Here is a 52,581-nt window from a genome sequence, read left to right as displayed (position 1 = left end):
TGCAGCGACAGCTCGGCATACATCTTCTTGAAACGGCGAAGTTCGTCCTCGGTAGACTTCATCTGCGAGATCATCGGCGCATCCAAGCCCCTATACTTGGAACGCCACTTATAAAAACTCGCCGCGCTCATGCCATGCTCGCGGCAAAGCTGCGCAACCGGAATGCCGCTTTCCCCCTGCTTCAAAATTGCGATGATTTGCCCATCGCTGAAACGAGATTTCTTCATAAATTCAGTCCTCAATATGAGGCAACAATATCTCTACTTGCAAACTCGATCAAATACAGGGAGACTACCGTATTAAGCGCAACAATTACACCGCTTTGCTCCGGCACGTTGCCCCCGCCTCCATAAACTCACCAGACGCACTCACTGTAAAATGCACTTCACAGCCAATGAACTTTTTTTGAACTTCAGGCATCGCTTTCGTTTGCTCCAAAAGAATATGGAAACGCTCTTCAGGATCGCCCATAGTCTGGTCAGTGAAGCGTTCACGTTCAAACTCAAAAGCTAAGTCGTGCTCATAGTAGATCTCGACTTCCATATTTCCCTTGCCATCAGCATTAGGATAAACCTTGTAGTTCAGCTCCTTTAAATCTGTAGCACAAGCAATTGGCCCTGTTACGACTGGGAAAATACTCTGATTACAAAGAGCAAAAACAACTGTCCTTTGTTCATCAGAGATAGCAGCTTCAAAGTAGGAACCTATGTCTGTCACGGGGCTATCGTCAAGTTGATATGTGAGTTCGGCGCGACGTTCGAAATCCTTTTGAAATTGCTCCGTTGCAAGGTTTCGGCCACGAACAGCAAGCTCTTTCACGGCGGCTCTAATCATCGAGTCCAATGTACTCTCTTCGTGGTCACTCGTGTTTTCTATCGCCCCATTACCCAAGTTTGAGCAACTTAATGAAACATAGTTTACATCCTGCCGCATTTCATAAAGCTTGGTTTGACCATCGTATATCGCCAACGATCTGTGCAATTGATCTTCGCGCTCTACAAAATTCCTCTGAAACCCAGGTGAAACCAGTTCTTGCAATTTGACAAACGCCGCTTCTTTGCGTGTCTCTGTTGTTTTGTGCGTGCACATATCAAAGATTAGCTTTTTAGCCTCAACTTTGTGCGTTCCACAAAACCAATCAGTAATTCGATCCCACAGGCGCGTGGCTGCGTTACCAATATGCTCACGATCAGTTGACTGACGAATATCGCGAATTTCATTGGAGCCAATATGAGAATGGAACCTTTGGCCAGAGATATGAATTGCAGCAGTCATGTCAGCCTCCTGATTTTGCAGAGTGTTTTTTGTTCAACTCCAATTTAACCGCGCTACACATCAACCGGTGTCTTGAACGACACCAGATCTTTAATAAGTCACGCGCTGACGAGTAGAGTATTGGGGGCTATCATCCTCACGGCTTTTCCACCGCATTAGTGCAATAACCAGCAAACCAGCTCCACAGCAACATATAGATGCAGCCAACGCGCCTACTCCAGTTTTCCCAAAACTAGCAAGTGAAAACGCAAACACTGGCGCTCCAATCGTTGCGCCGAGATTGCCAAGCTGTGCCATAGCGCCGTTCGTCCTAGCCTGATCCTCCGGTTTTCTGGTTAAAAACGGGACCATTATAAAACATGTCCCTTGGATCATTCCCGATGCAAACATAATCACGTAGATTAGCGAAGCCAGCAAAGCGTGTGGCGCAAAAATTATTGAGATTGCACCAACACACATGGTTAAAAATGCAAGGAGCGTCAAGCTGATTGGTGACAACCATTGGCATAATACACCAGCAGATATTGTCGCGAGTATGGTGACAACTGGCAAGGCAGCGGCCATCAGAAGAGCGGTGTCCTTTGAAACAAAGCTTGGCAAGAATGTTAACAACGCTACATATAGCGATGTATGACAAAAGAAACTAAACGCTGGCAGCAAGTTGCGATAGTCTGCGTATATCTCTCGATGAAAGTTCGCCCATGAAACACGTTTTTCCTCATGCTCGGCGCCTTTGGAAAGCGGCAGTAAAGCCTGACACAGAACCGCGATAATGACTAGCCACAGCGCGTGTAGTGTTAGCAGCATTGGTACGCCGCCCATGTCGATAACAGGCGAACTTACTGCACCGGCTATTGCAAATCCTATTCCAAAGAATGTTCCCCATAAGGCCATTGCAATTGAGCGATGTCTTTCTTCACACAAGCTGGCAATAATTGTTGGTGCCGATACAATAATTAATAGGTGTGACATTCCTTCGGCAATTCTAAGTGCGAGCATCGGCAAAAAAGACGGCAGAAAGGACTGTGCTACTGACAATACCGCTCCAAAGAATAACGCAGATATGAGCGCTCTCTTTAGGCCGTGCTTTGTGGCGAAATGGCTTGCCGCCGCTCCGAAAACCACGCCACCAAGCCCAACAATCGAAATTAGGAAGCTAACCGTTGTACCGTAGCTGCTATATGTTTCTGCAAGATGTGGGAATGAAACGGAGATTTTTGCGTATTGCATGGCCGCGCCCACTCCAGCGACCCACACAAGCAGCACCTTGAACCAATTTGTTCGAAGTTGTATTTGCATATTTCCCACCCAATAAATGCTAATTGGATTGTGCAATATCACAGCGCCTACCACTTTAGCAGTCACCGAATGAATTTTTTTGCACTTCTCAAAACATTTTTCATTCTATAGTGGGTCTCTATTCAAGATAATGCGACGTCAGGTCGCGGATTACTTTTGTCGGGAAAAGGGGTTTTAGCGTCGGGTTACACCGCGTTGCCCTATTTAACCGTGCCAGTTTTTCGGGTTGCAACTACAAAAGACACTGAATTTTGTTCGCTATGAATGCGCTTTGGTTCATCAATGGATTTCGTTTGCAAGCGCGTTTCTAAAGCGTCAGTTGGTTGACAGCTGTCAACCAACTGACATAAGTTCGTTAACTTGGAGTCGCATCAATTAAGTAATGCCACCCTAGCTGCTCTTCAAGCGCCTTAAATACAATACTAGGCATCGCTTCAAACCAGTCTTCGCGGACATAGTTGTAATTTACATACTCATCCACTTTAAATGGAAATATATGATCCTGCCGAGCGTTAGAAATATGGAAATCTGGTTCGAGTAAAGATGAAAGTTCTTCGCGGTTGTAGGTGAAAGCAATAGGGCAGCCGAATTGAGCCTCAGGCTGATCTAAACCAGCCGCAATCATAGATGCCTTCCAGCTGTTTTTGGCATACAGCATCAACTTGAAGCTGCCCCGTCTATTAATAACTTTTCTAATAGATTGAATTGCTCTTGGGGGTGAAGGAGTATGATGAAGAACGCCAAAGGAATAGACTAGGTCAAACTCATCTTCTTCAAAATGGGTCTCCAAACATTCTGCGTTCGCTTCGACAAACCTTCCGTCAAGATTGAATACATCGAACCGCTTTCTGGCAAGCTTGAGTGACTCGCTAGATATATCGACCCCGGTGTAAATCGCGCCCGCGCGTGAAAAATTGACCGCATCCGTGCCGATCCCGCACCCCACCTCCAAAACCCGTTTACCCTTCCAACATTCAAACTCGGCAAATCTGGGAATGTGTGGTTCTACAAAGTACTTCCTAGCCTCCACTTGATCAAAGTACTCTCTGGTACCAATCGGAGCGGTTGAATGGCGTATATTGCACGGGCGAGCGTTCCAATAGTCCACGACACGTTCCAAGACTTCGTCATCTTCATGTATTGAATTATTCATGTTAACTCCGGGCAAATGAATTGTAACTAAGCGGTTTCAATAGGTTTCGCAGCCTCGTAGTCGCTCGAGTTGATTATCTGCTGAGCTACTCCAGTACACCTCCAAGGATCAATAACGAAGCGAGGCCGGTCGCTTGGGGCCAACTCGGTAATCAACAAGGGAAGCGAAGCGTAGTCTTTCCATGCGGTGCAAATCACAACAACAGCGCTTCCACAAATCGTCTCTTTTATAGTCGCGTGCGCTTGCACTCCATTAGGTAGAATTGTGTCCGCGTTTTGTAATGCAACCGGATCACTCACAGACACATTAACGTTGAGTTTGCTCAAGCGCCTGACCAGTTCAAGGCCCTGACTACATTCCGTCACCGGAGTATTTGGTTTGTATGATAGGCCCAATATGCTCACCCGATCGGAACGACTATCAAGCGCAAGAAGTATCTGCGCTAGGAGACGCTCGGTTTGGTAAGAGTTTATTTTATCAGTAGCTTCCGCCAATGCCGTATTAGCCCCAAGCTTCTCTCCGAGCGCGGTGAACGCTCTATTGTCTCTTGGGAAGCAAGGTCCGCCATAGGCGACGGCACCCTTCAAATACTTTTTTCCGATTCTCGTGTCTGCGCCCAACGCATGCGTAACTGTATCTACGTCCGCACCATCAAGCCTCTCGCAGAATTCTGCGATCATATTTGCATATGATATTTTTGTGGTCACAAATGTATTCACGGAAATCTTGCAGAGCTCGGCGTTCACGAAGTTCATGCGATGAAACTCAGGATTGCTTTCTGTGGTGCTGCGATATAGCTCCGCTAACATAGCCCCAGCTTTGTGGTCGGACTCCCCAATGAGAATCATGTCCGGACGCAACATGTCCCGTACAACAGAACCAAGTGCTATAAATTCTGGATTGTAGCAAAGGCCAATGCCATCACCGACGAGACGACCAGAAGCTGCTTCTAATTTTTCTCTAATTTCGCCGCCGGTTGAACCTGGCATTACTGTGGAGGTGACTACAACCAAGTGATAGCTGTCTTTGGCTCGTAGCGCACTTCCAATTTCTTCAATCGCTGCCAGTACAAAGTCGTTACAAAACAGACCATCTACACCACTAGGCGTAGGGACAATTATAAAGCTAATATCACTATCCAAAACCGCAGCGCGCGTGTCGATTGTCGCTTCAATACGCTCACTGTTTACTGATATTAGTTCTTGAAGTTGAGGTTCCTCTACTGGTGAAATCCCCTGATTAATCAAATCGACAAAGCGCTCATTCTTATCAACACCGATAACCTCGAAGCCCTTGCTTGCAAAAACCGCCAGCATCGGTGCCCCTAGTTTACCGAGACCAAATACTGAAACTCTAGGCATCATTTAATATAGTTCCTTTCAAGCTAGCACATGGGAAGCCCTAGTTTGCAGCGTAAGAAGCAGCGCGCCGGACAGAAGCTACGCGCAGGTTATATTCTTAACGAAATTGTGAAATACTATGATGATAAGGTACAGCAATTCAGTACTAGAAAATTCTTAGCTAGAATTTTTAAGGATTTGACATAGGGGGCACGGGCAAATTCATGAAAAGCGAATTGAATCGCGACTCCTAGATATCTACACATTATCGATTGGTAGAACTTGCTAGTGCCATCTACATTCTTCATAAGTAATTGATGAAGATGACCAGTGTAACCGATTTAGAAGAGGAGCGAGACGTGTTTACCGCGATCGAAGCAACCTCTCGTTCGCTTCCAATTGCACTCCTTAGAGCCCGTGAAAAGCTGATGGTCGAAATACGTCCAGTTCTTCAGCGCGCAGGCGTTACAGAACAACAGTGGCGTGTTCTGCGAGTTCTCAAGGAAGGTGGTGTGTTAGAACCAAGTGAGATAGCGGAGCAATCCTGCCTATTACTCCCAAGTCTGACAAGAATTCTCAAGCACCTTGAAACTCTGTGCTATATTGATCGTCACCCACATGCGACAGATAAAAGACGATTTCTATTCTCCATTACCCCTCTGGGTTCTTCCCTCATCGAAAAGTATGCAGCAGAAAATCATCGGGTCATCGCAAGACTTCGCGATAAACTGGGGCAGGAGAAGTCCCAGCTTCTTATCTCACTTTTGCAGGAAGTATCTACTCTAGAGTTGAATGACTAGCAAAAAGCGCAATAGAGCAAGCGCTCATAATTGAGCATTAAGCATCAGCGATCACGACCATTTAATATTGGAGATTTATGAATGAAGTGGCCGATTGACTATCTTGAACTGCCGGCAAAGGACTTGGAACTCGTCAGAGAGTTTTACTCTTGTGTATTTCAATGGAAGTTCACTTCCTACGGGGAAGATTATATCGCCTTCAAAGCAGGAGAGCGAGAAGGCGGGTTCTATCGCTCTACCAAGACCAGCGATAGCGCTAACGGTGCCGCGCTTATTGTCTTCTACAGCAAGGATCTGCAAGAAACACTGGAGTGCATATTGGTGCATGGTGGCAGTATAGCAAAGGAGACATTCAGCTTTCCAGGAGGGCGCCGCTTTCACTTTTACGATCCAACCGGAAATGAACTGGCAGTCTGGTCTGATAGATAATCAAAAGCCATTCTTATCGACTTCAATTCACGTGCAGGCCGATCGCGCTCAGTAACCAATGCTGCTGATCATGCGATATTTTGAGGCCCTTGTATCCTGCAAGTTGAAGTAAATTTAGACCAGCAAGCTGGCTGCCAGTCAGATCTGCATTTGACAAATCGGAGCGCATAAAATCCACGTTTGTTACATCGCAATCACGAAGAGCAGCACCATTCAAATTGGAAGAGCTAATCGATGCTTCGATTAGTTTGCAGCTAGCAAACGAACAGCCTGAAAGGTCCAAGCCAGAAAGATCAGCGTAAGCGAGATCGCAATCTTCTATGCATAAAGCGTTTGTTAGTCCGCTGCCCCGACGTGTTGCAAAAGAACTAGAGAGAAGTCGAAGTCCTTGCGCACGACATTGAGACATGCGCACATTGAACAATTCACAACGCTCAAAGCATACTAATTGCATCTGACATGATTTAAACTCCGCATTTTGCAGCATTGATCCTTTGAATATTGCCCCCGCACGCTTCTCCCCTGAATAGAATGAGCAGTTCTCAAAACGTGATCCTCTAAAATCACAGCCAACAAAACTCGAGTTGGTCAGGTCGCAATCTAACCAAACAGAATCCCGTAAATCGGCGTCTTCAATCTGTTCAGTTGACAGCTGACAACTTTCAAAACGTTGTCCTACGAAATTGCCGTAGCTTAGTTCAGTGCCAGCGTATTGCTGATTTGAAAAACCTAAAGTCAATGCACACCACCCTTAAATCATCTTTTAGAAAAATCTAGATCTCCTTGTTATATTTATCAATTAATATTTATACATATGTGTTTCTCTATAGTCTTTAATTACAATCTAGAAAATTAAATTGTGGTACATCAAGTATATTTCTCTTTAAATGCTGATTTTCCATCTGTTTTATGATTTTATTTTATATATTTATTTGATGTGGAGACAAACTTGCTTCTAACAGATCTATTAGTGATTATTTTCCTAGTGTCACAAAGCGCATTTCTATTTGCTGCATATGTCTTCTTCGCCTCGGGTGTTGATGATCTATTTATTGATGGTCTCTTTTATCTAAAAGTAAATAAGGATACCGGAGTCGCTGCGAAACGAACCGAAGATCAATTGTTAAAGGCAACTGGCAGTCCCCCAATATCGCCAATGGCAATAATGTTGCCTGCGTGGGATGAAGCCAATATCCTTGTGCCAGCAGTAACTAACATGATGGAAACGCTTGATTATCCAAGCTATCATGTTTTTTTGGGCGTCTATCCAAATGACCCGGAAACAATTGCAGCTGCCAATAGACTAAAAGAAAAAGACCATCGCATCCACGTTGTTACGACATCGCATCCCGGGCCAACCTGCAAAGCCGATTGTGTAAACCAGATTCTGTCAGCAATCATCGCATTCGAAACAGAGCATGCTATTGTTTTCAAAGGCGTCGTTATGCAGGACGCAGAAGATGTCCTTAATCCACGCCTGCTCCATATTTGCAACGCGGCGCTAGAGAACTACGATGTTATTCAAGTGCCGGTTCTTTCCTTACCAAGACGCCGTCGCGATATCGTAGGCTGCCATTACATGGACGAATTTGCTGAGTTCCACAGCAAGGAAGCTGTCGTCCGCGAATATTTAAGTCATACAGTATCAGGGGCAGGGGTTGGAACCTGCTTTAGCAGGCGTGCAATTATCATAGCGCGCGAGCAATTCGGCACCGTGTTTAACACCTCCTCGTTAACCGAAGACTATGACTTTTCAATGCGCATGCACTCCCATGGCATCCGGCACCATATGCTATGGCTCACGTCCAAAGTACCGGGAAGAACCACTAAATACGCGGCAACACAAGAGCTATTTCCGAACAGATTCTGGGCCAGCGTTCGCCAAAAAACGCGCTGGACAATTGGGATCGCTTTTCAAGGTTGGTCACAACTTGGCTGGAAGGGCACGTGGGCGCAACGCTATTTCTTTTGGCGTGATAGAAAGATGATCTTCTTTTCTCATGCGATACTAATCGGATATTTTGCTATCCTTCTCTATCTAGGTCTTTGGATATACTCCGCCCTTGATCCGTTTGCCTATCAGGTTCCTCCGTTATTGCGGGAAGATCATCCTCTATGGATTGTGATCTGGTTTAACCTCTTTCTTCTTTTGCATCGCCTAGTGCAACGCTCCATTTTTACATGGTTCCACTATGGCAAACGCTACCTCCCATTGATTGTTGTGCGCTACTTCCTCGCGATACTGATTAATTACGTCGCCATGATCAGAGCGACCCGCATTTGGCTTCGTCACAAGCGAACAGGCGAGACGATAGGCTGGGACAAAACAACCCACGACTTTGAAGGAGAGTTGAACGACAAGGAGGCGCAAACGTAAGCTCATGCAAAAACTTCTACGACCTCTCTACCTCGGTGGAGTGATCGTGTTGAGTTTAATTAGTACTGCGTTTAGCCAACAGTCCTCACTCCCAATTCCAGAAACACAGGCCCATAAGCCTGTTAGCGCGCCTCCACATGCGGACCCTCGCCCGAATGATCCTGAGCAAGCACAAGCACAGCGCTCGGCGTACTATCAGAAGTTATTAGCGGATTGGCTCCGCCAGCATTCATACCTCAGCGAAACTTGGCGTGAATTTCGCAGCTTCCCAATTCTAGATCTGGCTTATCGATATTTAAATGCAGGTCAATCAGACAAAGCCATTGAAGAGCTGAACCGACTGCTCGCTGTCGATCCAGAAAACTTGTTTGCGTTATGGCAGAAGGCGCTGGTCTTGATCAGCGAGGGACGGGGCACTGTGGCAGAAGAATCCCTTGATGATCTTCTTTCCTATTATCTCGAGTTTAGCCCTGCCTATCTTATCAAGGGAAACCTTGCATCATCTCGTGGAGATTGGGCGCTAGCGTTGCGGCATTATAATTCCGCTCTACTTTATGGCAACCTAACTGAAGCGGACAAAGCAGCCGCACTTGCCTCTGGTGCACAAGCAGCCCTGCAAATTGATGACAAGGAAGAGGCCCTGAACGCACTAAACCAACTACGCGAGCTTGGCGTCGCCACACCGGAAGAACGGCTGATTCGAGCCGACCTGCTTGCCAATTTTAACAGAACCCAAGCGGCGATCAGCGAATGGAACTCCCTATCGTCACTTATCGAAGCTCCAGACAAAAAACGTGCGCTGGTTATTAACCGTGCAATCGCCCAGATTGAAAGCAACAACAATGATGAAGCCTATGAAAACCTATTCTCCGCATGGAAAGCTCAGCTCTTTGCGGGGCATGCCGTAGATGCTGTTCAGCGCAGGACGTTTACTCGTTTATTGGTTGGGAGCGCCACTGCTGCCGGGCAAAGCAGGCAACTGATAGAAGCACTGCAACGCGCACCACTTGCACGGATGAGTCTAGATGAGCGCGTACAACTGGCTTACGCTTTAAGAAACGCAGAACAGGAACAGGCTGCTCAAACTGCCTTACTTTCGGAAGAGGGGACCCTGTTAGATTTCGAAGGAGCCCCCACACAACAAGTGACCAACTATCTCACTGCGGTAGTCGATCTGCTATGGAACACCCCCAGAGAAGCGCTTGCCGCACAAGCAGGACGCGCACTTACCAAACGAGGCGACAGCCCGCAAAGCGTCCTGCTACTTGCCAATGTTGCTGCAGAACGAAACTTCGAAGTGCTCGCCTCCCAGCTTCTTGTCGAGTACAGAGCGCGCGCCACGCCTGAGCAACTGAAAAAGGATCCTCAAATCTGGGCCGATTTCCTTTATCGCCTTGGAAAAATCAGTCGCTCGACGGGCGACCTGTCAAATGCGCTTGTTTCCTTCCGGCAATCAGATCTTTTGGTTCGCAAATGGCAGACACTAAAGGAACTCGCGGAAATATACCGCATAGATTCCCGCCCGACGGATGCGCTTAAATACTATCAGAACGCACTCGATATCGCACCGTCACAAACACTGAATGCAGACGAGAAGCGCGCTTTATCTCAGCTCTATTTCGGCTTTGGCACCCTTCTCATCCAGATGGGTGACCTTAACCGAGGCTTCGCCATGTATCTCTACGACTGGAACTTATCGCAGGATCCGGCAGCTATTACACCCGCCTATCTTACTCTTTTGAAAGCCAACCGGGCCCATCAGGAAGGGAGGGAATGGCTACAACTTGTGTCAAGGAAAGGAAAGAACGCCGAAGCGCGCGCTGAGTCGCTGCTGTTTTTGGCAAGGTCGCTCAAAGGACAGAACCACGAGCAAGAGGCACTTAGCGTTTATAAGGCCAGCCTTCGATTAGAGCAAAGGCCGGAAGCCCGCCTCGAGGCAGCCGCTATGCTATTGGTGATGGATCGCTCTGGCGAAGCAATGCAGCTGCTCCTCGCCCCGTTTCCAGAGGAGTTTAAACCCTTGGCAGGGGTCTATCGCTGCGCGGCTCTGGACGAACTTGGGGGGCAAATTGATGCGATAAAACAGTTTGAGTGCCCAACGCAGCCCGCAACAATTCCGAAGGAGGATCCCATCAACATCCTTCGAGCCACCGTTGATGCACACATCAAAGTGGGAAACTTTCTCGCGGCGGCAAAACAACTTGAGGATTTGTACAAGACAGCGCCATCTGGAGAAGCGGCACTACAAACTGCCTATACCTATGCAAAGGCTGCCCATCCCGTTGCTGTCAAGCGTTGGCTTGCGCTTGCATTTTACGCTCATAAGGTTCCTGCTGCCGGCCTCGAACTTGCGTCTAGGGAAATGCAAGGTGGTAACAAAGCCGCCGCGCTCAAGCTTCTAAAGCGGTTAAATCCAAACACGCTGTCCCTCAATCAGCAGGTCGTCCACTACAGCTTACGAGCGCAAATTCTAGGCGACCAAGCTGAAACTCTTGCAAAGCAAGGCGCAGCAGAGCCGGCACTCAACAGAAAGATCACGAAACTGCGTGAGGAAGCCCTGAGCAACCTCCAACAAGCGCTCAGCATATTAAATGGTTTGCCAGCAAGCGGTGACTTCCCCGCCAGCACAGGGTTAAATCTGCGATATTCTCAGATTTATATTACGATGAGTTTAGGTGAGCTGGACAAGGCCGAGCAGTTATTTCAAAGCCTACCTACCAGAGACCTGCATGATGCAAATTTGCTGTCGCTTGGAGGCTATCTCGCAATTGCCCGCGAAGACGCCCACGCCGCAATTGAGCGTTTTGATGAGTCCTTGGCGCTAAGGCCTAACCAGCCAGCCGTACACGAAGACCTAGCTTACCAACTGCTCAAGACCTACCAAAACAAGCGCGCTTCGCAGCAGTTCAAAATAGTCGTTCAAGGGTTGAACAAGCGCCACCTCGACCTTGTCGAGGAAGACAAAAAGCGGCGCATCCAGCGGCAACTAAAAATCATAGACTACCCATTCTGGGTCTTGGCTTCCAATTCCGTGTCTCCCGTTTCCGATGAAACGCAAAACGTCGGTTCTGTGCTAGGCATCGCTAGCTCCAGCCCATTTGGTTCAATCGAAGCGGGTTGGCGACCACCGATCATTGGGTACCGAAATGGTCAAGTTTTTGAATTTATTACTAGGTTTCAATGGAACAACGAGGCGGCAAGCCTCACACCAGACGATGATAGTACACAAGCTATCTTGGGGGTACGGTTCAAACCGTTTGAGCGACATAATCTAAAACTGGGGCTAGAGAGGTTTTTTGGTGTAGGCGACAATACGCAGGACAATTGGCTTGGCCGCATTATGTGGTCCTACACAAAAGGTAACGATTTCCTGCCTTTGTACACCAAAACCGCAAAGGGCATTCAGTCTACAACAGGGCAGCCTTATTACAGTCTTTACGTTGAAGTTGCACAGTTTTTAGAAAATGAAGCCAACACATTGGCTTATGGTGATGGCCGAATTGGTTACACTTTTAACATAGGAGATAAGACAATCTTGTCCCCTTATGTTTACTCCATAGGAAGCTCAAACTGGGCGGATGGTACACCGCAATACGCAGTTGAGGTAGGAGCTGGCGCGTCATTTAAATGGCAAGGCTGGTCAACGGAATACTATGGGGACCACGTGCAAGTAGAGCTTTACGGCCGAGCTGGACACGAGGTGACGAGTTCAGATGGGTCAACAGAAGAACGCATTCTTTTTGGACTACAAGCAAGCTTTTAAAGTGGCGTTCGCTGCCGCTATGATTTTTGCGGGGGCGATCAGCTTGCCAAAAACGGAAGACGGCAAGACTGGCCTAGCTGTCGCTGCAAACACATGCTCGCCCGTAAAAACCAGCTTCATCCAACCTTGGCTTGATACCTACTCTTCCGATCCAATCTTTTGGAACAACGAGATGCGCGCCCACAACAATATGGGTGTAAAAAGGCTCGTGCTGCAATGGGTGCACTGGGGTCACTCTAAAAACGAACGTTACCACGCACCTAAATGGCTCGTTGCGGCGCTGAAGGCGGCAGAGCGAACCGGTACCAAAATTTGGCTTGGACTTCGCTACGATCCACACTTTATACGAGGAATTAACGGCCCGGATGCCAAGAACTACATCAACCAGCGGCTCGTCGACAACTTCCAGATAACCGCGAGCATCCAGCGCCTGCTTTACGAACAAGAGATTTCGCCTACAACAATAGCTGGATGGTACATACCCGACGAAATAGATGCGGCAATGCTGCTTAGCAAGCAAACAAGACTGCGTTTAGAATCCTATTTTCGCATTACACGGCAAATGCTGAACAGCAATGGTGATTACCCTGTTGCCGCTAGTGGTTACACAAACCTCGGTGAGCGCCCAAAAGAAGTGGTGCATGCAATTAGCCAGTTCGTCGCCAATACCGGAATTCGTACTGTTTTTGGACAGGATGGGGTAGGGGCAGGGCTTTTACAGCCCAAACAGTCTGAAAACCTCTATCGAAAAATTGAGCGGAGAGCGAGAATAGAACGTTGGACGTTTGTGCCTGTCGTAGAAATCTTCAATGTCGACAATGCCTCAACAGAATTCCGCACACTTCCGGCCAGCGCAGAAGAAGTGTACCAGCGCCTTGAAAATCAAAGCGACAATGTCGCTGTCTTTTCCATGGCCCAGCACATTATCCATGCTCAGGGAACCAACAGGGATCAGCTCAAGGCCCTATTTGAGAACTGGTCACTAAATTGTCCGCTTTAGTCCAAGCCATCCCATGCCAAATCGTGCGGATAGTCCGATGGAAAGCGGCCGCCAATCGCTTGTGTTAATTGTTTTGCAGTCCGCGCTGTTTCTATGCGCGTATCCTCAAAACTGGTCACCTGATGGTGCAGACTATCAGAATTCAGAGTGAGGAAGGGAACGGTGATGACCGCTTCAACTATACTTCTCGCATTAAACACAGGATAGGTAATGTTTGTTACCCCAAGAACCTGAGGGCTCTCGCCAATAAAGTAGCCGCTCTCAAGCACTGATTTCACTTGCTGCAAAATTGTATTGCGCTCCAAAGGCGTTACATCAAGTTGATCCAGTAGGAGAATACGCTTCTCTTCCGGTAAGTAGGCAAGCATGGTGACACCAGAGCCTGAACCATGAATATCAATGCGCGCAGACAATCGAAGTGAGAACCCCATTTTATAGGGGCTATCTTGCTTCGCTATCACCAGCATCTCACGACCCTGCAGCACCGACAAATGACAGGACTGGAAACTGGCGGCCGCCAAGGCCATCATTTGCTCATTGGCGGCTTGGAGCAAGCGCTCCACCGGCGGATGTTGGTTGGAGAGCTCAAACGTCTTTAGCGACAAACCAAATCGCCCAGTTTCATCTACTTGAAGGTATCCGCGCGCGGAGAGGATCGTTAGCATCCGAAACAGCTCATTGATAGAGCGGTCTAACTTCTCTGCAATTTCTTTTTTTGAAAGCGGTTCATCCTGGCTAGCAAGCAACTCGATTATATCAAGGCCCCTTTCGAGGGCTGGAGCACGGTATTTAGTTGCTACTTCACTCATATCCTGTGGGATCCTGCTTTACTAACTCTCTTTCACTATCGGGGTTTTAACAGATCCGTCAAACCCGTTGCACCAAATAGCATAGAATTATTGTGAACGCACCATTCATTTTGTATTTAAATTTTCTTGACCATATATAAATTTTAGAGAACATAGGGCTTGAGCTACTTCAGAACCACAGTGCTAAATTAAGAAGGAATAATAGCCATGCAAGTACGCCAATCTATACACAGTGAGCACGCCAAGCGCCTTGATACTGAAGGTCTGCGTGAAGAGTTTCTCGTAGAGAGCATTTTTGCTCGCGGCACCATGACCATGACTTACAGCCATATCGATCGCATAATATTTGGCGGAGCAGTACCCTTAGATACCCCTCTGCAATTTGGCGATGAACTGGGAGAAAAGATCGGCGTCAGCTTTTTCCTAGAACGCCGCGAGCTCGGCCTCATTAATCTCGGTGGGGCAGGGGAGGTTGATGTCGATGGCTCAACTTACAAAATTGAAAATGAACAGGCCCTCTACGTGGGAATGGGCAGCCGTAATGTGCAGCTGCGCAGTCTGAACCCAAGCAATCCCGCAAAATTCTACTATAATAGTGCCCCAGCACATTGCGCGTACCCAACGCGGGTGATCACAAAAGAACAGGCAGAGCTGGTCTCCCTAGGTAGTAAGGAAACCTGCAACGAGCGCACCGTATGCAAGTACATTGTACCTGACGTACTGCCAACATGCCAACTCACTATGGGCATGACGCGCCTTGCACAGGGAAGCGTCTGGAACACCATGCCCGCACATACACACGACCGTCGCATGGAAGTCTATTTCTACTTTGATATGGAGGAAGAGCAAGCGGTCTTCCATATGATGGGAGAACCAACTCAAACCCGCCATATCCTAGTCCATAATGAACAAGCTGTTATCTCACCCAGCTGGTCAATCCATAGCGGCTGCGGAACCAAGGCCTACACTTTTATCTGGGGCATGGTCGGTGAAAACCAAGTCTTCCCAGATATGGACCACCTTAAAATCTCCGAACTACGATAATTGCACCTTTAAAGCCCCCCGGTTAACTGCCAGGGGGCTTTTTGAAGGCGAGGTTGAGCGAATCAAGCGAATACTACAAAGTAACTCAGCGTTGCAATTTATATATAAACACTTATTTTCAAAATTAATGCATACCCACATTGTGACTTATGAAGCGTTGCGACGTTATCTTATGCACAGAGCAAAAAAATAGACCGCAGAAGCCTCCCTCTGCAGTCCTGCAATTTGACGGAATACTGGCCTTTATCAGGTCTCAAAGCTTAGGGGGCGTTGTGTTGAAGCAAAGTAGTAGGCATCAAATTCAGGATCATCAACGTCGGATGCAGAAAACAAAACGTTCTTTACATTCTCAAGATGAAGCCACATCGCTTTGTGTGCTCGCTCTGGCGAACGCATCATAAGTGCTTGAACTATATGATGATGATCTTCATGCCAGTCCTTTCTATGGGCCTCAATGTCCTCAATGCGGTCTATCAGCTTATTCCACATTACACTGTCTTTTGCCTCCCATAGGTTGCGCGAGGTTGTAATCATCATATTGTTATGAGTGCATTCTGCAATAAAAATATGGAAATCTCGATCGGATTCCTCACCCATTGGCGTCCCTGATACTTTTGCACGTAACTCCCTGATCTGACTTGCTGAAATCGCAGTAGCGGCAAGGCTGGCAATCGCGCTTTCAAGATACTGACGCGCCTGTAGCAGCTCGAAGGGGCCGATCGACGGAAGCTCTGGTTTAGCTACAACTTGTTCGTGTGAGCGAAAGTAGACGCCAGAGCCCTTGCGCACGCCTATTAGTCCCCTCAGCTCAAGCATTATAAGCGCTTCTCGAACCGTTGTCCGGCTTACGGAGTAATGGTCCGACATCTCTCGTTCAGAGGGCAATTTATCACCGTATTTCAACTGCTTGCGAGATTTGATGTCCTCTTCAATCTGCAGAGCAAGCTCTTGATAGAGGCGCTTTTCTGACGTTTGCGGTGCGCTCATTGGTTTTCAGCTTTTTCTATTTGGTAGCCAACTACGGAGAGAACTGGTCCAAGCAATTAGCATACCCAGCCCAATTTCTGAACTACAGGCTCCCACTTTCGGCAAACTTGCGCAAGGAGTGACCATAATAGGTGCTAAACCCTATTGCCATTTGCATCTAACATATTACATTGGTCCAGCAACTTGAATGATTGGCCTAACAAACTCCGCGAGGTGGGAATAGGTCAAACTGGAGGACGCACTAACAAGTTAACAGCAGAACCTATGCAGACAGCTGGTTGGACCTTGAGGGACGAAAGCTGCGCGTATGGGAACGCTGCCCCCTAATCCGAATTCGGGCTTAGCCTAAATCAACATGCAAATTGCGATTTGCGTGAACGGGATTTCTCGCTCTAAGCCCAGAACTGAAGAACAAGAATAGTAGAGCGCCCAAAAATAAGCTCTCCATCAGGTAAAAAAATGAAACAACTGGTATGCACTAAGCCTCATCATATGGAGTACCAAGATGTACCCATGCCTGATTACCGAGACGACGAGGTTTTACTCAAAGTTTCTGCTGTAGGTATCTGCGGCACTGATATCCATGCTTTCACTGGCCATCAGCCATTTTTCTCCTACCCTCGCGTTCTCGGTCATGAGATCTGCGGCGTCATTGATCAGCTCGGCAGCGCATGCAGCAAATTCAAAGTTGGACAGCGCGTGGCGGTCATGCCTGTTATCTCCTGTGGCAAGTGTCCGGCATGCGAAGTTGGAAAGACCAACTGCTGTGAAAGTGCGTCTCTTTACGGTGTTCATCAAGACGGCGCGTTCTGCGAATATCTCGCTGTTAAAGAAGAAAACCTTATCGCTGTCCCAGAGAAACTGACAGACTGCGCTGCTGCCTATGTCGAGCCTTTCACCATTAGTGCTCATGCAGTTCGCCGCGCCGAAACCAGCAATAAAGACAACGTGCTTGTCGTTGGCGCAGGCCCAATTGGCCTTGGTGTTGCCGCTGTGGCCAAGGCAACCGGCGCAAAAGTTGTTGTTGCAGATGTGCAGGATAGCCGCTTGCAGCATGTTGCAAGCAAGCTTGGTCTTGCCACCTTGAACCCAACAGCAGAAGACTTTGAAGAGAAGCTAAAAGCTACATTTGATGGCCGTCTACCAAGTACCGTGTTCGACGTAACCGGCAATAAAAACGCCATGACCAATGCGGTTAATCTGATCTGTCAAGGCGGCAAGCTGGTGTTTGTCGGGCTCTACATTGGTGATCTACAGATTGATGATCCAACTTTCCACCGCAAAGAAACAACGCTGTTAGCGAGCCGCAACTCGACTGTTGAGGACTACGAGCACGTTCTAGAACTCATGGAAAGCGGAGATCTCGACGAGTCTCTCCTAAACAATCGCGTCTACGACTTTGAAACAGTCGGAAACACCTACGCTGAAGACGTGGTGAACAACAAAGAGCTCATTAAAGGGCTGATCAAGTTTTAAGGGGTGGATCATGACAGATGTAAACGTAAACAAGGACGAGCTCTACGAACTGGCGCTCAAAAAGCTGCTTGCATCAGGCTTGAACGAAGCTTCTGCCAAAGAAGTTGCAGATGTTCTGATATACGCAGATAGCCACGGCGTACGCTCCCACGGCGTGATGCGTGTCGAGCACTACTGTAAACGCCTCGACAATGGCGGTCTGAATAAAGACGCAAAAGTCTCCTTTGAAGAAGTGTCAGCTTCTGCAGCAGTCCTCGACTCTGACGACGGCATGGGGCACTCCGGCATGATCGTTGCCACCGAAAAAGCCTGTGACATGGCTCAGGCAACCGGAATCGGTATGGTCACCGTCAAAAATACTTCGCACTGCGGTGCCCTAGCTTACTTCAGTGAACTTGCTGCAAAGCAGGGATGCATTAGCATCGTACTTACTCAAACTGATGCAGCAGTTGCACCATTTGGCGGCGCGGAAAAGTTCTTTGGTACCAACCCAATCGCTTTTGGCTTCCCTGTTGAAGGGAAGGACCCAGTTATCGTCGATTTTGCGACCTCGGCTATTGCCTACGGAAAGGTCCTGCACGCGCTGGAAACCAATGGCACCTTGCCAATGGGCACAGCACGAGACAAAGACGGCGCCTTCACGACAGATCCAAAAGAGTACCACTGCCTGACGCACTTCGGTGATCACAAAGGCTATGGCGTTGCATTGGCGATTGATGCGCTTACCGGCGTGCTGATGGGCGCCAATTATGGACCGCACATCACAGCTATGTACGGCGATTACACTAAAATGCGTGGCTTGGTATCGATGATCATCTGCATCGATCCTGCGAAACTGGGTAATGCCGGTTTCGGCGCACTAATGGGTAAAATGGTTAACGAGCTTCATGCCGTGAAACCAGCGCAAGGCTTTGACAAAGTTCAGGTTCCAGGTGATCCGAACCAAGCCTACTACGCCCAGTGCCTCAAAGAGGGTGTTCCAGTCGCTAAGCCTGTCTACGACTACCTAACATCCTAATTGGATTTAGCTTTTGGCAGCTGCCGCTGCCAAAAGCACCGCCCAAAAGGGCATTTGTTCCACCCGGGAGTTGCTAATGAACACCCTTAAAAAAGTCATCGACTGGTTCTGGGAAGGCCTAAACGTGTTGATGACAGTTGCAATGGTCCTAATGATCATTCTCGTCTTTACAAACGTTGTTCTTCGCTATGGCTTTAACAGCGGCTTGCTGTTTTCGGCAGAAACGTCGCGCATTCTGTTTGTCTGGGTAACCTTCTGCGGAGCGATCCTTTGCCTGCGGACCAATGATCACCTTGAACTCAGGGTGATTGATGGCCTGTTGCCTAAGAAGGCTCTCTTTGTACTGCGCCGCTGTGTTTGGGCTATCATCGCACTTTGCGCCCTGATGCTCGTCATGGGCTCAATGAACCAAGTCAATATGAACTGGTACAACGCTCTTCCACTCAGCCGCATCCCTGTTTCCGTTCTTTACTTGGCCGGTGTTGTCGGTGGCGCCTTGATGGGTCTCGTCGCGCTGCATCGTTTCTTCGTTCCAAGTGCTGAAAAGCTTTACGGAAAGGACGACTGATATGACCCTCGCTATCTTCCTCGGCGTGCTGCTAATCGGCATTCTTCTTGGGCTACCAGTTGCGTTTTCTTTGCTGCTCTCTGGTCTTGGCCTCATGATCCATATGGGCATGTTCTCAACCGGATTGGCATTTCCCTCTGACATCTTGGCAAGTGCGCTAGTCAATGGTGTCGACAGCTTTGCACTCCTTGCAATTCCATTCTTTCTTGTCGCAGGCGAAACAATGGCAGCAGGCGGTTTGTCTCGCCGGATCGTGCGCTTGGCAATGGCTTACCTTGGCCACAAAAAAGGCGGGCTTGGCTATGTAGCCATTTTCACCTCTGTTGTGCTTGCAGGTCTTTCCGGTTCTGCGGCCGCTGATGCAGCTGCGCTCGTCGCCATCTTGCTACCGATGATGCGCGGTGCAAACTATCCAGAAAGTCGCTCAGCTGGTCTCCTGGCATCTGGCGGCATTATTGCCCCGGTTATTCCACCAAGTGTTCCCCTGATCCTCGTTGGTGTTGCTGGCAATATCTCTATCTCACGCCTCTTCATGGGCGGTATTGCCCCAGGTCTGATGATGGGTGCCGCATTGATGCTCACTTGGGCATATCTGATGCGCAACGAAGAAACTCAAATGCAGGAGAAAGCCGATAAGGCAGAGCGCCGTGCAGCTTTGAAAGATGGTGTATGGGCGCTGGTTCTACCGTTTATCATCATCATCGGCATTCGCTTTGGTGTGTTTACACCAACCGAAGCTGCTGTTGTTGCAGCTGTTTATGCAATCTTCGTCTCTACCGTGATCTATCGAGAGCTTACGCTTAAACGCTTCTACGAAGTGTTGGTCAGCTCCTGTAAGTCCGCAGGCATGATCATGTTCCTTGTCGGCTGTGCGATGGTTGCATCTTGGCTCATCACTGCAGCTCAGCTACCTCAGCAGCTTTCTGCACTGCTTGGTCCACTTGTCGATAGCCCACGCTTGCTGATGTTTGTCATCATGATGCTGGTACTTGCTATCGGTATGGTGATGGACCTGTCTCCAACCGTTTTGATCCTGGTTCCGCTTCTGATGCCTCTTGTCAAAGAAGCCGGGATTGACCCTGCCTACTTCGGTCTGATGTTTGTCATGAACTGCTGCATCGGCCTGATTACACCGCCTGTTGGCACTGTTCTCAACGTCGTTTGCGGCGTCGGAAAGCTACGCGTTGAACGCGCGATTGTCGGAGTTCTACCTTTTGTCGGCGTCTATGCACTTCTGCTGATGCTGTTCACCGTGTTCCCACAACTGATCATCGCACCGATGAATCTGATTGCGGGTTAAGTTCGCAAGAACTTCTATAAACTGGAGGAAATAAAATGAAAAAGTCACTTGGCGTTATTGCAGCAGCTGTTCTATTGGCTTCCACTTCCATGAGCATGGCAGTTGAGCTGAAGTTCGCCCACGCAGCCCCAGCCACAGACTTGCAGCAAAAGCTGGCTGAGTTTTTTGCGAAGGAGGTCGCAGAAAAAACTGATGGTGAAGTTACCGTACAGATCTTCCCACAGGGTCAGCTCGGTGATGACCAGCAAATGCTCAATGGTAACCGCGCAGGTATCATCGACATTCAGATGACCGGTCTTGCTATCATGAACGGTATGCAGCCAGAAACCGCTGTATTTGACCTGCCTTACATGTTTGCTAGCCGTGAACACGCCTACAAAGTTCTGGATGGTGAAATCGGTCAGAAGATGCTGGACGACATGTCCAAGTTTGGTCTTAAAGGTCTTGCTTTCCCGGAAAACGGCTACCGCAACATCACCAACAACCGCGGCCCTGTGCGCACTCCTGATGATGTAAAAGGCATCAAGATCCGCACCAACACCTCCGTTCCGCTCAACGCAATGTTTGCTGAACTGGGTGCAAACCCGCAGATGCTTCCAATTGCTGAGCTTTACACCGCGCTTGAAACCGGTGTTGTTGATGCACAGGAGCACCCAATCGCGGTGACCCACTCATTCCGCTTTGACGAAGTACAGGACTACTTGTCTCTTTCCGAGCACTCCTATTCTTCCCTGTTCATTTCTATGAACCTGAACAAGTTCAATTCTTTGACACCTGAGCAACAAAAAGTTGTCGAAGAAGCTGCACAGCATGCAACGGACTATCAGCGCGGACTGTCAATCGAGAAAGAAGATGGCTTCATCTCCGATCTTGAAAAACGCGGCATGAAGGTAAACCGTGACGTTAACAAAGCTGCTTTCCAGGCACACCCTGCAATCACCAACACCTGGAAAGTGTTTAATGACCAAAACGGCCCTGAGCTGATCGAAGCCATTCAGGCTGCGAAGTAAGCTAAAAATGCCTTTGTGCCTCGTGACGACGCGAGGCACAAAAAAGCCCGCCACATCAAGTGGCGGGCATTTTCCCCGAACACTGTAGTAAGGCCCCCAAAATGCTGAGCGCAAACCTAAACAACCTCTCCCTCATCCCGTTTGCTTCCCCAAAGCTGCTTGAAATTATCGAGAAAGCAAAAGCATTTTTGGCAGAAAAGCCCGAGCTTGGACGCTACGAGCTGGAAGGTGATCAACTCTTCATTCAGGTGATCGAAGGAACTTCGGGTCCGGTTAGCGAACATAAGTCGGAATTCCATAACAACTACATGGATATTCAGGTTCTTCTATCTGGTTCCGAGAAAATCGGTTGGGGCCACATGCCAGCAGGGGAAGTAACAGAAGACTATCTTGCGGAAAAAGATCTCGCATTTACAGCCGGTATCGTGGATGAAAAATTCATCGAAATGGCTGCGAATGATTTCGTCGTGTTCTATCCTGGTGAGCTGCATCGCCCTCTTTGTGAAAGCAAAGCCGGCCCAAAACTGTGCCGCAAAGCCATCGTCAAAGTCCATCGCGACTATCTCGGCTAGTCTCCCCCTACCGACTGAAGAAGGACCGGTGTCCCTGTTTTTCCGGTCTTTCCCTTACCTGCCCTTGCTTATAGCACCGGGAAAGCGAGAACCCGTTGTTTGCAAGGGCAGGTCTTTCCCAAAGCATCAAGGCAAGAATAATGAGCGCTTCCCCATCCAGAATTGTCTCGGTAAAGCCCAAGCTGTTTAACGTCCCCCTCTCCGAGGTATTAAGCGACGCAAAGCATGGCGATCACACGCATTTTCAGCTTGTAACAGTCGAAGTTACACGAGAAGACGGATTAAAAGGCACCGGCTACACATATACCGGCGGCAAGGGCGGCAGTGCTATTCTTGCAATGATCAATGATGATTTCGTCTCGTTGCTGACCGGCCGCGATGCCAATGATATCGCGCAGCTCTATGATGAAATGCAGGATCATATTCATTATGTCGGACGTGGTGGTATAGCCTCTTTTGCCATCTCTGCTTTGGACATCGCTCTTTGGGACCTGCGTGGTAAAGATCAGGGCCTGCCACTTTGGAAAATGGCGGGTGGAGCTGACAATACGTGTAAAGCGTATTGCGGTGGCATTGACCTGAACTTCCCACTACCAAAATTACTTGGAAGTATTCAAAGCTACTTAGATCGCGGCTTTAACGCTGTAAAAATCAAGATCGGCCAGCCAGAACTGGCAGAGGATATCGAGCGTATCCGCGCAGTTCGTGAGCTGATTGGCCCAGAGCGTACCTTTATGGTTGATGCGAACTACTCCATGAGTGAGGAGCAGGCTAAAAAAGCAGCCAACGCATTTTCCGAGTTTAACCTACTCTGGTTTGAAGAGCCGTGCCTGCCAGATCTCTACAAAGCCTATGGCAGAATAGCTGATGAAACTGGCATGCCGTTGGCGATGGGTGAGAACCTACACACAATCCATGAATTCGAAATGGCATTTGAAGATGCCAAGCTTTCATTCATTCAGCCGGACGCTTCAAACTGCGGCGGCATTACTGGCTGGCTACAAGTTGCCGAGTTATCTCGCAAAAATGGGAGTATCCCGGTCTGCAGTCATGGCATGCAAGAACTGCATGTAAGCCTTGTTAGTGCGCAGCCAAATGCTGGATACATCGAAGTTCACTCGTTCCCGATTGATGAATACACCACCCGCCCGCTTGTAGTCGAAAACCACCGTGCTGTAGCTCCCGATACGCCGGGAACAGGGGTTGAATTTGACTGGGACAAACTTGCCCCCTTCTTACAGAACTAGGCCAAAAGGAATTGAATATGACTGGTGCACCTCAAAAAGTTTCGGTAGTTGGCATTGGCATTATGGGCACGGCAATTTCTACACGCCTTGTAGAAGCTGGCCATGACGTAACAGTGTTTGACTTGGATAAGGAAAAAGTCGCCGCTCTTGTGGCAAAAGGCGCCAAGGCCGCAGCAACAGTTGCGGAAGCAACAGAGGCGAGTGATTTTGTCATTCTCAGTTTGAACCATGCAGACATTGTTCGCAAAGTTGCACTGGGTGAAGGCGGTGTCGCCAGCCAGGGTTCGCCGGAAAAACTGCTTATCGATATGTCATCGATCGATCCATTAGAAACTCAAGATATCGCAGGTAAGCTAGAAAGTACCTGCGGTATGGGCTGGGTAGATTGCCCACTTTCTGGTGGCGCGCCTAAGGCTGCACTCGGTCAACTCACCGTTATGGCGGGGGGGAGTGAAGAGAATTTCGCCCGTTGTAAGGCGGTGATGGATGATCTTTGTGCAAATCTAACCCTTATGGGACCAAACGGAGCGGGGCAAACCACGAAGCTCATTAACCAGCTGTTTTGTGCTGTAATTTTCCAAAGTGTTGCAGAGGCGGTTAAGCTTGCAGAAGCTGGGGGTGTTGACCCGGCTATCATCCCTCAAGCACTTTCCGGTGGCCGTGCGGACAGCAACATCATGCAGGAGTTTATGGGAAAATTCGCAGCACGTGATTTCACTCCCACAGGCCGCATCGATAACATGCTGAAAGATCTGGATGCGTTGCAATCCTTCGCCTTGCGCACCAAAACCCCACTGCCAATGACAGGGCAGGTCGTGGAAATTCATCGTCTCCTATGTGCTGCCGGGCTTGGGCCGAAAGACACGGTAGAGATGATCCGCTTGCTTGAAAACGCCTAGCGCGAACACACAAATCCCCCAATATACGAAGGAAAGAACAATAATGAGCGCCGAATTTTCGCCCCTTGATCTCGCCAATCTGCCAGCTACTGTTGAAAAGCCAAGCTATGACCGCAGCGTGTTGAAGCCGCGCATCGCCCATATCGGTTTTGGTGCATTTGCCCGCGCCCATACCGCAATGCATCTGCACGAAACACTTGCCGCAGTGGGCGGCGATTGGGGCATGCGTGTCATCGAACTGTTTGGCACTGCCGACCTGTTCGACAAGCTTGCGCAAAACGACTACTTTTACACTCTGGTTGAAACCAGCGATGACGATACCAACCTTCGTCTTCTTGGTGCCGTTTGCGACACTCAGCATGTCGCGCGTGATGGCATCGAAGCGCTTGTAAATGGTCTGGCCGAAGAGCAACTGAAAATCATCTCACTGACAGTGACTGAGAAAGGTTACTGCGTAAAAAATGATGCGCTCGACACAGACAACGCAATGATCCAGCATGATCTGGAAAACATCGCAGCGCCAAAAACAGCGATTGGTCTAATCGTTGCAGGTCTTGCCAAGCGTAAAGAACTCGGCAATGGCCCAATTACAGTCATGTCTTGCGATAACCTGCCAAACAACGGTGTACTAACCGGCATTGCAGTACGTGAATTTGCTCAAAAGCTGGATGGTGAACTGGCCGCTTGGATTGAGGAGAACGTAAGCTTCCCATCCACAATGGTTGATCGAATCGTGCCTGCACTGACCGATGAAAGCCGCGCCTTGATTAAAGAAAGCCTCGGCGGGCAAACTGACCTGAATGGAATTGTCTGCGAGCCTTTCCGTCAATGGGTTGTAGAAGATAACTTCAAGGCAGGGCGCCCCGAATGGGAAAAAGCAGGTGCGCAGCTTGTTGCCGATGTTGAGCCATTTGAAGAAATGAAACTTCGCACACTCAACGGCTCGCATTCGTTCCTTGCTTATCTTGGTTTCCTTGCAGGAAAAGAGACGATTGCCGAATGTATGGCCGACCCTGTCTTTGCTGCGGAAACCCGCAAACTGATGGTCGATGAGCAGCGCCCAACTCTGCATATGCCCGGTGATGTTGATCTGGTTGCATATGCCGATATGTTGCTCAAGCGATTTGCCAACTCGCAGCTAAAGCACCGTACATGGCAGATTGCATCTGATGGAACGCAAAAAATGCCACAGCGCTGGCTGAACTCTGTGCGTCATCATTTGAAGGCGGGCACAGATCATCGCCACCTCATCCTCGGTGTTGCGGGTTGGATGCATTACATCCGTCAGGATCGCAATGGCGAGAGCTACGAACTGCAAGACCCGATGGCAGAGCAGCTGCAATCAATCGTCGCTGAAAAAGGTGCAGATGCGAAAGCCTATGTAGATGCGTTGCTCGCACTGGATACCGTCTTCCCTCAAGATCTGGTTGGTGATGAACGCTTTACCAAGGCAGTTCATGATGCATATGCAAAAGTTGCAGCTGTTGGTACAGCAGCAGCAGTTGCTGCATTGGCCGCATAACAAGAGATTGAGCCGGGCGTATCCCCCGATGCGCCTGGCAACCTCAAACTGGAGAGATTGCAATGGCAATTGATATCATTAGTTTTGGTGAGCCACTCTTTGAATTTTCGCAGGTTAAAACTCCGAGTGAACAAGCCGATTATCTGAGCGGCTTTGGCGGCGACACCTCAAACTTTGCCTGCTGCGCCGCACGCCAAGGGGCAAATGTCGCGGTGCTAGCCCATTTGGGCGCAGATGTTTTCGGCGACAAATTTGTTGAGCTGTGGCAGCGTGAGGGTGTGAAGACTGATCTGGTTGAGCGAAATGCCGTTGCGCCTACCGGGATTTACTTTATCTCCCACGACGAACGCGGCCACCACTTCACCTTTGCCCGCAAAGGTTCGGCTGCCTCGCTGATCTCGCCAGCTGATATGCCTGCAGAGGCAATCGCCAGCGCAAAACTCTTCCATGCCTCTGCCATCACTTGCGCGATTAGTGATAGCTCTTGTGATGCTGTGTTTAAAGGTATTGAAATTGCGAAAAACGCTGGAGTGCTAACCTCCTTCGATACCAACCTACGCCTTAAACTTTGGGGTCTTGAGCGTGCCCGCGGTGTTATCCATGAAATCGCCCGCCATGTGGACTTCATCATGCCAAGCGTGGATGAGGCCGAATTACTTACTGGCCTGAGTGATCCGGATGAGATCTGCGACTTCTACCTAAACCAGGGGTCTAAAACCGTTATCCTGAAACTTGGCAAAGAAGGCGCGATGTACGCAACGAAAGATGATCGTGCGCGCGTGGCTGGCAATCCGGTGGAAGCTCTAGATGCAACCGGGGCAGGGGACTGCTTCTCAGGCGCATTCTTCACCGAAATCACTGCCGGTAAAACCCTTGCAGAATCTCTTCGCTATGCAAACGCAGCCGCAGCACTAACAACGCTTGGTTATGGCGCAGTTGGTCCGCTTCCCTATCGCAAAGACGTGGAAGCGTTCTTGGCAGAGCGCAGCAAGTAAGCTTGATTTGCTCTCAAAACTCTTAGAGCCCGGTGCACGCATCGGGCTCTTTGCATTTATAAATACAACAAACCGCTAGAGGTGCAGCCATGTCAGAAATTTTATTAATGAGCCCTTATGCTCCCGCTCACATAAACCCGCAGCTGGCGAAGATCGCGCCTTTCCATAATCTGGAGGAGCTTGGCTCCATCGCCTTACTCAGCGAAGAACTGCGCGACAAAATATCTGTCATCGCAGCGAAGGGAACATCCAAACTGGATCGCCAAACTTTAGCGCTCTTTCCAAATCTGCAGCTCATTGCCGTTTATGGAGTGGGTACAGAGGGCATTGATTTGTCCTATGCCAAAGAGCAGGGCATTTTGGTAACCACCACTCCAGATAGCTTGAGTGATGCTGTCGCGGACTTGGCGCTTACCCATGCATTTGCGTTGAGCCGTCGCGTGGTTGAAGGGGACAGATTCATCCGCTCAGGCCACTGGCAGCAACGCAAACTGGGACTAGGTTTCTCGCTTCGAGGCAAAACCATCGGCCTATTTGGCTACGGCCGCATTGGCCAAAAAATCGCCCAGAGCCTGCGCCCATTTGCTGGGGAGATTGTTTACACTGCGAAAGCACCGGTCCCCAACAGCCCCGATCGTTTTTGCAATAACCTCAAAGATGTGGCCGCAGAAGCACGTGTTTTAATAATAGCTGCAGCAGGCGGCAAAGAAACGCAAGGCGCAGTAAATCGAGATGTGCTCCGAGCCGTGGGGCCAGACGGGCTGCTGATCAATGTGGCGCGCGGCAGCATCGTCAATGAAACGGACTTGATATCCGCCTTAGAAAATAACGAGATCGGCGGTGCCGCTCTTGATGTCTTTTCCCAAGAACCACAAGTCCCAACGCGCTTACTTGAGTTTCCCAACGTCATTGTCTCCCCCCATATTGGTAGTGCGACCGAAGAGGCACGCGAACACATGGGCCAAACCGTACTTGCCAATGTTCGCGCCCATTTTTCAGGTGTGCCCCTTTTGAACCCGCTGCCATGACAGCAACTACCTAGCCTGCCGCGAGGCCAAAGAGCGATTTGTGTAACAGCAAGTTGCCTTCTTTGGCCCGCTCGATACACGCTTGGAAATATCCCGCGGGATTTGAAATCGCCATCGGATCACGCAGCGTTTTCTCAACCGTCACCGCCAGAATTGCGCTGGCCGCTTTTGCCCCAAGACAATGCTGCGCGGCGCCCCAAGCCGCCGGTGACAACCCGATAGCCAGCCGCAAACTTTCAGCCCCATCAGTCAAATCCCGCCAGTTTTGCAATTGCAGTGCAAAGGTTTGCTTGGTCTCGCGCAATGCCGTTTCTATAAGTGAAATCGAAATCGAGCTTAAAGCGGTCTCTGCAGTTCCTGAAGATGCTGCGGGCATAGCCATTTGTGATTTTGGCTTATCCGCTTGCTGAAGTTCTGGCGAAATGGCACCAAATTTGCTGTTTGGCTTTTTGTCTAAAGCCATTTTCGAAGCCGCGTTTGCGGCTGAGCTATTTATATTTAAGTACTCAGCGTTAGCTGAGTTCTGTTGTTTACTATTTTCAGGGTTTTTATGGTTTGTATAATTATATGGGGTGACATCGGTGTCACTCTTGCATGTCGTATTTGTATCTTCATTGTTAAACTCAGTGAGAAGGCGTTGATATAGCTCTTCGATGCTTGCTGCTTTTTCCGATAAAGAAAGACCACTTTCTCGCAGAACATAAAGCTCATCCTCATAGGCGGATAAGTCAAGATCAGCCACAGCTGCCGCTTGAATGCTGTCAATAATTGCTCGCGATAATCTGCTCACTGTGCGCTTCGCTTCCTGCTGCGCATTCAGCTTTTCTTGATAGGCTTTTCCCTGCGCCCTCAGCTTTTCCAGGTTTTGCCGCGCGGGTGAAAAATCGAAGCCATAGGCACGATTTATCGCGCCATTGCCCTCATCCCGATAGATAAAACGACGACCTGTTGGACTATCTTTGTAAGCAAGTATGCCGGCTTCCACCAGCTTTCGCACACTGCGCATCACAGTTCGTGTAGAGCGACACACATATTCTGCAAGCTTGTCATTGGAAATAGCCACTATCGGCCTGTGTCTCTTCCCCCAATCATCGGCACGAGACAACCCAAGCAAGATGTCTAAAACGTGGTAGGTTGTTCCGTCAATACCGAGCGCAGGAGCCGCCTTTTTAATGGTAATTGCAGCTTCTGCCTTCGTGGTTTCGACGATGTCATTCGCCTGAGCCAGGCGTTGGCTTTCCAACATTGCTGGAGTTAACTTACGAAAGGATGCAACAGCGTCTGTACGCATGCGCCACCTGCACGTGATGCACTTGCGCACAGCACGTCCCCAAAAGAGTGGGAAGAGGTGTCCAAAACGCGAAAAAGCATGACAAATCACGCCAAGAAACCGAAAGGTGACTTGATTCGCACTGCCGTTTTGTCGTAGGATTGAATTGCTAAAGACGTTCCTAGACAGGTTCCGGCCTGTTTGGACTGTGAATTTAGGCCTTGTTGATTGCCGTCAACAGGGCCTTTTTTCTTTGGGACTAGCTCATTGGCTATCCTCCCCATTTTCAGCGGCAAACCGCTCCAGAAGCTCTGGAATTTGCGCCTGCAGATAGTCTGCAAGCTGCGGGTTCACACTGTGATCGACAACAAATTGCGTTTGCTTTGCACCTTGCAACACCTTCACCTGCTTCTGGCCAAGCCATAATGCCGACTTGCGCGCGGTAGAAGGAACTGGAGTATTTCCTTTTCGTTCAGGCGCTGTTTCCACCTTTTGCAAAGTGTCGAGCAGGAGGCTGAAGCGATCGTCCGATCCAAGCGCTAAAAAACTCTGCGTTTGCAGGCTCTGGGTAAAGTTCTCAGCATACTCCGGCTTGACCGCGCCTTCTTCGAAGAAGCTTGCAAACTCTTCCCAGCGCGGACGGCCAATTTTGGGCGCAGGTCCGATTTGGCGAAGCAGCTCTTCGGGAATGCTCGCGGCAAGTTTCCGGTATTTAGAGATCAGCGATTTGTCCTTACCAATTGCGCGAACAATAAGACTCTGCGGGTAATCCTGTGCCAACCGGTAAACAAAGAGGCAGGTCTCGATAAACGATAGATCCTTGCGTTCATGGTTTTCCTGGCCTTGAGCGACCAACAATTGCTCGTTATCAAGCGCACGAACCGTCCCTTTAACAGATACGCCCAATTCTCTACAGGCCCGCCAGCGGCGGTGCCCGTAGGCAATCTGGTAGCACTCTTCCTTTTCAGGATGTGGGCGTACCAAAATAGGTACCTGCTGGCCACTTTCCGCGATAGATTCCTTCAGTGCCTCGAACGCCGGATCAAACTCCACTTCCATCCGATCCGCGACAAAAGATGGAAATACCAGCGCTGTATCCAAATCGATAATATCGCCCGTGCTGGGTGCACGATTTGAAAGCTCTGCGAGCTCCGCTTTAAGACGGTCACGTTCGTCTTTAATGAGGTTAATCTCGGCCGCCCCGATAGCACCAGATGAGAGACGAGGGCGACTGGATGCGCCTGCAGCCGCCAAATCGGCCATCGTGCCACCGCCGAACAGACTATCTAATGCGTTCTTGCGATCCTTTGCCTTATTCATTCGCCACGCCCCCATGATGACCAAAGCAGTTGCTCAATTTCGCCATTCACAGAATCCATGCTTTCTAGCGCGCGCTTGAGCGTTTCCCTACCAATCGCACCCGGCTCTAGCTCATAAAGAGACTTCTTCTCCAAGCCAGCATTGGCCACCGCAGTAGATTCCAGCGCAGGGGCCGTCATCACATCTTCGCCAAACAGCGCCCGAAGCAATCCAACCACACGGGTTTGCGGGCTATCATTGGGGTTATGCCGGGTAATGAGGAACCGCATCCAGTCGAGGTTCATTTCGCCGCCATTGTTCTCGATCACTGCCATCAGGTCAGAACTCATCCCCAAGAACTGATTGCAAGACGCAAGGTCAAGCATCTGAGGGTGTAGCGTGATTAATAGCCCTGTTGAGGCGAACAAAGCGCCGAGGGTTAGAAAACCCAGTTGTGGTGGGCAATCGAGCACAACGATATCATAGGCGTCTTCCACTTCGGCTAGTACATTCTTGATACGCCGGAAAAAGATGTTCTCTCCGGTTGATGCCCCTGTTGCAATGGCGGTTGGCACTATGTGCTCGAACTCTGCCAGCTCCAGATTAGCTGGTACCAAATCAAGTCCATCAATATAGGTAGGCCGGATGACCTCCGAGAGATTTCGTCGCTCTTCATCGTAACGCAGCGCGCCAAACAATGTGCAGTTCGGCTCCACATCAAACTCTGGCTGAATGCCGAACATAGCGGAAAGAGAGGCCTGCGGATCTAGATCAATGGCTAAAACGCGATAGCCACGTAAGGCAAGATAATGGGCAAGGTGTGTGCTCGTGGTTGTTTTCGCCGAACCACCCTTAAAATTGGCACAGGCGATAACCTGCAGTTTTTCGCCTTCGCGGCGCTGCGGGAAAACATTGATGACCTCTTCAGGGCGGCGGCGTTCAGCCAGCACGCGTCGGATATCGTTGATCTGCTCTAGCGTGTAGCTGCGACGGCCGTTGGGCAAACGGGTCGGCGTGGGCCCTTCGCCATCCAAATCAAGCTGGCGAATGGTGCTTTCAGATACGCCGATCAAGCGCGCCACATCAACGGATGAGAACGCACGTAGGTTTTTGTGCGCCTCTGGCGGATACAGCTCCTGCCGCAAACGTTGCAGTTGACCGGAGAGCAGCTGCGAATATCGTGAAATCCGCTCCGACGGCGATTCATCAAGAACCATGGAGTTTTTGCTATATTGCACTGCGTATCACCTTTAAACGGAAAGTCGCCAACAAATGCCCGAAATTGCGTCTAGATGGTAATGCACCCGCAAGCAAACGCCAACTTTTTTTTGGTTAACGGCGGTTAACAGAGCAAAAAACAGCATCAAAAAAACTTAAAAAATTGTTCTCTTTCAATAGTTTAACAATCAGAATCATGCGCTCTTGGTCCGGCAATCATTTCTTTGGAAACAATCAGCGAGCCACAAGTGATTCTGCAAAAACCTTCATGACACTCAGAGCAAAACCGCAGCTTTCCTCTTAGGTGTCGTCGTATTGCCTTCTGGGGTAGCCTTAGAAAGGCTTGCTTCACCTATTTCTTTTGCCACTTGTGCCCATGATCTGAGCTTTGCTGAGGCAATCTCCTGCTCCTTTCTTTGCAAGTAGTCACGGTCTGTCACAGCCTTTTCCATGGCGCTTGCCAGGGCATTAACATCACCCGGCTCGACATAGTCGCAGTAAGTCGCGCCAACTTCTTCTAATGTTGTTCCGCTTGCTGCGATACAGTATTTGCCAAACCACAAGCTTTCGCCAACCGGCAAGCCCCAACCCTCATAGGAACTGGGAAACACAGTAAACAAGCAATGGCGATAAAGCGCGCTAAGGGCTTGATCTGTTGGGGCGTGCTGAAAAACAATCCTCTGGCCTTCGCTCGATAAACCCATGCTTTTAAGAATCTCACTTCCTTCCTGAGCCGTTGTAGCTCCGGCAATGCATAGGTGAAGTCCGGCAAAGTCAGGGTGTTTTTCTAGTTTCGCCCATGCAGTAATCACTGCCTGGGCGTTTTTACGTCCGCTTGCTGGGCCAACAAAGAGGAGATAGCGTTTCGAATTTAGTGGCTTGGTGAGCGTTTCATCGGATTTGACTGCGGGATATTGCTGTTGAGAACCCTGAAGAAATTCGTGAGCCAGCGGAACATGCACAATTTCTACTTCTCGTGCGTCCTGCGCCTTTATGTAATTTTGGACGTCCTTATTAGTATGAATTGAACACACTAATATACGATCTGCCAACGTAAGAACTTTGTCAAACCATGACCTATACATTGGAACATTTACAGTTGTCTGCTCTAAGGGCAAAACCAGTGGCATGATATCATGGATAAAAAACACCAGTCGCAAACCGATCGATTTTAGAGCTGTCATATGGGGAAGGAAGTGCTGCGTATCCCATCCTGAACCCATCAACAGTAAACTGGCACCCTTTGGTAACGAGATAGTCCGCAGTTTCTCAGAGGTAAAACTAGCCCAACCCGATCTCATATAAAAAGGCACAAGACGGCGAAACACATGCAAGCGATACCTGACAGGTTTACCTTCGTACTTCGCGCGCTGAGGCATGCGTGGAAACAAGAATTTGCCAAAATGGCTTAGTGCCTGTGTACGCAGCGAAACTATCGCACCATCAGGACCAATTTCAAAGAGTTTAGCCTTTGGAATCTCTACAAATGAGCGGCGACGCCAATCAAAGGCAACTGGCACAACTCTCTCCCGAAAAGAGGGCGACGCTAGCAATTCCTGCAAAACCGTAATAACAACACGTTGAATTCCACTTACTCGCTTGCAACGTGCGAAATAAAGTAAAGTATCCGTCAGATCAAAATAAATCTCAGATGTATCGGATCCATCAATTTCCATGTGCATAGTATTAACTCTATATTGCATGTACATACTAATTTTCAAAAGTAGAATTTTGATACCTATACGATTTTACGTAAATAGATTCAAGATTAATAAAGGCACTGAGTAAAAAACCCAGCGCCTTGACTTACTGGTTTAGCTTGGGACGCTCATATCCACGTAGGTTCCATCTTCATCGACAACAATTTTAATGGTGTCACCTCCAGAAAGGCTGGTCCCAAGGTCGTTGAGCACCGCGACTTGCTCCCAATTGTCGCCGTCGCCGTTCCGATCAACTTTCAAGACAACATCCTCACCGGATTTGTCTAAATGAACAAAACCCGTGACATCGGCATTTGAACCAAATGCAGCATCCAACAGTGCCGAAACATCCAAAATATCATCGGCAATATTGAAGTCTGTTACGACATCGCTGCTACCAACTTTACCTCCAGCTTCTAATCCGCGGAAAATGAAGGTATCAGCACCAATACCGCCAGTTAGGCTGTCAAACCCACGCCCACCGATAAGCACATCCGCTCCTGTGCCTCCATTAAGCGTGTCATTGCCGTCGCCTCCATAAAGAACATCGTTGCCTTGCCCCCCACGCAAGTCATCGTTGCCTGCCTGCCCTTGAATTTCATCATTACCTTGTCTTCCCATAAGCTGATCGTGGCCCTGCTTGCCCAACAAAATGGATGCGCCATTGCCACCTGCGTGCGTGTCGTTGCCCACATGGCCATTAAGATTCGAGCCGGAATTGTTATTACCAGCAGTGTCGTAAAGAGACGTGCTATCAAATGAAATCGAGCCAATTGCAGCACCGCTGCCAAGCCCTTCTTCATCAAAAATCTCGATAGAGGTATTGATGCTCGCAGTGCTTGGCTTTGGGTCATGATGCACAAAATACACATCCTCCAGCGCTTGTTCATAGGCCTCAACACTCGCAACTCCGGTTAAAGTTAGCGTCATGCTGGACCCATTACGCACCACACTTGCTGCAATGTCCGGGTTACTCCCCCGATACTCGAGCTTGTCGCCTCCTGCCAACGCGGCGTGCTCGACAATTACGATTGCCTTGTTAAGTTTGCCGCTATCGTCGCCAAGCGACGCATCCGCAGTGACCGCCACACCACCTGGTGTGTAGACCATGATGTTGCCCTCAACCGAGTTTGACCAACTCACATCAAGATTATCAATCTCCAAGAAACCTTGTGCGCCCTTTTTCGCATGAATCTCGATGTAGTACTCCGAAGTACCTAGATCCCGCAGGATGGCTTCCGCGTGGTCGGTTTGGCCGTCTGCCCTAGGCTTATTCAAATTAATCAACTGACGCACATTCGCATGGTTGCCGTTGGTTTTTCCGGTCAGGTAGACTTCAAAGTCTGCGGGGTCTGCGTTCACACTTAGTTTGTAATCGAACGAGATCTGGCCACCACTATCAGCTTCCGCAGGTATTTTTCGGTACACAAATGTCCCGTTCTGCGAACCACTGACTTTCATAAGTCCATCATCGATAATGTCTTTTTGAGCACCATTAAATTGCCAAGACTCTGTGGAGTTGGTGCCGCCCGAACCAAAGTTCGCTGAGCCATCATCCCGCCGGCTTTGTTCATAATTGCCCGGTGTTGTCGCAAACTCGTTGAAATTGAACTCATCGCGAACGTTAAAGACTTCGCCTTGTCCGGCAAGGCTAATGGTTGGTGCCTTGTTCGGGGTACTGTTTTCGATTTCAAACTGTACCGTAGCGGTATCGACATCACCGTCGCCATCGACGATCTTGTAGGTCACTCTCCCGTCTGTCGCGTCAGCATCTGCTGTAAACTCCAGCTTGCCATTTACAAATTCAGCGGAACCGCCCAAGACCTCTTCAATTTCATATTGATCTAGTCCATCTGCGCCGCCGCTGTCATTCGCAAGTACAGCGATAGTTACCGATTGGCCTTGCTCAACGGTATGTGTGCCATCATCATTCGCATTTGGCCCATCATCCAAGAACCGGATGAAGTCTCCAATCGACACTTCGCTGGTCTCGATATCGCCATCTCCATCTTCGATTGTAACAGCAAGCTTAAGCCCATAGTCCCCCAGTGTTACCGGTTCATTGTGCGCCTCCGGTTTTTCAGGATGCAGCAGGCTTAAGATTTGCACTGCAGAAACCTCGCCTGTTGCCGCATCCACATGAAGCGCAAAGGCGGCACGCCCGTTAGTTGAACCGTCATCGACACGGCCGACGAGAAGGTCTCCTTCTTTCATAAGAGAAATCTTCGCTCCCTCAGTCGTTGTGAGCTGCGAACTTGGACTATCACCATAGCTTAGAGAGAATGAAAGAGACTTCTCGCCATCGGCCCCTGCAAGGGATGTAAACGCGCCATCTGGAAGCTTCGCATGCGCATATTGCGGCTGCATATCTGCATCGGTTTGCGCTCCCGCGACAAGGGTTTTGATCTGCTGCACGCTGTCAGCAGCATCTATCTCATTTCCTTGTATTCCTGCGGTTTCGTCCAGTGTGAGCTCAAAACCTTGTAGGTCCAAGCTCACAGTCGGCACATCGTCAATGACCTGTACTTTGAGACTCGTGGTCGCAGCGCTACCGTCCTTGTCTTTAATCAGGAGATCAAAGTCGAGATCAAGCTTGTTCGTTCCCTGTCCACCTGGATGATCTAGGGATCCTTTTAGTTCAAACTCATACTCCCCGCTGCCATCTGTCTTTAGCAGCACAAAGAAGACGTCAGCGCCATCTGCTTTTGCTGTTAACTGCGTCCGGTCTGAGTTGAAGTGATACTCGACAGCATTGCCACCAGATGTGAGCCCACTTGGCGCAACTGTGTCCGCAAAGCTGAGCGATCCTGCTCCATCTTGCCCCCAGTCGATGCCAAACTCACCTTTGAGATTGACATCTTCCTTGACTGGGTCGCTGCCCTCGGGCAAGTCATCCTCATCCACTTGGATGCAAACAGGATTACCACCATTAGGTCCTCCATCTGAGATCTGGAAGGTGAGGGTGTTTTGCACCGTGTCGCCATCGCTATCCATGGTGACGTAGGTTATCGGTATGCTCTGATAAGCCTGCCCACTTGGCTGCGAAAGGGGTGCAATTTGTTTTATAGTGTAGTTCCCCTGCGCATCCATGCTGGCGGTTAACACATGCGTGTCGCCTTGCTTTATTTGCAGTTCACCACCGACGAGTTTGTAACTAAAGCCGTCCGGAGCCCCTTCACCTGAAAGCAGATAGGCGTCTTCAGCGGCTTCACCATCGGCACCGAAGTCTCCCTGGGCTTTGCCATTGGCAATCTCAGCTCCCACCTCTTCTGTTACACCGACAGGAGTTGAGACAACCGCGTCCGGCGTATCATCATCCAAATGAACCGATATTGTTCCAATAGCTGCATCTTTATCGCCATCCTCAACGATATAGGTCAGCGTGAAATCAATATTATTCTCATTGCCTCCTTCCGGATGCTGTATCGGCGCCAACTGCGTGATCACATAGTTGCCCTCAAGATCAAGAGAGACGCTGGCCACATCGACTTTCTCGGCCCCTTGCATTTGCGAGAAAACAATTTTCGTTTTCAAACCGTTGTTCTGGGTAGACGTTGTAAATGAGAAGCCATCCGGCAATCCGCTTGGATCCTGTAATCGGATCGTTCCCGCAAAATCCGCACCAAAATCGTGTGGAATTTTGCCCGTGATGCCTGATGCGTCATCATCCCCAACACCACCTATATTGCCATCTGCTCCGATGTCGTCATCATCAAGAACGATGTTCAGTAAACCAGCCTTTGGTGCATCATCATTGACAGTCACTTTGAAGCTGCCGGTCGCCGTGTCGCCATCGCCATCTTTCGCTTCAACGGTAAACTGCAGCTGCTTTTGCTCTCCTCCAGTGCCGGTTGCGTCATGATCAAGCTGGCGATGCAGCGTGAAGGTATAGTTACTCGGATTATCCGGAGAGAGCGACGCCTCGAACACCGTCAGGCTACCTGCATAGGCAGTAACAGTTTGCCCATCTTGGGAAAGCACGTAGTCTAAGGGTGCGTCGAAGGACTTCAGCGCCAAGGCTTTGAGATCAACAAGGGTTGTATTGGAGAACTTTAGCGAGCCGTCCGAGTTTTTCCCATCGGCACCATAGTCCAGTTCGAAAGATCCATCCTCTTCTAGCGGCTCGAATTGAGTGCCGTTCCACGTAAAGTCTTTCTCATTAAATATCAGATCTTTTGCGCCGCTGATCAGCGGCGCATCATCATGGAACTTGATATGGGCCCCGATATCATATTCAGCTATCACCCCATCCTTATCACCGTCAATAACAGTGTAGTGCAGCTTTACTTTACCGCTTAGATCCAACAGTTCATTGTCTGCTGTGCTGTCAAGGTGTTTAAGTGAGAGATATTGGGCAACCGAAAGCGCGGGCTTATTGCCCTCTAGCCCCAAGTGAATAGCAAAAGCTGTCTCACCATGCTGTTCACCATCTGGATTGTAGACTTTACCCTCGATTAAGCCTTTTTTACCAACCGAGAGCTGAATTTCATGTCCCTCGGTAGTCTTCAAACCTGACCAGTTGCCACTTCGGTGAATTGAGAGCGCTTCTGCAAGGAGCCCGTCCGCCCCTACGTTGTTCGCGAAGACAATATCCAGCTCTGTCTGGGCATAGGCGACTTCACCATTTAAATGCGGATCACTACCCGGACTTTCAACTGGTTCAAACAACGCAGCCAAGTCTTCCACTTCACCGTTTTGTTGGCCTGAGGTTTCATCAACCCGCGCCGCGCCCTCAAACGACTTGATTTGCGGTTCTGGCTTATCGTCCGTAATGCTGATCGAGAACTTACCTGCAAGCGTTGCTGTGTCGCCATCTGCATCGACAATCTTCAGCACGCGGCCGAAGTCTATAGCCGATATATTGTTTGGCTGCAGCTCTAGATTTTCACCACCAGCCAGTTTGTGATCAAGAGACGCATATTGGCGGAACTCGAAAGCGCCAGTTTCCATATTGATGGAGAGGCCCATGACAGGCCCACTGTCGGTCGAACCGACCAATACACCATCAACCGTATCAAAGGTAATCGCCGCGCCTTTGCTCTTGAGGCCAAGCCCATCCAGATAACTGATGGCACCATCTGTCAGACCAGCTGCCGATACCGGGTGCGGACCATCTAGCCCGAAGTTGACGAGAGTGGCTAAGGAGCCGGTCGCAAATACATACCCATCCGCATGTGTGTCGCTGTCTGGGCTCGTACCTTCATTGCCTGCGGTGTTCAGATCATCTTCATCAATCGTGACCAAAATCGGATCGCCCGAAACAACCGGAACATCGTCCTGCACACATACCGTGAAGCTGAATGGAACCTGATCGCCGTCTCCATCGGTTGCGATGACATCGAAACTTAGGTCCAGCGTACTATCATTATCCGGCTTGGTATGATCGAGTGCCTTGTGAAGCATGAACGTGTAGCCCGTATCTGTAAGGCTAACTTCAAAGACAGTGCTACCATCAGCAATAGCTGTCAGCACGCTGCCGTCACCGCTAACAGTGTAGGTAATAGCATGACCGCCCGAGGTCAGATTGACCAGGCTGTTTTGCTGCTGTGCAAACGACAGGCCAGTCTCACCATGTTTGCCATCTGCGCCAAAATCTACATCAATAGCGCCTTCTATCGAAATCGGCGCACTACTGGTTAAATCTCGCTCAGATATTTCCTCTTTTTTGATTAAAACTTGTGACGGGATATCGTCAACAACCACTATGGAGAAATCATCGTAGGCAATATCTCCATCACCATCATGCGCTTCGAAATTGAAAGACAATTTCAAGTCATCAGCATCGTTATTGCCAGGGTGATCCAACGGCTTGTGAAGGGTAAACTCGTAGGAGCCAACGCCGTCGTCACGCAAGATAATCTCGAACACCGTTGTTCCAGTGGCTGTACTATCCGCTATGCGGGCGGTGTCTGTCTCACCCTCTAAAACATAACCACGAAGCGCGGTGCCATTTTCGATTACCTCAAAATAAACTTGCAGCCCGCCACTTGTAACCAGATTGCCCGAATGGTCTGTGACAGCGTTGCCAATTACCGCGCCATCACTAAGCGAAACCTCACTGCTTTGCTCACTACCGAGGGGATCTGTCGCAAACACAAGTGCCCTATCTCCCAGCCCATCGGGCTTATCCTGATAATTGTCGGCGTCTACCTGATCAGCGTTGTCAACGCCCCAATCAATTTTGAGGTTATTTTTGACCGTGTGTTGAGGATTTCCTGCAGGCGTGTCACCGTCATCTTGATTGCCAAATGGCAAGCTGTCTTCCCAAACTTTTCCGCCAACGTGGTCGCCAATTTTCACCAGATCATCAACGACAGTAATATCCAGACTGGATGTTATTGTGTCGCCATCCTTGTCTGCCGCCGTGTAGCGGAGAGAGAAGGGAAGCTCATCGGCGTTTGTTTCGATATGGTCCAGATTGCCGTGCAGGGTAAATGTATAGGCGCCATTTGTGGCACTGGTATCAAGCAGCAACTCAAATACTAGCTCACCATTCAGCCCAGTAGCTTTCAGCAACGCCGAGCCATTGGCGAGTTGCGATACCTGATAGGCGAGAGGCACACTATCCGCTGTTAAGGTGAGGGGGGTGCCATTGCCATCAACTGGTACGTCGTTCAGTAATTGAAACGATAATGCGCGTACCTGCGCGCCGTCCCGCCCGAAATCAATCCCAAGGCCGCCTCGAATGGTGATCGGTGTTTCCGCGCCATCTAAGTCGTCACGATCCATGTCGGCCTCATCTACACGAACAGCATCAGGCGCCGCGTTGACTTGTGGCTTGGTGTTTTCCAAGCCAAGCGGATACTCTTTTGGAGCGCCGCGGCCATAATCCTCTGGCTTTAGCAAGGCATGCACGTTGAGGCCGGGCCCAAGGTCGCCGATCTTCGGGTCACTGAACTGTTGCCCGGGGCCCCTTGGATCTTGATCTTGCAGTTGCTCAATCAGCCGTTCACCTTCGCCAACAGCAGTTTGAATGTCCTGCGACGTGGAGATGTTGGCAGCGAAGGTAAATTGCGCGAGCGAGAGCGTCTGGCCACCATCAAGAACAACCGCCGGCGCGGACGCATCTCCCGCGAAGAAGCCCTTGATTAGCGTCGTGCCGCCTTCGGTAAAGGCAATCTGCAAATCATCTCCGACGCGAAAGAGCTGCAGCGGTGTATCCATGATTTGGGAGAAATCGACTTTTTGACCGATCACCTTCTCGAGGCTGAGATCTTTCCCCCTTTCCAGAGCCTGCACAATGAGGGACATCTTCTCAGTATTAGACCCGACAGCGGCACCACTTTTTTCCATCGTTGTATCAGTCATCGTACGCCTATCTAAAATTTAATTAAAATTTTATCTTTCTAGGTAATATTTTTGTTTGGACGCACAAAAGTCAAACGATAATCCCTAATACGTAATTTTAAGGTTAATGCGCATTAGATAAAACGCAAGCTTCTTTAACTATTTTGGATCCTATAATTTCTAATATCTTTTCATTGACTTATGAAAAATGAACCAGACGCGCGCATTCGATGAGCTTAGTAATAAATGCCCCGTGTCGTTACATTACCGAGCTTCGATAAACTCATTTCATTTATTCCGGCGCACATGAGTCCACAAACACATTAGGGCTAATACAGCACACCGGCATTTCCTGCTATTTCGGAGCAGCAGCTCTTGATGTTTGCCCCGAAGTCCACCTGAGCCGAGCGCGTAATAATGCTGAAACGACCCGACATGTAACAATCTATGTGTTGTCGCGAAAAATGCCTGCCGGGTTCTACAGCAAGTAACAAAACACGCTTAATAACACCATAGGTGTTGTGCCGACGTTCGCAGCAGAAAACACCACTGAGCCGGCGCTGTCTCTGCGCCGGCTAAAACTAGTTTAGTGTTCAGCCGAGACTGGTGCAAAAGGCTCCAGAACTGCCATCTTTACGGACTCAATTCGTGGAAAGCGCTCTTTTGGATTATCCTGCACCACCCATTCATGATGAGTTTTCGCTGTCATCCACGTGTCGTTTGGCAGGATACCGACCCAGTCAAGGTTCATGGAGACTTGAAAACGATCTTGTCCCAAACTCTTAAAAGAGAAATCACTGACCTCATGCCGACTTGCAGAAACGGCAGAAACGCGGCCTGTCAGCCAGCTAGCCACATCATCCAGAGAGGTTAGTGGTTCTCTTCCAAAATCCAACGAGAATTCCGGGGTCAAAACTTCCTCAAACGACGACACATTTCGATTTGGATTCTCAATTAGCGCAAGCCAATAATGAACAAGACTACGTAGCCTGTTCATCGCGTATCGATCAACAAACGCATCAGCACTTACAGCATCTTCCGCCTTAATGAGGATTTCGGTAAACTTGGGTAATAGAGTGTCCTCGGCACGACGAAGCTGCGCTTGATAGCGAATTGCGCGTGCCATTGTCGTGCCATCTTCAGCCATACCAACATTTTGATAGATAATTCTTGCATCAATCCGCAAAGAGCCATCATTGGTAATTTGCGTGTTTAGCTCAGTCACATTGTGGCTATTTTTCCAATGGGCCGGAATAGCGGCGACACGCTGCTTGTACGCTTCATGTCCTTCTGTATCGCCTAGACCAGAGACAACACGCACACCTGAACTCAAGATATCCAGCTGGTTCTCGATTGGTACCTCAGAGTTCTCATAGAACTGATACCACCGGAACAACTGAGCCGTTGCCGCATGTTCAATGTAGCTTTGGCGGACTTTATTCTCATCTGGTAACGCTCCAGGTTGGGCGTTGCTCTCAAAAGCAAGGAACGCAGTGGCCATTGCTGCAACTATACCTGTGATTTGTTTTTTCACTTTTCTCTTCCAACTAAATGATGGGAACATCTTGGTTTGAAACCGAAAGCCAGGCTCTGGAGAAAGTCAAAGCTACAGTCTCTTTTGGAACATTTTTACTTTTAAGCACTGAAGAACGTGCAAGTTGCATTGCGGGCCCAATGAGCAAGACAGAAATCACTGCGACAGGCAGATCAACAAGTGTCCCACTTGTCTTAGCTCGCTCGAGAAGGGAGAGAATTTCCTGTTCCATCTCCGCAATACGCGCCTGCTGAGGGTCTGTCAGCAACTTTGCCGCGCCAACGTATTCAACAAATAAGAAATCGTCGGGACGTTCTGAAACCAGCATAAATAGATCATGCCACATCTGGCAGATCATTTTACCATCATCAGTTTGAGACGCTGCGCGCATCATCTGATCATGGAAATTGGTTTTAATCTCCATGTATATTTCTTGGAGCATCTCTTCTTTATTTGCGAAATGTACATATATCGTTCCGGCTGATATATTGGCTCGCTTTACAATCCTAGAGATTGAAGTTGCACTGATGCCGTTTTCTGTCGCCTCACTTACAACAGCGTCGCGTATTTTTTCGTAGGTTGTTTCCTTTGATAAGCGCGGCATTCATCAGCTCCTAACGATAATGAATATTCATTACTCAATTGATTGGCATTATGCAAGCATCTCTTCCGTCGAGATTACTGCAATTGCCTTTTTTGAATTATCGAGAGAAGCAAGCTGGCTTTGTAGGGCACTGTCAGGTTGTTTACTGCTCTGAGATAGCGTAATTACTTGCCATGTTTAATCTTGATGCATTTCCCGCTCTTAAAGGTTGCCGTTTTCCTCGCAGCATTATAGGTTACGCCGTTTGGGCCTATCACCGGTTTGCCATGATCCTGCGAGATGTTGAAGATCTGCTGGCCGCACAGGGAATAGTACTTTCCTACGAGACGATCCGGGATTGGGTAAACAAGTTTGGGCGTTATTTTGCTGGTAAAATCAGGCGGGGCCGGCCAACTCCCAATGATAAGTGGCACCTGGATGAATGTGTCGTCAAGATCAATGGCAAAACCTATTGGCTTTGGCGTGCTGTTGACGAGAATGGCGATACCCTTGATACCCTGTTGCAGTCACGGCGCAACACGAAAGCCGCCAAGCGTTTCTTTTATAAGTTTTTTAAGCGTTGGGGCATGCCGCGTGTTCTGGTCACAGATAAGCTTGGCTCCTATGGAGCGGCAAAGCGTGAGATCGCGCCGGATCTCGAGCACCGCCAATATAAAGGATTGAACAATCGGGCCGAAGCCTCTCATCGTCATACACGACGACGAGAGAAGATTATGGGCCGTTTCAAATCGCCACGCCAAGCGCAGAGGTTTTTATCCGCACACGATCAGGTAGCTGCAATTTTTCGTCCAAAACGTCACCGCCTTTCAGCCGCTTCTTTCCGCCATGCACGCGCTGATGCTTTTTGCTTATGGAACGACTACACAGCCGAAATGCGTGCATGAAAAGGGCGATAACGCGGTTTTGCATTTACTTCGAAATAACCTGACGAAGCCGTTGCAGGAGTATGCTCCTACTTGTAGCGAGGTAGCATATATGATACCGTAACAATAATGATTGAGATTTTAGTTTACACTACGCCTGATGGAAAGCGCCCATTCATGAAATGGCTTTCGAAGGTAGACCGTCAAGTTCGAGACCGCGTCAACATTGCGCTTTCTCGTTTGGAAGAAGGTAATACAGGCAACCTGAAATCTGTAGGTGATGGTGTCTATGAGATCAGACTCACCTTTGGAGCTGGTATCCGAGTTTATCTTGGCCGCGAGGGTGACAAGCTGGTGATCCTGCTACATGGCGGCACAAAACACCGTCAGAGCGACGATATTGCCAAAGCGAAACAGCTATGGCTTGATTACATGACCGAAACAGCAGAAAGGAAAGGATAATGCCGACGATACCTTACGAGCATGCCTTAAAAGACATGTTGGACGAAAATCCGCATATGAACACTGAAATGCTCGAAGGAGCATTGAATATGATCTTATCCGGTAAGCTGGATGAGGGGCGGCTTTTGCTGCGCCAGTTCATCAACTCAACCCTTGGCTTCAAGGAGCTGGCAAAGCGCACGGGCAAAATTGATAAGACGCTCATGCGTTCCTTGAGTGCATCTGGCAATCCGACTGCGGCAAATCTCTTTGAGATCATTCAAGTGTGCATGAAGGCCGAAGGAGTAACAGCAGCAGCGCAGTTACAGCACATCGACCATGATGTTCTTGGGCATCACGACAGAGCGTACTCTTGATGAACCGGCTTCGTCAGGTTATTTCGAAGTAAATGCAAAACCGCGTTATCGCCCTTTTTAAGCATGCAATTCGGCTGTGTAGTCGTTCCATAAGCAAAAAGCATCAGCGCGTGCATGGCGGAAAGAAGCGGCTGAAAGGCGGTGACGTTTTGGACGAAAAATTGCAGCTACCTGATCGTGTGCGGATAAAAACCTCTGCGCTTGGCATGGAGACTTGAAACGACCCATAACCTCTTCTCGTCGTCGTGTATGGCGATGAGAGGCTTCGGCCCGATTGTTCAATCCTTTGTGTTGGCGGTGCTCGAGATCCGGCGCGATCTCACGTTTCGCAGCGCCATAGGACCCAAGTTTGTCTGTGACCAGAACACGCGGCATGCCCCAACGCTTAAAAAGCTTACAAAAGAAACGCTTGGCGGCTTTCGTGTTGCGCCGTGACTGCAACAGGGTATCAAGGGTATCGCCATTCTCGTCAACAGCACGCCACAGCCAATACGTTTTGCCATTGATCTTGACGACACATTCATCCAGGTGCCACTTATCATTGGGAGTTGGCCTGTCGCGTCGGATTCTACCGGAAAAGTAATGCCCGAACTTGTTCACCCAATCCCGGATCGTCTCGTAGGAAAGTACTATTCCCCGTGCGGCCAGAAGATCTTCAACATCTCGCAGGCTCATGGCAAACCGGTGATAGGCCCAAACGGCGTAACCTATAATGCTGCGAGGAAAACGGTAACCTTTAAGAGCCGGGAATGCATCAAGATTAAACATGGCAAGTAATTACGCTATCTCAGAGCAGTAAACAACCTGACAGTGCCAACTATGAGAAGTTTTAATAATGTTTGAGAAACTTCGAGAAAGACTAAGAAACTTCGAGAAAGATCGATAAACACCGAGAATCTTTGAGAAACCAATGTGGTCAAGATAAAAAACAGAAAATGCGCCCTGATAGGCACATTTGTAGCGTCAAAGAAGAGGAAATCAGGCACCGCGTGCCCCACATCAGCAGGCACAAAAACCCCTTACAAGGGGCTTAAAAAGCCACAGCTCTTTTATTATTAAGGCAAATTAAATGCAACTCACCGGGCGCAAGCTTCTCACAAGGTTTAATTCATCGAGGATGATAGAATTGTTGCGATTAGATGCAAAATAGTACTAACGCCCTGCACATTGGTACAATTGACCCGCCTAGTCGTTCCAGCTGAGTTGGCTTTACATTGCTGTCTAATTTTTTCTTGGAGTGCCTTACAAATGATCCTGCAAAAAAAAATGCTCCTCTTTTTAAAAGTGGTGCTTTTTTCGGTATTTCTATCTTTCACTTTCCCAACTAAAACGACCGCCCTGGGTGATCCGCTTAGTAATCTAAGGATATTTTTTGTGGACTTATTTCGTGTGCAAATAGATAGTCCGGCAACTATTCTACTAGGGCGCGATAGGCAGCTCGCCAACACGCCTCCGGCAGACGTTGGGGCTGTAAGGGCCTTGCACATTATCCGCCATGTTAATGTCGAAGGATTTAAGCACCACGTCTCTTGTGATGACATAGCCATCTTGGGCTTTAATGAATGGGAAGAGGGTTTCAGACAAGCTCAGGAAACGCTCCTTCAAGCGGAAAGTAATGTAACCACTAAAGAAATGTGGTGGCCGACATTTTGGAAATGGAACTCTCCGGTTGATGTGTCTCTGAAAATAAAGAGAAATTTTTGGGGTAATCTACGAGCAGCATCTGTTTCTGTAGCAGTAATTAAAGGTAACTTTCAAATTTCAAACGTGCTCGATCAATCGCAGAGCAAGATACGCGAAACAGCTCTAAGACGGGTTTTTGAGGTTCGAGGCAAAGGTTACGAGAGTTTGTTTGAATACCAAATTGATGGAAAACGGGTATCTCTTTTAGGTACCGACAAATGTAATGATTTTTCAATATTCCGGCTGGAGGTGAAATAGTGTCCGACTACGAAATACAGTTCAACGTATTTGATGGAAGTTCCGGTTTGATCGGTGACGGGTTCTCCGCTTCTGGCCATGCCAACGTAACTTTTCGGGATAATATCACAAAAGAATATACGACCATTGGAGCCAACCAACGAGCGCTTTCTGGCGGTACGGTATTCCGAGGCCTAGGTGCCACAGACGATGGAATTGAAACCGCTCACATGATCAGAAAAGGGCAACTGGAACAGGAGAGCGTTCCAGCCTACCGCCACGTTCGTGGCGCTCGCAGGATAGTTGCGTCTACGTCCTAGGTGTATTGTGGCCAAACGAGGCATACAAACTAACGGAATAACCTGAGCAGAAATTGATGGGCCAATACTGTTCAAATTGAACACAGAATGGAAGTCTATTTATGAGCGCATGCAATACGTTTAAGGAAATATTTTTCCTAATAAGGCATCAAATATCCAAATTTAAATTAAATAATATATACATCTGCTTTATTATACTTACCTTACTACAAGTAACGGCTTCTTATTCACAGGAGAAACAAATTGGTCGCAAAGCCAAAGTTTTACTTTGCTATGACAATAAGGTTGACCTTTATGTCAGCTTAACCGATCAGCTGCGTGCGCATGGATATACACTTATCCGATCATTGCATGATGAATACTATACTGAACACGACGAACAAAACATTTACTTAGTGGTAGGAACAAAATCACTATCAAAAAAAATGCGAACTTGTTTGGAAAGAATTCCTCAAAGCAAAGAAATAGCCAAAGTACTGCATGATCTCGGTGAAAAGATCGGAAAACCTCTATCAGACATGGATAGAAATCATTTTGGGATAGACAGGCGGATTTTCGAAAGTCTTTCTGTCGTTTATGACTCTTTTACTTATTTCGAAAAAGAGGGGGGCTATTACTTCATTTCAGTGCATCATCTGCCCAATATTGCCACAATTGTGAATATTGTAGACAATTTTGATCATTTCTTCAATACTATAGTCGAGGACAATTAAACATGAGCGATATCAAAACCGGCCCTTTACTTGTAACCTATGAGGATGGAACAAAAGTTTATCAGCATGCTATTGTAAAAGATAAAGTAATAGTTGGAGCAAACGTATTTGCTTATAGTTTTTCTTCTGAGCTTAATTTTAATAGTGGTAATTGGACTAAGCCTGGTCTTTCTTACCTAAGTGAGATGTCAGCTAAAGGAAAACGCGGGTCCATTGAATTCTCTCCACATAAAAATGGTCTTGAAGTATCGGGGTCTGTTAATTTCAGAGGGGTAGAAGTTGGCTTAGTTTACGATAAGAACGGTGATTTTGTCCCTGTCTTGGGTATTGGGGTTGGCGTGCCGTTTTTTGAGGGATTAGGAGCATCAGCGAAGATAACACTTAATGGCGCCGGCGGCAGCAATTTGTCATCGAATGACAGAGTGGCCATCTCGCCTGATGGAACTACAAGAGTAACTAGATATTCAAAAACTGATGACCCAAGTAAAGGTTATGTAAGAGTTGACATCACGGTCATTAAGCCAGGAAATGTTGTAAAGAAGTATGTCTCCTACGTTGTTTCGGCAGAAGAAGCCGCACGTCTGGCATCAGGGTTACGGCAAGAGTGTTTTCTTGGTGGCACACAGATTTCTATGTGGGAAGGTGGCAGCAAGCCGATTGAGGATATCCGCGCTGGTGATGTGGTCACATCCTATGACAAGAATGGTGCTCTGGTACCGGGCTGGGTTACCCGAAGGATGGCCAACTATGTCCGGCATATTTTTAATTTTCATGCCTGATGATTACGCCAGGACATGCGACTTATTGCGCTGAGGGTGAGTATGCGGGCCAGCATGTGCCTATACTCGATATCTTACGTAGCGATAGCGTTATTCAACGAGATGATGGCGGCTTGGTCCGAGCATCTACCGGCAAGGAAGTTGGTAGTGAACATGACCAGTTGGTAGAAGTCGTTGCCGGAAAACGCTGTGAAATTGACGGTTCAATTGAAGTGAGTGAACGCGGTACTTTGCGATTGGACACCCGTTTTTTCACAGCAGATGGGCAAAACATTTGCATCGCAGATGTAATCACCGCGGCTGGCGCTGTCGTCACAGATGGTGGATTGCTAAAGCCAGTGTCTGGCGGCGACAGCGCTCCATTTCACTGGCCATTCGGTGAACGTCTACCAAATCCCGAAGATTATGTGCTTGCAGCTTCGTCTCTATCATTAGAAGAAATCTACGATGAGAGTGAATGGGAGCCTGCTTTCCCACCGCTATCACCTGCACCCTAGTTTTTAAGTAACTCAATTAAGAAACAGGTATTTAGTGCGCCAATAAATACAATCTCAAGTTGTAGAATTTAAGAGGATTTTCTTTATGACTGAAATATTCACCAAATCAGATCGTGAAATCGCGGAATTGCAGCAAAAAGCTATAACTGACTATACTAATCACGTAGCAGTTTCTCCTAATATAACCAATGTTACGCTTGCCGGCATCAGTCTTTTGGATCATGTTGCGAAAGAAGGGATTAGAAACGCTAAAACCGGCTTGTATGCGGCTGAGCTAGGTCGCACTGCGGGACAAGTGGCAGACGATGTAAACAAGCTTCATGAAGAAGCGAACAATATAAAAGCGACAATCGACAATTATCAGGAAATACTAGAGCATCGCGCAAAGAATTCTCCGTATGTTGGTGGAGACCTAAATGAGCCAAGCGTTAACTACAATGGTAATCCAAAAGATGACACTAAAATGTCATATACGTGGGATGGTAAACCGGCTGTAGAAACTTTAGGACAAGCAATAGAAAATCAAAAAACGCAAGAAAATCCCATTAAAACAAAAACTTCAGAGAAAGTAGACGGTGGTCATAAGAAAGATGATTTGGCGGATGAGCCACATCCGCGCAATACCGGCGGTAGCAGCAGCGGAGGCAGTGATGACTCTGGCGGTGGTGATACTGGTTCTCCTCCAAGAGGGGGCGATGGCGGCTCTTCTGGCGGCGGCAGCGGCGGCTCCTCAGGAGGTAGCAAGGGCGGCTCTTCTGGCGGCGGCAGCGGCGGCTCCTCAGGAGGTAGCAAGGGCGGCTCTTCGGGCGGCGGCAGCGGCGGCTCCTCAGGAGGTAGCAAGGGCGGCTCTTCGGGCGGCAGTACCACTGGATCTACCGGCAGTAGTGGTGACTTTAACTGCTTTGCTGCAGGAACACGGATCCTCCTCTTGTCTGGAAAAGAAAAACCCATCGAAGATGTCTACCTTGGCGACTTAGTTATGGCGTTTGACGGTTTTGGCGAGCTTGTCGGAAGGGAGGTAACAGACCTCTTTATTCATGGTAAGCGGAGCGTAATAGACGTTGACGGCATCAAGACCACACCAGAACACCCTTTCCTTACCGAAGCTGGCGAATACGCTCCGATCGGAAGTTTCAAGGTTGGTGACAAGATCGTCCGGGTCGATGGCAGCCTACACACGATTCAGTCGATTACTGAAGTTCCGGGGCTGCATACCGTCTATAACTTTACCGTTGCAGATCTGCATACCTATGTGGCCGATGGTTATCGGGTACACAATAAAGTTCCCGTTGTAATAGATCTTGATGGTGATGGCGTTGAAATTATTGAACAAACAGACTCTCCCGTCCTGTTTGACGGCGATGATGACGGCTTTGTAGAAAGCACAGCATGGGCTGGCAAAGATGATGCTTTCCTCTTCTGGGACAAGAACGGGGATGGTGAAATGCACAGTGCCAGCCAGATTGCCTTTGCTAATCTGACTGAAGAAGACACCACTGATACAGATCTACAAGCACTTGCAACAGTCTTTGACAGCAATAAGGATGGCGTCTTTAACAAAGACGATGCCAAATGGCAGGACTTCAAGCTTTGGCAGGACAAGAACAGCAATGGCCGCATTGATGAGGGTGAACTCGCCACCCTGGACGAACACGGCATTGTCGAAATTGGACTAGACTATCCAGAGGGGAGCGGAAGAACGCTTGCCGATGGTAGCGTGATACATGGCACAGCTCAGGCCAAGCGCGCTGATGGGTCTACCCTATCTGTGGGTGATGTGGCCTTTGCTACCGGCAAATATGGTTATCAGTTCAGCAAGAGTGACCAAGGTTTCCAAATAGAAACAAATAGCGGCGCCAAGATATTTACAGCTAGCGGGAGTGAAGGGCATTCACTCACCTTTGACAAATCCGTTTATGCTTTTGGCACTCAAGGGGCAGACAACTTTGATGCATCTGCGAGCGAAGAAGCTGTATACCTTGCCGGCGCTGCTGGCGATGATCGGCTGTCAGGTGGCAACAAAGCGGACATCCTGACGGGCGGCGAGGGTGACGATCACCTGATCGGCAATGGCGGCTATGACATTTTAATCGGCGGTGCAGGTGCTGACACGATTGAAGGATGGCAAGGATTTGATCTGGCTTTCTACACCAACAGCAGCACAGGTGTTACTGTCAATCTAACGACAGGCGAAGCCAGCGGAGGTGATGCGGAAGGAGATAGCATCACCGGCGTTGAGGGGCTGATTGGCTCTGCTCATGCGGACAGGTTGACCGGTGACGACTTGGACAACTGGTTAAACGGCGGCAAAGGAAACGATGTTCTGTCTGGCGGCAAGGGCAACGACACGCTTGCCGGCGCTGAAGGTGCGGATGCCCTCATTGGTGGAGAGGGAGACGACCGCGCCGATTACTCTACTTCTACTTCTGCTGTAGTGGCAGACCTTGCCTCAGGTCGCGGAAGCTCTGGCGATGCGGCTGGAGATACCTACTCAGGCGTAGAAGGCCTAATCGGATCCGCTTTTGACGATAGCCTAAAAGGCGACGCTGGCAATAACCGCCTACAGGGCAACCACGGTGACGATGTACTTAGCGGACGTGCGGGTAATGATAGGCTGGATGGTGGTGCAGGAACAGACGTTCTTCTTGGTGGCACCGGAGATGATACTTATCTGGTAGGTTATGGACATGAGCTTGTTGGCATTTCGGATTACGGCACCAGGACAACGGTTACAGAAACTAGATTTTTGGCGGGGTATCACTACGAAACGCCGGTTTACGGCACGAGAACAACAACCACTACCGTTGCTATAAACGGCGGCAACGATACGCTCCAGTTCGCCCAGAATGTAGACTTGAATGACGTTTCCTTCCAAAAGGACGGTCTTGATCTTATCATTACATTGAATGGAAAGTCCGACGGCGGCGAGATTGCGCCAAATACACTGGTCAAAATTGACCGCGCTTTTGATAGTCGATATGCCATCGAAACCATCAAGTTTGGATACAGCCTAACCCTTGATACAAGCAAACTTGTAAAGGCCGCAGCTGACGGCACTTTCGAAGGCTCAGTTGCCGCAGATGTGTTCTTTGGCTCTGACAGCGATGATTCCGTCATTGCTGGTGCAGGTAACGATCAAATAGTTACGGGCCTTGGTGATGACACTGTCAGCGCCGGTGAAGGGGAGGATTTAATTTGGTCCGGATTTGGTGATGACACTGTCACTGCAGGTTCCGGCAATGATCTCATTTCTGGTGGCCATGGCGACGATCACCTTGCTGGCGAAGAAGGAGATGACGGGCTATCAGGTGGTTTCGGGGATGATGTCCTGCTGGGAGGTGAAGGTGATGACCTCCTTATGGGCGACACTGGCGACGATACTCTTCAAGGCGGCGCCGGCAAAGATCAATTGTACGGCGGTGAAGGGCATGACTTGGCAAGTTACGCTGATGCTTCAACAGCCGTAACAGTCAATCTTTCCGACTTGTCCAAGAATACAGGCGCGGCTGCGGAAGACATTTATCACAGCATTGAGGGAGTTGTCGGCAGTCATGGTCGCGATCACCTGACAGGCTCGGCGCTGGACAACACCATTCGCGGGCTTGGCGGCAATGACGCCATCTACGGGGAGGGCGGCAACGACACCCTTGAAGGCGGTGCAGGTGATGACAGCATATCCGGCGGCAAGGGGGATGACACCCTGCGCGGCGGCGAGGGCAAAGACAACCTCTACGGCGGCGAAGGTGATGACACCCTTGAGGGCGGTGCAGGTGATGACTATCTGCGCGGCGACAGCGGCAACGACACCTTGCGCGGCGGTGAAGGCAAAGACACCCTTGATGGCAGCT

Annotated in this window: 41 protein-coding genes; 25 read left to right on the top strand and 16 right to left on the bottom strand. The window is 49.0% G+C overall.

Annotated features, from left to right (window positions below; all coding sequences use genetic code 11):
- The 5 genes from tnpA to AYK82_RS17595 form a co-directional block, all read right to left on the bottom strand.
- The coding region (gene tnpA, locus AYK82_RS17615) for an IS66 family insertion sequence element accessory protein TnpA (protein WP_156453425.1) at positions 1-227 on the bottom strand (227 nt) is incomplete at its 3' end.
- A gap of 85 nt (positions 228-312) precedes the next feature.
- Positions 313-1,275, bottom strand: coding sequence for an SGNH/GDSL hydrolase family protein (locus AYK82_RS17610; RefSeq protein ID WP_068319118.1), 963 nt, complete (start codon positions 1,273-1,275; stop codon positions 313-315).
- Positions 1,276-1,365: 90 nt separating this feature from the next.
- On the bottom strand, positions 1,366-2,574 hold the full coding sequence (locus AYK82_RS17605) for an MFS transporter (protein WP_156453424.1): 1,209 nt from the start codon (positions 2,572-2,574) through the stop codon (positions 1,366-1,368).
- Positions 2,575-2,929: 355 nt separating this feature from the next.
- Complete coding sequence (locus tag AYK82_RS17600; protein WP_082734034.1) at positions 2,930-3,727, bottom strand: class I SAM-dependent methyltransferase; 798 nt, start codon at positions 3,725-3,727, stop codon at positions 2,930-2,932.
- A gap of 26 nt (positions 3,728-3,753) precedes the next feature.
- A complete protein-coding gene (locus AYK82_RS17595; RefSeq protein ID WP_068319112.1) occupies positions 3,754-5,091 on the bottom strand; it encodes a UDP-glucose dehydrogenase family protein in 1,338 nt (445 codons plus the stop codon).
- A 293-nt stretch (positions 5,092-5,384) separates the two neighbouring features.
- Here AYK82_RS17595 and hpaR point away from each other — a divergent pair, with 293 nt between their 5' ends.
- Together hpaR and AYK82_RS17585 are read left to right on the top strand one after the other, a co-directional pair.
- Entirely contained in the window at positions 5,385-5,867 is a 483-nt protein-coding gene (hpaR, locus tag AYK82_RS17590) for a homoprotocatechuate degradation operon regulator HpaR (RefSeq protein ID WP_082734033.1), read from the top strand.
- Positions 5,868-5,948: 81 nt separating this feature from the next.
- Positions 5,949-6,296 carry a VOC family protein gene (locus tag AYK82_RS17585; RefSeq protein WP_068319100.1) on the top strand — a complete coding sequence of 116 codons (348 nt, stop codon included), beginning with the start codon at positions 5,949-5,951 and terminating at the stop codon, positions 6,294-6,296.
- Positions 6,297-6,318: 22 nt separating this feature from the next.
- Here the strand turns inward: AYK82_RS17585 and AYK82_RS17870 are convergent, their stop codons facing one another.
- Entirely contained in the window at positions 6,319-7,035 is a 717-nt protein-coding gene (locus AYK82_RS17870; protein ID WP_082734032.1) for a pentapeptide repeat-containing protein, read from the bottom strand.
- A gap of 210 nt (positions 7,036-7,245) precedes the next feature.
- Here AYK82_RS17870 and AYK82_RS17575 point away from each other — a divergent pair, with 210 nt between their 5' ends.
- From AYK82_RS17575 to AYK82_RS17565, 3 genes are read left to right on the top strand one after another with little or no spacing between them, the layout of a single operon-like run.
- Positions 7,246-8,673 (top strand): glycosyltransferase, encoded by a 1,428-nt coding sequence (locus AYK82_RS17575; RefSeq protein WP_172795276.1) that lies wholly within the window; start codon positions 7,246-7,248, stop codon positions 8,671-8,673.
- Positions 8,674-8,722: 49 nt separating this feature from the next.
- A complete protein-coding gene (locus AYK82_RS17570; RefSeq protein ID WP_172795275.1) occupies positions 8,723-12,436 on the top strand; it encodes an NfrA family protein in 3,714 nt (1,237 codons plus the stop codon).
- The gene (locus AYK82_RS17565; protein ID WP_068319085.1) at positions 12,387-13,436 is read left to right on the top strand and encodes a DUF4434 domain-containing protein; all 1,050 of its coding nucleotides are present in this window, start codon (positions 12,387-12,389) and stop codon (positions 13,434-13,436) included. Before AYK82_RS17570 ends, AYK82_RS17565 begins: the two co-directional genes overlap by 50 nt.
- Here the strand turns inward: AYK82_RS17565 and AYK82_RS17560 are convergent.
- On the bottom strand, positions 13,433-14,245 hold the full coding sequence (locus AYK82_RS17560; protein WP_068319084.1) for an IclR family transcriptional regulator: 813 nt from the start codon (positions 14,243-14,245) through the stop codon (positions 13,433-13,435). The two genes, AYK82_RS17565 and AYK82_RS17560, sit on opposite strands and share 4 nt — an antisense overlap.
- 201 nt (positions 14,246-14,446) lie before the next feature.
- Between AYK82_RS17560 and kduI the strand changes: the two genes are divergently transcribed.
- Positions 14,447-15,289 (top strand): 5-dehydro-4-deoxy-D-glucuronate isomerase, encoded by an 843-nt coding sequence (gene kduI, locus AYK82_RS17555; protein WP_425272595.1) that lies wholly within the window; start codon positions 14,447-14,449, stop codon positions 15,287-15,289.
- A 246-nt stretch (positions 15,290-15,535) separates the two neighbouring features.
- Here kduI and AYK82_RS17550 read toward each other — a convergent pair whose 3' ends face one another.
- Positions 15,536-16,276 carry a GntR family transcriptional regulator gene (locus AYK82_RS17550; protein WP_068319081.1) on the bottom strand — a complete coding sequence of 247 codons (741 nt, stop codon included), beginning with the start codon at positions 16,274-16,276 and terminating at the stop codon, positions 15,536-15,538.
- 513 nt (positions 16,277-16,789) lie between these two features.
- Between AYK82_RS17550 and AYK82_RS17545 the strand changes: the two genes are divergently transcribed.
- From AYK82_RS17545 to AYK82_RS17495, 11 genes are all read left to right on the top strand, one after another.
- Positions 16,790-17,752, top strand: a complete 963-nt coding sequence (locus AYK82_RS17545; RefSeq protein ID WP_244265794.1) for a zinc-binding alcohol dehydrogenase family protein — start codon at positions 16,790-16,792, stop codon at positions 17,750-17,752.
- A gap of 10 nt (positions 17,753-17,762) precedes the next feature.
- The gene (locus AYK82_RS17540) at positions 17,763-18,770 is read left to right on the top strand and encodes an Ldh family oxidoreductase (protein WP_068319077.1); all 1,008 of its coding nucleotides are present in this window, start codon (positions 17,763-17,765) and stop codon (positions 18,768-18,770) included.
- Between the two features lie 76 nt (positions 18,771-18,846).
- Positions 18,847-19,338, top strand: coding sequence for a TRAP transporter small permease (locus tag AYK82_RS17535; protein WP_156453422.1), 492 nt, complete (start codon positions 18,847-18,849; stop codon positions 19,336-19,338).
- Between the two features lies 1 nt (position 19,339).
- On the top strand, positions 19,340-20,638 hold the full coding sequence (locus AYK82_RS17530) for a TRAP transporter large permease subunit (RefSeq protein WP_068319072.1): 1,299 nt from the start codon (positions 19,340-19,342) through the stop codon (positions 20,636-20,638).
- Between the two features lie 35 nt (positions 20,639-20,673).
- Entirely contained in the window at positions 20,674-21,648 is a 975-nt protein-coding gene (locus tag AYK82_RS17525) for a DctP family TRAP transporter solute-binding subunit (RefSeq protein ID WP_068319070.1), read from the top strand.
- Between the two features lie 101 nt (positions 21,649-21,749).
- Complete coding sequence (locus AYK82_RS17520) at positions 21,750-22,220, top strand: NanQ anomerase/TabA/YiaL family protein (RefSeq protein ID WP_068319069.1); 471 nt, start codon at positions 21,750-21,752, stop codon at positions 22,218-22,220.
- Between the two features lie 140 nt (positions 22,221-22,360).
- The gene (locus AYK82_RS17515) at positions 22,361-23,467 is read left to right on the top strand and encodes a mandelate racemase/muconate lactonizing enzyme family protein (RefSeq protein ID WP_068319067.1); all 1,107 of its coding nucleotides are present in this window, start codon (positions 22,361-22,363) and stop codon (positions 23,465-23,467) included.
- Positions 23,468-23,484: 17 nt separating this feature from the next.
- Positions 23,485-24,366 (top strand): NAD(P)-dependent oxidoreductase, encoded by an 882-nt coding sequence (locus AYK82_RS17510; RefSeq protein WP_068319066.1) that lies wholly within the window; start codon positions 23,485-23,487, stop codon positions 24,364-24,366.
- 43 nt (positions 24,367-24,409) lie between these two features.
- Positions 24,410-25,888, top strand: a complete 1,479-nt coding sequence (locus tag AYK82_RS17505) for a mannitol dehydrogenase family protein (RefSeq protein WP_068319065.1) — start codon at positions 24,410-24,412, stop codon at positions 25,886-25,888.
- Positions 25,889-25,950: 62 nt separating this feature from the next.
- Complete coding sequence (locus tag AYK82_RS17500) at positions 25,951-26,883, top strand: sugar kinase (RefSeq protein WP_068319059.1); 933 nt, start codon at positions 25,951-25,953, stop codon at positions 26,881-26,883.
- An 89-nt stretch (positions 26,884-26,972) separates the two neighbouring features.
- Complete coding sequence (locus AYK82_RS17495) at positions 26,973-27,911, top strand: 2-hydroxyacid dehydrogenase (RefSeq protein WP_068319057.1); 939 nt, start codon at positions 26,973-26,975, stop codon at positions 27,909-27,911.
- Positions 27,912-27,921: 10 nt separating this feature from the next.
- Here the strand turns inward: AYK82_RS17495 and repC are convergent, their stop codons facing one another.
- The 7 genes from repC to AYK82_RS17460 form a co-directional block, all read right to left on the bottom strand.
- On the bottom strand, positions 27,922-29,202 hold the full coding sequence (gene repC, locus AYK82_RS17490) for a plasmid replication protein RepC (protein WP_068319055.1): 1,281 nt from the start codon (positions 29,200-29,202) through the stop codon (positions 27,922-27,924).
- Between the two features lie 243 nt (positions 29,203-29,445).
- The gene (gene repB / locus AYK82_RS17485; protein WP_068319053.1) at positions 29,446-30,501 is read right to left on the bottom strand and encodes a plasmid partitioning protein RepB; all 1,056 of its coding nucleotides are present in this window, start codon (positions 30,499-30,501) and stop codon (positions 29,446-29,448) included.
- A complete protein-coding gene (repA, locus tag AYK82_RS17480; protein ID WP_172795278.1) occupies positions 30,498-31,697 on the bottom strand; it encodes a plasmid partitioning protein RepA in 1,200 nt (399 codons plus the stop codon). The genes repB and repA overlap by 4 nt, the downstream gene beginning before the upstream one ends.
- Before the next feature lie 276 nt (positions 31,698-31,973).
- A complete protein-coding gene (locus AYK82_RS17475) occupies positions 31,974-33,380 on the bottom strand; it encodes a glycosyltransferase (protein ID WP_068319049.1) in 1,407 nt (468 codons plus the stop codon).
- Between the two features lie 132 nt (positions 33,381-33,512).
- Positions 33,513-40,706 carry a T1SS-143 repeat domain-containing protein gene (locus AYK82_RS17470; protein ID WP_068319048.1) on the bottom strand — a complete coding sequence of 2,398 codons (7,194 nt, stop codon included), beginning with the start codon at positions 40,704-40,706 and terminating at the stop codon, positions 33,513-33,515.
- A gap of 565 nt (positions 40,707-41,271) precedes the next feature.
- The gene (locus AYK82_RS17465; protein ID WP_068319046.1) at positions 41,272-42,219 is read right to left on the bottom strand and encodes a hypothetical protein; all 948 of its coding nucleotides are present in this window, start codon (positions 42,217-42,219) and stop codon (positions 41,272-41,274) included.
- Positions 42,220-42,232: 13 nt separating this feature from the next.
- Positions 42,233-42,823, bottom strand: coding sequence for a TetR/AcrR family transcriptional regulator (locus AYK82_RS17460; RefSeq protein WP_068319044.1), 591 nt, complete (start codon positions 42,821-42,823; stop codon positions 42,233-42,235).
- A gap of 173 nt (positions 42,824-42,996) precedes the next feature.
- Here AYK82_RS17460 and AYK82_RS17455 point away from each other — a divergent pair, with 173 nt between their 5' ends.
- From AYK82_RS17455 to AYK82_RS17445, 3 genes are all read left to right on the top strand, one after another.
- Positions 42,997-43,707 (top strand): IS6 family transposase, encoded by a 711-nt coding sequence (locus tag AYK82_RS17455; RefSeq protein WP_068319040.1) that lies wholly within the window; start codon positions 42,997-42,999, stop codon positions 43,705-43,707.
- Positions 43,708-43,815: 108 nt separating this feature from the next.
- Positions 43,816-44,148 carry a type II toxin-antitoxin system RelE/ParE family toxin gene (locus AYK82_RS17450; RefSeq protein WP_156453421.1) on the top strand — a complete coding sequence of 111 codons (333 nt, stop codon included), beginning with the start codon at positions 43,816-43,818 and terminating at the stop codon, positions 44,146-44,148.
- Positions 44,148-44,504, top strand: a complete 357-nt coding sequence (locus tag AYK82_RS17445) for a helix-turn-helix domain-containing protein (RefSeq protein WP_068319038.1) — start codon at positions 44,148-44,150, stop codon at positions 44,502-44,504. The genes AYK82_RS17450 and AYK82_RS17445 overlap by 1 nt, the downstream gene beginning before the upstream one ends.
- A gap of 57 nt (positions 44,505-44,561) precedes the next feature.
- Here the strand turns inward: AYK82_RS17445 and AYK82_RS17865 are convergent, their stop codons facing one another.
- Positions 44,562-45,272 carry an IS6 family transposase gene (locus tag AYK82_RS17865; protein WP_082734029.1) on the bottom strand — a complete coding sequence of 237 codons (711 nt, stop codon included), beginning with the start codon at positions 45,270-45,272 and terminating at the stop codon, positions 44,562-44,564.
- A gap of 480 nt (positions 45,273-45,752) precedes the next feature.
- On the opposite strand from AYK82_RS17865, the gene AYK82_RS17425 reads away from it, so the two are divergent.
- From AYK82_RS17425 to AYK82_RS17400, 5 genes are all read left to right on the top strand, one after another.
- On the top strand, positions 45,753-46,445 hold the full coding sequence (locus AYK82_RS17425) for a hypothetical protein (protein WP_068319030.1): 693 nt from the start codon (positions 45,753-45,755) through the stop codon (positions 46,443-46,445).
- A gap of 400 nt (positions 46,446-46,845) precedes the next feature.
- Complete coding sequence (locus tag AYK82_RS17415) at positions 46,846-47,457, top strand: hypothetical protein (RefSeq protein WP_068319026.1); 612 nt, start codon at positions 46,846-46,848, stop codon at positions 47,455-47,457.
- Between the two features lie 2 nt (positions 47,458-47,459).
- Positions 47,460-48,236, top strand: coding sequence for a Hint domain-containing protein (locus AYK82_RS17410; RefSeq protein WP_068319024.1), 777 nt, complete (start codon positions 47,460-47,462; stop codon positions 48,234-48,236).
- On the top strand, positions 48,236-48,733 hold the full coding sequence (locus tag AYK82_RS17405; protein ID WP_068319022.1) for a hypothetical protein: 498 nt from the start codon (positions 48,236-48,238) through the stop codon (positions 48,731-48,733). The genes AYK82_RS17410 and AYK82_RS17405 overlap by 1 nt, the downstream gene beginning before the upstream one ends.
- Before the next feature lie 85 nt (positions 48,734-48,818).
- A partial coding sequence (locus AYK82_RS17400; protein WP_279626452.1) for a polymorphic toxin-type HINT domain-containing protein occupies positions 48,819-52,581 on the top strand: 3,763 nt, incomplete at its 3' end.

Source organism: Polycladidibacter hongkongensis, assembly GCF_001561995.1.
Classification (GTDB): Bacteria; Pseudomonadota; Alphaproteobacteria; order Rhizobiales; family Stappiaceae; genus Pseudovibrio; species Pseudovibrio hongkongensis.
This window is presented reverse-complemented; position numbering and strand designations above follow the sequence as displayed.

Excerpts from the sequence above, each read along its gene's own strand:
- AYK82_RS17500 (WP_068319059.1), top strand. The coding sequence starts at position 25,951 with ATGGCAATTGATATCATTAGTTTTGGTGAGCCACTCTTTGAATTTTCG.
- AYK82_RS17600 (WP_082734034.1), bottom strand. The coding sequence starts at position 3,727 with ATGAATAATTCAATACATGAAGATGACGAAGTCTTGGAACGTGTCGTG.
- AYK82_RS17415 (WP_068319026.1), top strand. The coding sequence starts at position 46,846 with ATGAGCGCATGCAATACGTTTAAGGAAATATTTTTCCTAATAAGGCAT.
- AYK82_RS17495 (WP_068319057.1), top strand. The coding sequence starts at position 26,973 with ATGTCAGAAATTTTATTAATGAGCCCTTATGCTCCCGCTCACATAAAC.
- AYK82_RS17610 (WP_068319118.1), bottom strand. The coding sequence starts at position 1,275 with ATGACTGCTGCAATTCATATCTCTGGCCAAAGGTTCCATTCTCATATT.
- AYK82_RS17865 (WP_082734029.1), bottom strand. The coding sequence starts at position 45,272 with ATGTTTAATCTTGATGCATTCCCGGCTCTTAAAGGTTACCGTTTTCCT.
- AYK82_RS17585 (WP_068319100.1), top strand. The coding sequence starts at position 5,949 with ATGAAGTGGCCGATTGACTATCTTGAACTGCCGGCAAAGGACTTGGAA.
- AYK82_RS17540 (WP_068319077.1), top strand. The coding sequence starts at position 17,763 with ATGACAGATGTAAACGTAAACAAGGACGAGCTCTACGAACTGGCGCTC.
- AYK82_RS17515 (WP_068319067.1), top strand. The coding sequence starts at position 22,361 with ATGAGCGCTTCCCCATCCAGAATTGTCTCGGTAAAGCCCAAGCTGTTT.
- AYK82_RS17545 (WP_244265794.1), top strand. The coding sequence starts at position 16,790 with ATGCCTGATTACCGAGACGACGAGGTTTTACTCAAAGTTTCTGCTGTA.
- AYK82_RS17510 (WP_068319066.1), top strand. The coding sequence starts at position 23,485 with ATGACTGGTGCACCTCAAAAAGTTTCGGTAGTTGGCATTGGCATTATG.
- repB (WP_068319053.1), bottom strand. The coding sequence starts at position 30,501 with ATGAATAAGGCAAAGGATCGCAAGAACGCATTAGATAGTCTGTTCGGC.
- AYK82_RS17605 (WP_156453424.1), bottom strand. The coding sequence starts at position 2,574 with ATGCAAATACAACTTCGAACAAATTGGTTCAAGGTGCTGCTTGTGTGG.
- AYK82_RS17475 (WP_068319049.1), bottom strand. The coding sequence starts at position 33,380 with ATGCACATGGAAATTGATGGATCCGATACATCTGAGATTTATTTTGAT.
- AYK82_RS17460 (WP_068319044.1), bottom strand. The coding sequence starts at position 42,823 with ATGCCGCGCTTATCAAAGGAAACAACCTACGAAAAAATACGCGACGCT.
- AYK82_RS17450 (WP_156453421.1), top strand. The coding sequence starts at position 43,816 with ATGATTGAGATTTTAGTTTACACTACGCCTGATGGAAAGCGCCCATTC.
- AYK82_RS17410 (WP_068319024.1), top strand. The coding sequence starts at position 47,460 with ATGAGCGATATCAAAACCGGCCCTTTACTTGTAACCTATGAGGATGGA.
- AYK82_RS17550 (WP_068319081.1), bottom strand. The coding sequence starts at position 16,276 with ATGAGCGCACCGCAAACGTCAGAAAAGCGCCTCTATCAAGAGCTTGCT.
- repC (WP_068319055.1), bottom strand. The coding sequence starts at position 29,202 with ATGCGTACAGACGCTGTTGCATCCTTTCGTAAGTTAACTCCAGCAATG.
- AYK82_RS17425 (WP_068319030.1), top strand. The coding sequence starts at position 45,753 with ATGATCCTGCAAAAAAAAATGCTCCTCTTTTTAAAAGTGGTGCTTTTT.
- AYK82_RS17535 (WP_156453422.1), top strand. The coding sequence starts at position 18,847 with ATGAACACCCTTAAAAAAGTCATCGACTGGTTCTGGGAAGGCCTAAAC.
- AYK82_RS17525 (WP_068319070.1), top strand. The coding sequence starts at position 20,674 with ATGAAAAAGTCACTTGGCGTTATTGCAGCAGCTGTTCTATTGGCTTCC.
- AYK82_RS17595 (WP_068319112.1), bottom strand. The coding sequence starts at position 5,091 with ATGATGCCTAGAGTTTCAGTATTTGGTCTCGGTAAACTAGGGGCACCG.
- AYK82_RS17520 (WP_068319069.1), top strand. The coding sequence starts at position 21,750 with ATGCTGAGCGCAAACCTAAACAACCTCTCCCTCATCCCGTTTGCTTCC.
- hpaR (WP_082734033.1), top strand. The coding sequence starts at position 5,385 with ATGAAGATGACCAGTGTAACCGATTTAGAAGAGGAGCGAGACGTGTTT.
- AYK82_RS17455 (WP_068319040.1), top strand. The coding sequence starts at position 42,997 with ATGTTTAATCTTGATGCATTTCCCGCTCTTAAAGGTTGCCGTTTTCCT.
- AYK82_RS17505 (WP_068319065.1), top strand. The coding sequence starts at position 24,410 with ATGAGCGCCGAATTTTCGCCCCTTGATCTCGCCAATCTGCCAGCTACT.
- AYK82_RS17405 (WP_068319022.1), top strand. The coding sequence starts at position 48,236 with ATGATTACGCCAGGACATGCGACTTATTGCGCTGAGGGTGAGTATGCG.
- AYK82_RS17530 (WP_068319072.1), top strand. The coding sequence starts at position 19,340 with ATGACCCTCGCTATCTTCCTCGGCGTGCTGCTAATCGGCATTCTTCTT.
- AYK82_RS17470 (WP_068319048.1), bottom strand. The coding sequence starts at position 40,706 with ATGACTGATACAACGATGGAAAAAAGTGGTGCCGCTGTCGGGTCTAAT.
- repA (WP_172795278.1), bottom strand. The coding sequence starts at position 31,697 with ATGGTTCTTGATGAATCGCCGTCGGAGCGGATTTCACGATATTCGCAG.
- AYK82_RS17565 (WP_068319085.1), top strand. The coding sequence starts at position 12,387 with ATGGGTCAACAGAAGAACGCATTCTTTTTGGACTACAAGCAAGCTTTT.
- AYK82_RS17560 (WP_068319084.1), bottom strand. The coding sequence starts at position 14,245 with ATGAGTGAAGTAGCAACTAAATACCGTGCTCCAGCCCTCGAAAGGGGC.
- AYK82_RS17445 (WP_068319038.1), top strand. The coding sequence starts at position 44,148 with ATGCCGACGATACCTTACGAGCATGCCTTAAAAGACATGTTGGACGAA.